The 55175-nt window shown below is 59.5% G+C and carries 57 protein-coding genes, 1 tRNA gene and 4 pseudogenes (2 of these 62 cut by a window edge); 39 read left to right on the top strand and 23 right to left on the bottom strand.

Features of this window, described 5'->3' with window-relative positions:
* Nucleotides 1-380 carry the 5' portion of a MerR family transcriptional regulator gene (locus HPQ64_RS16220; protein WP_172889529.1) on the bottom strand. Its footprint begins 55 nt before the window's first position, so the window shows 380 of its 435 coding nt (coding positions 1-380); it begins with the start codon at nt 378-380; the stop codon falls past the left edge of the window.
* Between the two features lie 89 nt (nt 381-469).
* Here HPQ64_RS16220 and HPQ64_RS16215 point away from each other — a divergent pair, with 89 nt between their 5' ends.
* The 3 genes from HPQ64_RS16215 to HPQ64_RS16205 all read left to right on the top strand — a co-directional run bounded on the left by HPQ64_RS16215 (nt 470) and on the right by HPQ64_RS16205 (nt 1685).
* Complete coding sequence (locus HPQ64_RS16215; RefSeq protein WP_172889528.1) at nt 470-832, top strand: hypothetical protein; 363 nt, start codon at nt 470-472, stop codon at nt 830-832.
* Nucleotides 833-854: 22 nt separating this feature from the next.
* The gene (locus HPQ64_RS20475; protein ID WP_246270726.1) at nt 855-1076 is read left to right on the top strand and encodes a GDCCVxC domain-containing (seleno)protein; all 222 of its coding nucleotides are present in this window, start codon (nt 855-857) and stop codon (nt 1074-1076) included.
* A 99-nt stretch (nt 1077-1175) separates the two neighbouring features.
* Complete coding sequence (locus tag HPQ64_RS16205; RefSeq protein ID WP_210260299.1) at nt 1176-1685, top strand: L-2-amino-thiazoline-4-carboxylic acid hydrolase; 510 nt, start codon at nt 1176-1178, stop codon at nt 1683-1685.
* Between the two features lie 42 nt (nt 1686-1727).
* Here the strand turns inward: HPQ64_RS16205 and HPQ64_RS16200 are convergent, their stop codons facing one another.
* Complete coding sequence (locus HPQ64_RS16200; protein WP_172889526.1) at nt 1728-2624, bottom strand: EamA family transporter; 897 nt, start codon at nt 2622-2624, stop codon at nt 1728-1730.
* A gap of 32 nt (nt 2625-2656) precedes the next feature.
* A complete protein-coding gene (locus HPQ64_RS16195; protein WP_172889525.1) occupies nt 2657-3250 on the bottom strand; it encodes a nitroreductase family protein in 594 nt (197 codons plus the stop codon).
* Nucleotides 3251-3427: 177 nt separating this feature from the next.
* On the opposite strand from HPQ64_RS16195, the gene HPQ64_RS16190 reads away from it, so the two are divergent.
* Nucleotides 3428-3946, top strand: a complete 519-nt coding sequence (locus tag HPQ64_RS16190) for a MarR family winged helix-turn-helix transcriptional regulator (RefSeq protein ID WP_172889524.1) — start codon at nt 3428-3430, stop codon at nt 3944-3946.
* Nucleotides 3947-4111: 165 nt separating this feature from the next.
* Nucleotides 4112-5470: an FAD-dependent oxidoreductase gene (locus HPQ64_RS16185; RefSeq protein ID WP_172889523.1), complete on the top strand. Its 1359-nt coding sequence runs from the start codon at nt 4112-4114 to the stop codon at nt 5468-5470.
* 12 nt (nt 5471-5482) lie between these two features.
* On the opposite strand, the gene HPQ64_RS16180 is transcribed toward HPQ64_RS16185, so the two are convergent.
* The 7 genes and pseudogenes from HPQ64_RS16180 to HPQ64_RS16150 all read right to left on the bottom strand — a co-directional run bounded on the left by HPQ64_RS16180 (nt 5483) and on the right by HPQ64_RS16150 (nt 12012).
* Nucleotides 5483-6760 carry an SH3 domain-containing protein gene (locus tag HPQ64_RS16180; protein WP_172889522.1) on the bottom strand — a complete coding sequence of 426 codons (1278 nt, stop codon included), beginning with the start codon at nt 6758-6760 and terminating at the stop codon, nt 5483-5485.
* Nucleotides 6761-6904: 144 nt separating this feature from the next.
* Nucleotides 6905-7303: a hypothetical protein gene (locus HPQ64_RS16175; RefSeq protein ID WP_172889521.1), complete on the bottom strand. Its 399-nt coding sequence runs from the start codon at nt 7301-7303 to the stop codon at nt 6905-6907.
* Between the two features lie 326 nt (nt 7304-7629).
* A complete protein-coding gene (locus HPQ64_RS16170; RefSeq protein ID WP_343036028.1) occupies nt 7630-8589 on the bottom strand; it encodes a L,D-transpeptidase in 960 nt (319 codons plus the stop codon).
* 212 nt (nt 8590-8801) lie between these two features.
* Complete coding sequence (locus HPQ64_RS16165; RefSeq protein ID WP_172889519.1) at nt 8802-9668, bottom strand: sugar phosphate isomerase/epimerase family protein; 867 nt, start codon at nt 9666-9668, stop codon at nt 8802-8804.
* Nucleotides 9665-10594 (bottom strand): annotated as a pseudogene (locus tag HPQ64_RS16160) (NAD(P)-dependent oxidoreductase); the annotation flags it as partial. The gene HPQ64_RS16165 and the pseudogene HPQ64_RS16160, both read right to left, overlap by 4 nt.
* Before the next feature lie 125 nt (nt 10595-10719).
* The gene (locus HPQ64_RS16155) at nt 10720-11268 is read right to left on the bottom strand and encodes a peptide deformylase (RefSeq protein ID WP_172889517.1); all 549 of its coding nucleotides are present in this window, start codon (nt 11266-11268) and stop codon (nt 10720-10722) included.
* A gap of 75 nt (nt 11269-11343) precedes the next feature.
* Nucleotides 11344-12012, bottom strand: a complete 669-nt coding sequence (locus HPQ64_RS16150) for a DJ-1/PfpI family protein (RefSeq protein WP_172889516.1) — start codon at nt 12010-12012, stop codon at nt 11344-11346.
* Nucleotides 12013-12107: 95 nt separating this feature from the next.
* On the opposite strand from HPQ64_RS16150, the gene HPQ64_RS16145 reads away from it, so the two are divergent.
* On the top strand, nt 12108-13064 hold the full coding sequence (locus HPQ64_RS16145) for a GlxA family transcriptional regulator (RefSeq protein WP_172889515.1): 957 nt from the start codon (nt 12108-12110) through the stop codon (nt 13062-13064).
* A gap of 557 nt (nt 13065-13621) precedes the next feature.
* Nucleotides 13622-14734, top strand: coding sequence for a hypothetical protein (locus HPQ64_RS16140; protein ID WP_172889514.1), 1113 nt, complete (start codon nt 13622-13624; stop codon nt 14732-14734).
* A 129-nt stretch (nt 14735-14863) separates the two neighbouring features.
* Here the strand turns inward: HPQ64_RS16140 and HPQ64_RS16135 are convergent.
* Together HPQ64_RS16135 and HPQ64_RS16130 are read right to left on the bottom strand one after the other, a co-directional pair.
* Nucleotides 14864-14950, bottom strand: a tRNA-Leu gene (locus HPQ64_RS16135).
* A gap of 160 nt (nt 14951-15110) precedes the next feature.
* A complete protein-coding gene (locus HPQ64_RS16130; protein WP_172889513.1) occupies nt 15111-15377 on the bottom strand; it encodes a FliM/FliN family flagellar motor switch protein in 267 nt (88 codons plus the stop codon).
* Between the two features lie 173 nt (nt 15378-15550).
* On the opposite strand from HPQ64_RS16130, the gene lipB reads away from it, so the two are divergent.
* Complete coding sequence (gene lipB / locus HPQ64_RS16125; protein WP_172889512.1) at nt 15551-16252, top strand: lipoyl(octanoyl) transferase LipB; 702 nt, start codon at nt 15551-15553, stop codon at nt 16250-16252.
* 15 nt (nt 16253-16267) lie between these two features.
* Here lipB and HPQ64_RS16120 read toward each other — a convergent pair whose 3' ends face one another.
* From HPQ64_RS16120 to HPQ64_RS16110, 3 genes are all read right to left on the bottom strand, one after another.
* Nucleotides 16268-16552, bottom strand: coding sequence for an acylphosphatase (locus HPQ64_RS16120; protein ID WP_172889511.1), 285 nt, complete (start codon nt 16550-16552; stop codon nt 16268-16270).
* Between the two features lie 69 nt (nt 16553-16621).
* The gene (locus HPQ64_RS16115) at nt 16622-17047 is read right to left on the bottom strand and encodes a gamma-glutamylcyclotransferase family protein (protein WP_172889510.1); all 426 of its coding nucleotides are present in this window, start codon (nt 17045-17047) and stop codon (nt 16622-16624) included.
* A gap of 105 nt (nt 17048-17152) precedes the next feature.
* A complete protein-coding gene (locus HPQ64_RS16110) occupies nt 17153-19165 on the bottom strand; it encodes an acetyl-CoA carboxylase biotin carboxylase subunit (RefSeq protein ID WP_172889509.1) in 2013 nt (670 codons plus the stop codon).
* Between the two features lie 247 nt (nt 19166-19412).
* Here HPQ64_RS16110 and HPQ64_RS16105 point away from each other — a divergent pair, with 247 nt between their 5' ends.
* The 13 genes from HPQ64_RS16105 (at nt 19413) to HPQ64_RS16045 (ending at nt 30887) form a co-directional block, all read left to right on the top strand.
* Nucleotides 19413-19826 carry a hypothetical protein gene (locus HPQ64_RS16105; RefSeq protein ID WP_172889508.1) on the top strand — a complete coding sequence of 138 codons (414 nt, stop codon included), beginning with the start codon at nt 19413-19415 and terminating at the stop codon, nt 19824-19826.
* A gap of 120 nt (nt 19827-19946) precedes the next feature.
* A complete protein-coding gene (gene folB, locus HPQ64_RS16100; protein ID WP_172889507.1) occupies nt 19947-20315 on the top strand; it encodes a dihydroneopterin aldolase in 369 nt (122 codons plus the stop codon).
* A 170-nt stretch (nt 20316-20485) separates the two neighbouring features.
* Complete coding sequence (locus HPQ64_RS16095; RefSeq protein WP_246270725.1) at nt 20486-20791, top strand: hypothetical protein; 306 nt, start codon at nt 20486-20488, stop codon at nt 20789-20791.
* A 194-nt stretch (nt 20792-20985) separates the two neighbouring features.
* On the top strand, nt 20986-22398 hold the full coding sequence (gene mgtE, locus HPQ64_RS16090; RefSeq protein ID WP_172889506.1) for a magnesium transporter: 1413 nt from the start codon (nt 20986-20988) through the stop codon (nt 22396-22398).
* 33 nt (nt 22399-22431) lie between these two features.
* A complete protein-coding gene (locus tag HPQ64_RS16085) occupies nt 22432-22860 on the top strand; it encodes a VOC family protein (RefSeq protein ID WP_172889505.1) in 429 nt (142 codons plus the stop codon).
* Between the two features lie 24 nt (nt 22861-22884).
* Complete coding sequence (locus tag HPQ64_RS16080) at nt 22885-23502, top strand: glycoside hydrolase family 25 protein (protein ID WP_246270768.1); 618 nt, start codon at nt 22885-22887, stop codon at nt 23500-23502.
* A 167-nt stretch (nt 23503-23669) separates the two neighbouring features.
* The gene (locus tag HPQ64_RS16075) at nt 23670-24473 is read left to right on the top strand and encodes a hypothetical protein (protein ID WP_172889503.1); all 804 of its coding nucleotides are present in this window, start codon (nt 23670-23672) and stop codon (nt 24471-24473) included.
* Between the two features lie 231 nt (nt 24474-24704).
* Entirely contained in the window at nt 24705-25127 is a 423-nt protein-coding gene (locus HPQ64_RS16070) for a MerR family transcriptional regulator (protein WP_172889502.1), read from the top strand.
* A complete protein-coding gene (locus tag HPQ64_RS16065) occupies nt 25124-25570 on the top strand; it encodes a PaaI family thioesterase (protein ID WP_172889501.1) in 447 nt (148 codons plus the stop codon). The genes HPQ64_RS16070 and HPQ64_RS16065 overlap by 4 nt, the downstream gene beginning before the upstream one ends.
* Before the next feature lie 77 nt (nt 25571-25647).
* Entirely contained in the window at nt 25648-25869 is a 222-nt protein-coding gene (locus tag HPQ64_RS16060; RefSeq protein ID WP_210260298.1) for a type II toxin-antitoxin system CcdA family antitoxin, read from the top strand.
* On the top strand, nt 25866-26177 hold the full coding sequence (locus tag HPQ64_RS16055) for a CcdB family protein (protein WP_172889499.1): 312 nt from the start codon (nt 25866-25868) through the stop codon (nt 26175-26177). The genes HPQ64_RS16060 and HPQ64_RS16055 overlap by 4 nt, the downstream gene beginning before the upstream one ends.
* 23 nt (nt 26178-26200) lie before the next feature.
* A complete protein-coding gene (locus HPQ64_RS16050; protein ID WP_172889498.1) occupies nt 26201-27376 on the top strand; it encodes an isovaleryl-CoA dehydrogenase in 1176 nt (391 codons plus the stop codon).
* A gap of 1438 nt (nt 27377-28814) precedes the next feature.
* Nucleotides 28815-30887, top strand: coding sequence for a DUF6600 domain-containing protein (locus tag HPQ64_RS16045; RefSeq protein WP_172889497.1), 2073 nt, complete (start codon nt 28815-28817; stop codon nt 30885-30887).
* A gap of 113 nt (nt 30888-31000) precedes the next feature.
* On the opposite strand, the pseudogene HPQ64_RS20820 reads toward HPQ64_RS16045, so the two are convergent.
* Nucleotides 31001-31155, bottom strand: a pseudogene (locus HPQ64_RS20820) (IS6 family transposase); the annotation flags it as partial.
* Between the two features lie 692 nt (nt 31156-31847).
* Here HPQ64_RS20820 and HPQ64_RS16040 point away from each other — a divergent pair.
* Nucleotides 31848-31976 (top strand): annotated as a pseudogene (locus HPQ64_RS16040) (transposase); the annotation flags it as partial.
* 247 nt (nt 31977-32223) lie between these two features.
* Nucleotides 32224-32838 carry an ATP-dependent Clp protease proteolytic subunit gene (locus HPQ64_RS16035; RefSeq protein WP_172889496.1) on the top strand — a complete coding sequence of 205 codons (615 nt, stop codon included), beginning with the start codon at nt 32224-32226 and terminating at the stop codon, nt 32836-32838.
* Between the two features lie 88 nt (nt 32839-32926).
* Here the strand turns inward: HPQ64_RS16035 and HPQ64_RS16030 are convergent, their stop codons facing one another.
* The gene (locus tag HPQ64_RS16030) at nt 32927-33298 is read right to left on the bottom strand and encodes a globin domain-containing protein (protein ID WP_172889495.1); all 372 of its coding nucleotides are present in this window, start codon (nt 33296-33298) and stop codon (nt 32927-32929) included.
* A 138-nt stretch (nt 33299-33436) separates the two neighbouring features.
* On the opposite strand from HPQ64_RS16030, the gene HPQ64_RS16025 reads away from it, so the two are divergent.
* The 3 genes and pseudogenes from HPQ64_RS16025 to HPQ64_RS20740 form a co-directional block, all read left to right on the top strand.
* On the top strand, nt 33437-34264 hold the full coding sequence (locus HPQ64_RS16025) for an aldo/keto reductase (protein WP_172889494.1): 828 nt from the start codon (nt 33437-33439) through the stop codon (nt 34262-34264).
* A 9-nt stretch (nt 34265-34273) separates the two neighbouring features.
* The gene (locus HPQ64_RS16020) at nt 34274-35068 is read left to right on the top strand and encodes a YdcF family protein (RefSeq protein ID WP_172889493.1); all 795 of its coding nucleotides are present in this window, start codon (nt 34274-34276) and stop codon (nt 35066-35068) included.
* A gap of 203 nt (nt 35069-35271) precedes the next feature.
* Nucleotides 35272-36351 (top strand): annotated as a pseudogene (locus HPQ64_RS20740) (adenylate/guanylate cyclase domain-containing protein); the annotation flags it as partial.
* A 44-nt stretch (nt 36352-36395) separates the two neighbouring features.
* Here HPQ64_RS20740 and HPQ64_RS20245 read toward each other — a convergent pair.
* Complete coding sequence (locus HPQ64_RS20245; RefSeq protein WP_210260297.1) at nt 36396-37157, bottom strand: DUF599 domain-containing protein; 762 nt, start codon at nt 37155-37157, stop codon at nt 36396-36398.
* Between the two features lie 294 nt (nt 37158-37451).
* Here HPQ64_RS20245 and HPQ64_RS20655 point away from each other — a divergent pair, with 294 nt between their 5' ends.
* The 5 genes from HPQ64_RS20655 (at nt 37452) to HPQ64_RS15995 (ending at nt 42621) form a co-directional block, all read left to right on the top strand.
* Complete coding sequence (locus tag HPQ64_RS20655; RefSeq protein WP_281358308.1) at nt 37452-37586, top strand: hypothetical protein; 135 nt, start codon at nt 37452-37454, stop codon at nt 37584-37586.
* Nucleotides 37587-37805: 219 nt separating this feature from the next.
* Nucleotides 37806-38207 (top strand): rhodanese-like domain-containing protein, encoded by a 402-nt coding sequence (locus HPQ64_RS16010; protein ID WP_172889491.1) that lies wholly within the window; start codon nt 37806-37808, stop codon nt 38205-38207.
* A 60-nt stretch (nt 38208-38267) separates the two neighbouring features.
* Entirely contained in the window at nt 38268-38915 is a 648-nt protein-coding gene (locus HPQ64_RS16005; protein WP_172889490.1) for a glutathione S-transferase family protein, read from the top strand.
* 137 nt (nt 38916-39052) lie between these two features.
* Entirely contained in the window at nt 39053-40660 is a 1608-nt protein-coding gene (locus HPQ64_RS16000; protein ID WP_425483825.1) for a carboxyl transferase domain-containing protein, read from the top strand.
* An 8-nt stretch (nt 40661-40668) separates the two neighbouring features.
* On the top strand, nt 40669-42621 hold the full coding sequence (locus HPQ64_RS15995) for an acetyl-CoA carboxylase biotin carboxylase subunit (RefSeq protein ID WP_172889488.1): 1953 nt from the start codon (nt 40669-40671) through the stop codon (nt 42619-42621).
* Between the two features lie 6 nt (nt 42622-42627).
* On the opposite strand, the gene HPQ64_RS15990 is transcribed toward HPQ64_RS15995, so the two are convergent.
* Complete coding sequence (locus HPQ64_RS15990) at nt 42628-43518, bottom strand: NAD-dependent epimerase/dehydratase family protein (RefSeq protein ID WP_172889487.1); 891 nt, start codon at nt 43516-43518, stop codon at nt 42628-42630.
* 194 nt (nt 43519-43712) lie between these two features.
* On the opposite strand from HPQ64_RS15990, the gene HPQ64_RS15985 reads away from it, so the two are divergent.
* On the top strand, nt 43713-44147 hold the full coding sequence (locus HPQ64_RS15985) for a DUF1489 family protein (RefSeq protein WP_172889486.1): 435 nt from the start codon (nt 43713-43715) through the stop codon (nt 44145-44147).
* A 14-nt stretch (nt 44148-44161) separates the two neighbouring features.
* Here HPQ64_RS15985 and panC read toward each other — a convergent pair whose 3' ends face one another.
* The gene (panC, locus tag HPQ64_RS15980; protein ID WP_172889485.1) at nt 44162-45004 is read right to left on the bottom strand and encodes a pantoate--beta-alanine ligase; all 843 of its coding nucleotides are present in this window, start codon (nt 45002-45004) and stop codon (nt 44162-44164) included.
* A gap of 194 nt (nt 45005-45198) precedes the next feature.
* On the opposite strand from panC, the gene HPQ64_RS15975 reads away from it, so the two are divergent.
* The gene (locus HPQ64_RS15975; RefSeq protein WP_172889484.1) at nt 45199-45924 is read left to right on the top strand and encodes a vWA domain-containing protein; all 726 of its coding nucleotides are present in this window, start codon (nt 45199-45201) and stop codon (nt 45922-45924) included.
* A gap of 61 nt (nt 45925-45985) precedes the next feature.
* On the top strand, nt 45986-46705 hold the full coding sequence (locus HPQ64_RS20465; RefSeq protein WP_246270724.1) for a DnaJ domain-containing protein: 720 nt from the start codon (nt 45986-45988) through the stop codon (nt 46703-46705).
* A gap of 17 nt (nt 46706-46722) precedes the next feature.
* Here HPQ64_RS20465 and HPQ64_RS15965 read toward each other — a convergent pair whose 3' ends face one another.
* On the bottom strand, nt 46723-48300 hold the full coding sequence (locus tag HPQ64_RS15965) for a serine hydrolase (protein WP_246270723.1): 1578 nt from the start codon (nt 48298-48300) through the stop codon (nt 46723-46725).
* Between the two features lie 597 nt (nt 48301-48897).
* Between HPQ64_RS15965 and HPQ64_RS15960 the strand changes: the two genes are divergently transcribed.
* The 5 genes from HPQ64_RS15960 to HPQ64_RS15940 all read left to right on the top strand — a co-directional run bounded on the left by HPQ64_RS15960 (nt 48898) and on the right by HPQ64_RS15940 (nt 53740).
* Nucleotides 48898-49230, top strand: coding sequence for a phasin family protein (locus tag HPQ64_RS15960; protein WP_172889482.1), 333 nt, complete (start codon nt 48898-48900; stop codon nt 49228-49230).
* 459 nt (nt 49231-49689) lie between these two features.
* A complete protein-coding gene (gene clpS / locus HPQ64_RS15955; protein WP_160774396.1) occupies nt 49690-50025 on the top strand; it encodes an ATP-dependent Clp protease adapter ClpS in 336 nt (111 codons plus the stop codon).
* 10 nt (nt 50026-50035) lie between these two features.
* On the top strand, nt 50036-52471 hold the full coding sequence (gene clpA / locus HPQ64_RS15950) for an ATP-dependent Clp protease ATP-binding subunit ClpA (protein WP_172889481.1): 2436 nt from the start codon (nt 50036-50038) through the stop codon (nt 52469-52471).
* A 265-nt stretch (nt 52472-52736) separates the two neighbouring features.
* Nucleotides 52737-53408, top strand: coding sequence for an AzlC family ABC transporter permease (locus HPQ64_RS15945; protein ID WP_210260296.1), 672 nt, complete (start codon nt 52737-52739; stop codon nt 53406-53408).
* Nucleotides 53409-53434: 26 nt separating this feature from the next.
* On the top strand, nt 53435-53740 hold the full coding sequence (locus HPQ64_RS15940) for an AzlD domain-containing protein (RefSeq protein ID WP_172889639.1): 306 nt from the start codon (nt 53435-53437) through the stop codon (nt 53738-53740).
* A 154-nt stretch (nt 53741-53894) separates the two neighbouring features.
* Here the strand turns inward: HPQ64_RS15940 and HPQ64_RS15935 are convergent, their stop codons facing one another.
* On the bottom strand, nt 53895-54320 hold the full coding sequence (locus HPQ64_RS15935) for an HIT family protein (protein ID WP_172889479.1): 426 nt from the start codon (nt 54318-54320) through the stop codon (nt 53895-53897).
* Between the two features lie 84 nt (nt 54321-54404).
* Nucleotides 54405-55175, bottom strand: the 3' portion of a protein-coding gene (locus tag HPQ64_RS15930; protein WP_246270722.1) for a GNAT family N-acetyltransferase. 570 nt of this gene lie beyond the right edge of the window; only the last 771 of its 1341 coding nucleotides appear in the window; its start codon lies beyond the right edge, outside the window; its stop codon occupies nt 54405-54407.

Genomic DNA, 55175 nt, shown 5'->3' with positions numbered 1-55175 from the left:
GGAACCTCGCCTTGCGCGCATTTGGCGGCCATCGCATCCAGCGTCGATGCGAGGCGCTGAAGATCCCTGATCTTTTCCTTCACCGATGCCGCGTGGGTATGGACGATGGCGTGTACGCCCATGCAGGTCTGCTCGCCCCCGTCGACGAGCGAGAGCAATGTGCGGATTTCCTCCAGCGAAAAGCCGAGTTCCCGGCAGCGCCGGATGAAGGAAAGCCGTTTCGCCTGCTCCCTGCCGTAGATCCTGTGGCCGCTGGCCCTTCGCGCGGGCGCCGGCATGATGCCGATGCGCTCATAGTAGCGGATGGTTTCGATCTTCACCCCGCTTTCCTCCGACAGGGCGCCAATCGAGAGATTATTCGATTTCGTGATCGCAGACATCGCTTGAGCCTCTTGAATCTGTAGCCACTACAGAAACTATCATTGACACCTGAAACGACAACTCAGGCAATTTTGCGAGGAGACTGATCATGATGGCCGATGAAAGCAGTCATGCAGGGCAAGCTGGACGGCCGATGGTCGCATCCCTGGGAGTACTGGGCTCCGTGGTGGCCTTTTTTGCGGGACTGTGCTGCTTCCTGCCGATGATATTCCTGATTGCCGGTCTCGGCGGTGCATGGATTGCGATATTCGGCAAGGTCGCGGCCATTGTGTATTTCGCCCTTTGTTCCAGCCTGGTTCTCGTCGCCATCGGCTGGTTCATCGCAATCAGGCGTGGCAGCGCTCCTGCCATGCGCAAAAAACTGATCTTGGCGAGTGTGCTTACCGTTCTTGCGGCGGTTTTGGTCTTCAACGAGACCGCGCTCAACGATTACCTGATTACATTCATGTGAGGAAAAAATGCCCGAGGCGGAAATGACTCTCGAATCGACGCTGACCTGCCCGAATTGCGGGCACGCCAAAACGGAAACGATGCCGACGGACTCCTGTCAGTGGTTTTATGCCTGCACCGGCTGCGGCGAGGTTCTTCGCCCCCTTGAGGGCGATTGCTGCGTCTACTGCTCTTACGGCACCGTTCCATGCCCTCCCATACAGGAAGCGCGCGCCACCGGCGGTCCGGCAAGCTGCTGTGGGTAGGATCTGCATTCCGGGCGAAGGAACACGCACTCCCAACGGCTTACCCTTTTTCGCCGGGCCGCTATGATCCCGCAATCTAGGCAACAGCGGGCGAATGGAATGAGCAAGGAACATCCGAAAGATACACTGACCCAGCGCCTTGGCGTGCTGACCCGGCGCGAGACGGAAGCGCGCATCCTCATTCCTGTTATCGAGGCGATGGCCGAGGCCTTCGGCAAGGATGAGGTTCATGAGGTCTTGCGCAAGACCGTTGTCGAGATCGCGCGCAAGCAGGGCAGGGAGCTTGCAGCCGATTTCGGCAGCGATCCGGCGGCCTTTCAGGAAACGCTTGAGTTCTGGACGCAGGATGACGCCCTTCAGATCGACGTTCTTCGCGACGATGGCCGTTATCTCGATTTCGACGTGAAGCGCTGCCGCTATGCGGAGATGTACCGTGCGCTGGGCGTGCCGGAGCTGGGGGCGTTGTTAAGCTGCAACCGCGATTTCGCGTTGATCGAGGGCTTCAATGAAAACGCGAAGCTCACCCGCGAGCAGACGATCATGAAGGGCGCGCCCTGCTGCACCTTCCGCTATGACTTCGGCCCTTCGGGGGAGGACGAGCCTGTGTAGGCTCGACCTTCCGCATCTTCATAGCCGCGCCTGATCCATTCATCAGCAGGCCTGTCGGGCGGGCGTTGCCGCGGCCGGGCGCACCTTGCCCTTGCGCGAAAGCAGGATGCCTGCCGCCGTAGAAGCGAATATCAGCGCGATGCCGAGGATCTGCACGGGGCCGAACCATTCGCCGAGCAAGACGGCGCCAAGGACTGTCGCGACCAGCGGGCTGAGGAGCGAGATGAACGCCACATCCGCGCCGAGATGCGATATCCCGCGCACCCACAGCCAGTAGCTGAGCGCGGTGCCGATCAGCACCAGGTAGGATATCCCGATCAGGTTCGTCGCTGTTGGTGCCGGCGGCAGCCCTTCGAAGTAAAGCGCGAAGGGCAGAAGGGCTATCCCGCCCAACGTGAGCTGCCAAGCGGTGAGCGCAAGCGGTGATCCGATCCGCCCCCAGCGCTCGATCAGCACCGTGCCGAGCGCCATGGAGCCCGCCCCGGCAATGGCGGCGGCAATCCCGATTTCGTCGAAGCTTGCGGCGGGATCGAGCACCAGAAGCCCGACGCCCGCGAGCCCGGCAAGGGCCGCCAGTATCTGCCCCGGATGCGGCAGGCGCGCAAGAAGCGGCCATGCGAGGAAGGCGACGATCAGCGGCTGGCTGGAGCCGACGGTCGCCGCCACGCCGCCCGGCAAGCGCGATGCGGCCACGAACAAAAGCCCGAAGAAGACCCCGATGTTCGCAAGTCCGATGATCGCCAGAGGCAGGAGCTTGTCGCGCGGCGGCAGACCGGGTCCGAGCAGCATCAGCAGAATGCCGGCCGGAAGCGCCCTTATGGCTGCCACCAGCAGCGGGTGGCTGACCGGCAGCGTCTCGGTGAAGACGATATAGGTCGAACCCCAGAAGATCGGGGCCAGCATCGTGGCGAAAACAACGGAGATTCTGGTGCCGGACATGGGTCGCTCCATTGGCTGTGTGGCAGGCGAAGTCAGCCCGCGTCGGGAAAACGGCCAGAAAAGGCGATGTCGGCCAGAGGCTTGCGCAGGTTTTCTTCCGCCTTCTTGTGAAGGTGTTCGGGCAGGGCCTCAGGGGCGGCTTCCCGTCCGACGGCGATCGCCATCTCGATGTGGAAGCGCTCGGGCACTTGCAGCACCTCTCTCGCGCGCTCGAAGTCGACACCGGCCATGCCGCGTGCGTGAAGCCCCAGCCTCACGGCCTGCAGGGCAAGCTGCGCCCATGCCGCACCCGTATCCAGGCTGTGCGTGCGAAGGGGGCTTGCCTTGCTTTGCGCATCGCGCTGCAGCAGCGTGTCGGAAAGCACGAAGATGAGGGCGGAGGCGCTTTGCGCCCACTTCGCGTTGAAGGGCACTAGCAGGTCCAGGAAGTTCTGCCAGTTTGCGTCTCCGCGTCGTGAATAGAGGAAGCGCCAGGGTTGATAGTTGTAGGCGGAAGGCGCCCAGCGGGCGGCCTCGATCAGGCTGAACAGATGGCTTTCGGGAAGCTCGGAACCGTCGAACGCGCGTGGCGAGCGCCGCTCCAGAAACAGGGGTTCGATCGGGTGATCGGCAATTCTGTGTGTCATCTTTCGTCTCCTGCGGCTGCTGCCGGAATTCGGGACGTAGCTGCCCCGTCTGCCGCGCGCAGCCGTTCGCGGGCGCAACCCGGCGAGGTTGCGCTTCGGTTCGATGGTTGATATTATGATATCGAGAATTTCGATATCAGATATTTTGATATCGAATTAAATAAGAGAAGGGTGACGATGAGTCAAGACGGGGCTTCGAAATCTTCGGACGGTCAGGCGCTGGGCGCGCCGATTGATACGATCCTGGAACAATGGCGGCGCGAGCGGCCGGATATCGATCCAAGCCCTATGGCCGTTTGCGGCGCTGTCTGGCGGGCGGGGGAGCGGCTGCGCAAGGCCGTCATGGCCAATCTCGCTGGCACGGGGCTCGACTTCGCCTGTTTCGACGTGTTGCTGACGCTGCGCCGGCAGAGCAGGGGCGGGGCGCTTTCGCCCTCGGCACTCGCGAAGGAGATGATGCTGTCGACCTCGGCCATGACAAGTCGCCTCGACCGTCTGGAAAAACTAGGTCTTATCACGCGCGAGACGGACCCGTCGGACCGCCGCGGCCTGAGGGTGGCGCTCACCGATGCGGGCTTCGAAAAGGCCGATGAGATCGTGGTCTCCCACGTGGCGACGGAAGAGCGCATGCTGAACGCCCTGTCCAGGCAAGAGCGCGACCAGCTTCGTTCGCTGCTTGGAAAGATCGGCGAATAACGCGCCTTATCGCGATCGGCCGTGCCTTGTTTCGGGCGCCGCCCGGTCATTGAGGCAATCGTATTCGATGCCCCGGATGGCCGGGCGACGGACGCTGCTTCGCAGCCGTTGCCGGCCGTCCTTGATTTGCCTTCCGTACCGTGCCCAAATAACCGAAACCTCCTGGTGAGCGAGGGCACGGTGACCATGTCTCATGATGTCGTCATTGCCGGCAGCGGTCCTCTTGGCATCGCCGCCGCACGCAGGTTGGCGGAAAGGGGCGCGAGCGTCCTCGTTCTCGAGCAGGGGGAAGCGATTTCGGATCCGCCCGGATCGCACTTTCGCAATTCCGACCGGTTCGTCGCGCAGCCCGACAGCTATCTTGCCGCGGCTACGAAATATCTTGAATTCATCGACGACAGTCAGCCTCGCGATGCCCTTCCAGGGGCGGCCGTGACGCGGACCGTGGGCGGCCAGGGGGTGATCTGGACGAACCTCTGTCCGCGCGGCGATGCATTATGGCCGGTCATGAGCGATGAGGAGTGGTCGGCGCGTTATGCGGTGGCAGAGGAGTATCTTTTCGTCCAGACCGACAGGCTCGAGCAATCCATACGCCAGCAGCTTATTGGCGCCGAGCTTGGGAAAGTCTTAGAGGCTACAGGCCGCAAGGTTGAGGAGCTTCCGGTCGCGGGGCAATTCCTTGACGGCGGTATCCTGCATTACACCGGGCCGTTCGATATTCTGAATGCCGATGTCGAGTTGCGAAAGAAAGTCACGATGCGCCATGACCGGGTGAACCGCATCGTGACGGAGGGCCACAAGGTCAAGCATCTGGAAACGGCGTCCGGGCGCGTTGAAGCGAGAAGTTACGTGATCGCGGGTGGAGCCATCGGGACACCGCAGCTCTTGTTCCGCTCGGGCATACGCCCTTATGCGCTGGGCCGTTATCTTTCCTACCATCCCCTAGCGGTATGCCAGATCGTCGTCGCGCCCGAACTGTGCAGCACCGGGGACGCGGTGGATGTCGACCCCCGCATCCAGGTCCGCCCAGGCGGAGAAACGCCGTGGTTCACGCTGGTGCTGCACGATGTGTCGCCCTTCGAGCCGACAGGAGAAGATGTCGAGGTATCACCGAACCGGCTGGTGGAGATCCAATCGATATGCCCGGTCGACAACGAGGAACACAAGCGGGCGATCTTTCACGAGGAGGGGCATGTCACCTTCGATGTGCCCTTGTCGGATGCGGACCTTGGCAGGATGTCCGCGGCGGAAGCCGAGGCGCACGAACTGACGGGCCTGCTGGGCCGCATCAGGCAAGGCTGCGCGCTTGCCTGGATGCCCTTCGGTTTCGCGCATATGACGGGCACGACGCGCATGTCCGCGTCGAACGACGGCACAGGTATCGCGGATTATCAGGGCCGCGTCTGGGACTATGACAACCTGTTTCTCGCCACGAACGGCCTGATACCGACGCGAATGTCGGTCAATCCGACGCTGACCGGCGTCAGTCTCGCCATACACATGGCCGACCATATCCAGCATTGAACGCAGCACGCCTCAGCCGCCGAAGATCACGGCGTCGGGGATCTCGTAGCGCTCATCGCCGACGCGGATCATGTTGAGGTCGCTTTCACGTGTCGCGCTTGCTTCCGGGTAGCCGTCAGCCTGGCTCGTGTCGGCGCTCAGGAAGCGGCCGTTCTCGAAGAACAGCGCACGCTTCGTTCCATCCGGCCGGGTGACGACGACCGAGGCCGACCCGCCGCCGCCTCGCGCAACGCCGAAGTCGCATTGACCCATCGGCTGGCCGGAATATTGCGCGCAAGGAATTTTTCCCGTCGCGTCGAAAGCGCCTTGACCTGCGCGAAGGGCTGCGTCTGCCGGCTCCAGAAAGTTTGCCACCGCCCATCCGCGCCTGGTGCCCGCCTCCATTGGCTCCACCTCGCACCACTCCCGCCCGTCGATGTTTGAGCATCCGAGAATGCGCATGACGGTGCCGGCGTAGTAGGCGCCGACGATCGCCGCGCGCGTGGAAGGTTCGGAATGGACGTTCAGCTTGTCGGGAATGCCTTTTACGGCCATGTATTGCGCTTTTCCGGCTTGCGTACCACCGCCTTCAGGCGGGGACGGGCGCACGGAAGCCTCGCGCAGATATCTTCCGGCCACCCAGCCGCGCAAGTCCGGGCGGTCGGCTGCGGCGACCGAGCACCAGCGCTGGTCGCCTTGCATCTCGCAGCCGAAGTTCTGGAGGATCGAGCCGTTGGGAAATTGCGCGATCACGCGGTTCGCCGTACCGGGGCCTGCGCGCATGTTAAGCGTGTCGCTGGAGGCGACACCCGTCACCTCCCAGAAGTCCGGTCCGCCCTTCAGCCCGTCAGCGTAGTCGGGTGCCGGCGCGGGCGTGCTTGAGCGGTTTGCCGCGCGGATGATCATTTCAAGCCGGAAGTTGGCCGCCTCGTTCCGCCTTGCCGCCGCGCGCATCATATAGACGCGGATCTTGTAGTCGCCGCTCGCCGGAAGCTGGCCTTCATACTGGTTTCCTCCCGATGCGGTGGAGGAATTGAAGATCGCGACGTTCTCTTCGCCCGGAGGGATGATGTTGAAGTAATTCTGGATATTGTCCGTCGCCATGCTGACGTTCATGTACTGCCCGGCCTGGGCGCCAAGCACGTAGTCGATCGTTTCATATCCAACGATCCGGTCTTCCACTGTTGCGCTTGTCGCCCCCGGAGCGAATTTCACCCGCTCGGTTCGTATGTCGTTCGCCTGGGCAAGGGCATGCGAACCGCCAAGCGCCGCAAATGCGGAAAAAACGATCGCCTTGATGAAACCTCGCATGATGGTCTCCACGTGATAGCGCGCCGCCGTATCCCCCTGCCGGACGCTGCTTTGTCAGCTGAGTTGTCCGCTCAGAGTCTTGCCGGCGCTTTGCCCGTCGTTTCGCGCCGGGAAGACTATGTCCGGTTGGCGAATTACGCGTGTTTATCCGCCGTAGATCACCGCGTCCGGGATCTCGTAGCGTTCCTCGCCAACGCGCACGATGCTCAGGTCGCCCTGCTTGGACGCGCTGAATTCGCCCCAGTCGGCCTGGCTGGTGTCGGCCGCGATCGCCCGCCCGTCCTCGAATGTGATCGAGCGCGTGCGCCCGTCAGGCTTCGTCACAGTCACGTAGCCGGAGCCGTTTCCCTGGCGTTGCACGCCGAATGGGCACTGCGTGGTGGGCTGACCCGACCCGAATGAGCAGGGAATGTTACCCGTCGCGTTGAAGGCGGTGCCTTGCACGAGCGCATCGGAAGACTGGCCGGAGTTTTGGGTGTTGCAGGCCGCAAGCAGCAGCATCGCAGGCACGGCGACGATCAATGCATGGACGGGTGAGCGCATGGTATTTCCTCCCATTTATGTGTTCGGCTTTCGGTTTTGCGTTTGCCGGGCGGCGTGCCCGGGCGGCCCTTGTTACGCCGTGGCCGCCGAAATGGATTGTCGCGATGAAAATCGGCTTGATCGCGTGGATGGTCGAAATCCCCGTCACCCCCCCCCCATCGCATCGGGTGGTGTCGTGCTCCAAAGCCACTGCGGGATCAGGCGGAGGATCGGAAGAATGACACTCCCGCCACGATCCCGATGGTTGCGCCGGTGGTGATGCCGGCACTGTCGATGGCTTTCCTCCGTGGGTAGGCGCTTTCTTGGCGGCAGGCCGGATCGCCTGCTCAGGACATGATCACGAAGTCTTTCCCGGACCGCGTGTCGGGGTGCAGCGGGGCGTCGGTCAGAACCAGCACCATGCCGGGGTGCATTCTGCGCTGCATTTCGGCGATGAAGTCGTCATCGGCCTGGACCCTGCGGATTGCGCGTTCCTCGGGCTGGAAGGTCCCATCCGCATCGGTGTTGTGGCTGATCGCCTTCCAGTGCATCCCCCGGGCGTTGCCGTGTACGCCGTTCAGGACGAACACGTGACTGCCGAGCGGATAGTCGCCTTCAACCGTCAGCCGGCCTTCACTCAGGACTTCGCCGTTTTCGATCATCATGATCTGCCGGTCGGAGGAAGAGGCGATCACGGAGGTGACGGGGTAGCTTTCCGCCTCTTGCCAGTCCTTGGGGTGCTTTTTGTCCTCAAGAGACGCGACGACTTCCTCGAATTCGTGCTCGGCATAGCCGGAAAGCACCATGCCGGGGTGCACCAGTTCCCAAGGGTCGGAATGAGAGCCGGAAATGATCACCGGCGTGCCGAGGTGCGTGATGCCGAACAGTCTTTCGGAAAATTCCAGCGGCAGGCGCACGCACCCGTGCGATGCCGGGTAGCCCGGCAGCTTGCCGGCATGAAGCGCGATGCCGGACCAGGTCAGCCGGTTCATGTTCGGCATCGGCGCGTTGTTGTAGGTGCTCGAGCGGTGATGCTTGTCTTTCTGCAGCACCACGAAGACGCCTGTCGGCGTGGAATGTCCGGGCTTGCCGGTAGAACATGTCGATACGGCGATGCGCACGCCGTTGCGGTAGACATGCACGAGTTGTTCGGGGATGGAAACCACGACGGCGACCGGCCCCTCGGGTTGCCGGTCCGCGTGCCAGGTGAATTCGCCCGGCTGAAGTTCATGGATTTCCTTGGTGACTTCCCTGGAAAGGGCAAAGGTTGCGGGCAGGAGGATGCCGGCGGCGAGGCCTCCGGTCACGAACTTGCGCCGGCTAATGCTTTGGAAACGCAATACGTCCATAAGCGACCCCGCCATTTTCGGTGAGTGTTGACCGTATGTAATATTACGTAGGGGAAATATGGCGGAAATATTTTCAGGTGCAGCAGATTTGCATAGGCGGACGTTGTCACCACATCGCATTCAATGCAGCGTTGTCGCGATTCCTTGCCTTGCCGTCGTTAGCGGCGCGCTTATCCTCCGAAAATGTCCTTGAAACGCCCGGTGTTCTGGCGGAAGCCTGCTTCGAAATCGCCATTGCCCGGGTGATAGACGCTCTCGTAGGAAATCGCGCCATAGTAACCGTCGGCTTTCAGCGCCTCAGCGATAGGCGTGAACTGGTCCCCAAGCTGGCCTTCGCCCATTGGGCGCACCTCCAGCGTCGCGCGCGGCGTGTCCACTTTCACGTCCTTGATGTGGATGTGGCCGAGGTAGCCGCCGCGAAGCTCCCTGTAGCCATCGGGATAGGCCGTCTCGTGGCACCAGCAGTTGTTCGCCGGGTCCCACAGCACCTTGAGGGCGTCCTTTGCGTCAAGGTCGTCGATCAGCTTTCGGGCGGTGTAGTTTGAGTTCACCATCGTCCCGTTGCCGGTTTCCACCACAAGCGTCACGCCTTCGGCCCGTGCAAGCTCGACGGCAGGCGCGATCTGCGGCGGCAGGCTCTCCCAGGCTCCCTTGGCGACGTTCCACACCTCCGCGCCGTTATGGCCCCACAGGATCTGCTCCTTCTTCGAAGTCATGATCCGAACGAGCGGCGAACCCACGGCATGCGCCATGTCGATCACCCGCTTCAGGGCGTCCATGTGTTTTGAATGAAGCTCATCGCCCGGCCTGTTGGCTGTCGTCATTCCGGCAAATATGTGCCGCGAGAGGCAGGAAACCGGCTTGTCATGGGCGTCAAGCAGCGCCTTGATGCGCGCAATTTCCTCTTTGGAGTGGTCGCCCACCTCCTTGTCCCAGACGAATTGCAACTCCGCGTATTCGAGGCCGAATTCGTCCATGACGGTCAGCGCATGTTCAAGATCCCGGCTGATGCCGTCGGTGATGACGCCGAGTTTCATGCCCCTTCGCCTTTCCGTGAAAGTTCCGCGCCGACGATGTCTTCCAGCACCCGCGTGACCGTCCAGTTGTCGCCGTCGGGGTATTTCGTGCGCCCGGCCTGGAAAAGCTGCATCGCGGTCGCGGCGGTAAACAGCGGCACGCCAAGCTCGCGCGCAAGGTCCATGGCGATGGTCATGTCCTTGTACATCGTGTTGATGTGGCTGCCGGTGCCTTCGAATTGGCGGTCGATGATGTTTTCAAGCGCCGTCTTCGCCGCGCCGCAGCCGGCGCTCGATGTGGAGACGACGTTGAAAAGCGCCTCGGCATCCACACCGGCTTTCGCCGCCAGAACCGATGCCTCGAAGGTGGCGGTGAAGATCGAGCCGATCAGCGATTGCAGGCATGCCTTCACCGTCTGGCCCATGCCGGCTTCCGCGCCCACACGGTGGATCGTGGCGGAAACCGCCTCCATGGCTGCCTGCGCCTTTTCAAGGGCCGCGTCGCTTCCTGCGGCCATCATCGTCAGGGTGCCGCCCTGCGCGCCGGGAAAACCGCCGCTCACGGGCGTGTCGATCAGGTGGATGCCGCTTCCCTCAAGGCCTGCTGCGATGGCGCGCGCATCGCTTGCCTGGATGGTCGCCGTCAGAAGGATCACGCTTCCGGGCGTCATCGTGTCCTTCAGGCCTTTTGCCCCGTCGCTGCCCAGGGTCACGGCGGCGGCCTGCGCCCCCGTCATCACCATGACGAAGACGAAATCAGCCCCTTTGCCCGCTTCAGCGGCGGACGCTGCGGGCGTGCCGCCCATTTCGGCGAAGTCGCCAAGGCGCTTTTCGCTGATGTCGAAGCCCTTGACCGCAAATCCCGCTTTCAGGAGGTTCTTCGCAAGGCCCGAGCCCATGTCGCCGAGCCCGATCACACCCGCCGTGCCAGCCATCATATCCTCCCCGAGAGACTTTTCCTCTCCTCACTATGGGCGATGCGCAATGCGTTGCCTATAGGAGCGGGAAGGCTTTCGCGGGGAATCTGGCGGGCAAGCCTGTGGCTTTAGTGGGGCCATGGATCTGAAGGGGGCTACCCTGCCTTCTTCCGCCCCGCCGTTGAGCCGAGCAGCGCTATATCCCGGTTTTCATGCGCAACGACCGGGGAGGTCGGCAGCATCCGGTCGGTCATCAATATCCCGTCGAGGTGGTCGAGTTCGTGCTGAAGCAGTTCGGCAAGCGCGAAATCCGTCTTCTCGAACGCCTCTTCCCTTCCGTCGAGCCTGCGGAAACGCACGGTCACGCTATAGTGCCTTTGCACCCTGACGGCGATTTCCGGCATGCTCATGCAGTCGTCCCACACTTCGGCCCGCGCGTCGGAGGCCCATGTCAGCGCCGGGTTGATCAGCACGTGCTCGCGCCCGTCCAGCACCATGGCGATCATCCGCTTCATGATGCCGGCCTGCGGGGCTGCGATCGCCCGGCCCCACCCGTGCCGGGCGCGGAATGCGTGCACGGTGCGCAAAAGCCGCTCCGCCTCTTCGGCCAGTTCCGCTTTGCAAGTCTTCATCGACACGGGTTCGCAGACCGTCTTCAGCCGCGGGTCTCCAAAACGCAGGATACTGGCAAGTGGATCGTTCATGACAAGCTCCGGCAGCTTCACCAAAAGCGCAAAACCGCGGGCCTTGTCGCCCGCGTCTGGCTGACGGCGGGGGCTTCAACCCCAGTTGGAAAAGATTTCCTCGCGCTGCGCGCGTGACCCGGCAAGGCGTTCCTGCGTGGCGGCAAGCACGGCTTTTGAGGCTCCCTTCGGCGTTCCGGCGTCAAACGGCGGGGCGGGCGCGTATTCCAGCGCAAGCTGCACGGTTTCTGCTTCCGCCTGGCCCATGATCTCGCTGACGACGGCGAGCCCGAAGTCGATGCCCGAAGTCACCCCGCCGGCGGTGAAGAGGTTGCCGTCCTGGACGATGCGCTCGTCGACCGGCTCCGCGCCCAGTGTCGAAAGGAAGTCATGGGCGTACCAATGCGTCGTCGCGCGCTTGCCCTTGATCAGGCCGGCCGCGCCCAGCACCAGCGATCCCGTGCAGACGGAAGTGACGTATTTCGCCTCCGCCGCCTGCTTGCGCACGAAATCCAGCACTTGCTGGTCCTTGAGCAGCGGGTTCACGCCGCCGCCGCCGGGAACGCACAGCACGTCCAGCGTCGGGCACTCGTCGAATGTCATCGTCGGCACGAGCGTGAGGCCGGTGGAGGAGACAACCGGTTCGCGATCCTTCCAGATCAGATGAACCTCTGCGTCCCTGGCCGTCGCGAAAACCTCGTAAGGCCCGGTCAGGTCAAGCTGCTGCACGTTGGGAAACACGAGAATGCCGAAACGCACGGTCATTTGAATTCTCCAGATTGACTTTGGGCAAGTTATCAGGCCACCCTCTGGCAAGATCGCCATTTACCCCTCTTTTTGTGCCAAAGTTTCGTGCCAAAATGCAGCGACGTATCGAAATCCTCGCCTACAGGGACGTGCAGCTTCTCGATGTTGCCGGTCCCTTGCAGGTTTTCGCCACCGCCAATGACCTCGCGCGCATGTCCGGCAGGCCTGCGCCTTACGCGCCCGTGGCCGTGGGTGAAGCCGGGTCGGCGGTCACGTCGTCCGGGCTTTCGATAGGGCTGGGACCGCTACCCGCCGCCGATGCGCCGCTGGATACCCTCATCGTGCCGGGCGGGTGGGGCGTCGACCTTGCGTCGGAGGATGCGGCCCTGGTCGCCTGGGTCAGGCGGCGTTCGCATGTCGCGCGGCGCACGGCTTCGGTTTGCAGCGGCGCGGTTCTTCTGGCGACCGCAGGCCTTCTTGACGGGCGGCGCGCGGTCACGCATTGGGGGCGGTGTGAGGATTTCTCGCGCCGTTTCCCGAAGGTGTGGCTTGATCCCGATCCCATTTTCGTGCGCGACGGCGATATCTGGACGTCGGCCGGCGTAACAGCGGGCATCGATCTCGCGCTTGCGCTGGTGGAGGCCGATCTCGGCCGCGAGACGGCCCTTTCGGTCGCGCGGCAGCTCGTCGTGTTCCTGAAGCGCCCCGGCGGGCAGTCGCAGTTCAGCACGGCGTTGTCGTTGCAGGACAGCGGCGGACGTTTCGACGATCTTCACGCCTGGATCATGCAAAACCTGCACCGCCCTCTGGCATTGCCGGACCTGGCCGAGCAGGCGGGCATGAGCAGCCGCAGCTTTTCGCGCCATTACCGGCAGGAAACAGGCCGCACGCCCGCCCGTGCCGTTGAGGAAATGCGCCTTGAAACCGCCCGCCGACTGCTGGAGCAGGGCGGGCACGTCGCGCGCATCGCGACCCGCTGCGGCTTCGGCTCGGAAGAAACCATGCGCCGCGCCTTCACCCGCCGCTTCGGCACCAGCCCGCAAGGCTACCGCGAGCGGTTTTCGGCCTGAGTTTCGGTGTGCCCTTCGATGAGGTGGCAACAAAGCTCATCCAGTGGGGGCCTTCGCTGGTCGGTTTTTGCACTGCGGTGGGAGGCAGGGAAATGGCTGTGCTGATCGAGTGGCAGGAAAGACCAAGGAACAAGCCGAATCGCATGCGCATGTCGCCGTCCTCCCGTGCGGTCCAAATCCGAACTGCACGGTCAGGGGCAACACGCAGGCAAACTTAAGTGACATCGCGCGACGATTGGGTGCCGGGGGTTGGAAAACTGACCGATGAGGCTACTGGCTCGATTTACAGCAACTTGTTTCCGTGCAGTCTGGTTGTGCCATGAGTTGCAAATATAGGCATTCATCGCGATTAACTTAAAAGCAGTGCTGAAGTGTCTGCGGAATAAAGTCCCTGGAAGTTCGAGTCTTCTCGACCGCAGCATCCAAATAACCTCGAGATTGAACGCACTCGGGATTTTTTCATTTGATAATCTTAAGAGTTGCGAAATTCGATATACTCAACCCTAGAATCGCTAAATGATTCAAATATCGGTATTGCAGCTGAGATCGTTCGGAAGATGAATATTTCAAGAAGTATCAATAATCATTTGAAAGAGCCAGACATTTCAATTGATCAACATACGAATCGCTGCATCAAGGCTTTGGGCCAAAGCCTTCGGTCTCGACGTGCCGTATATCTCGATATGCGTTTCTGGATAATTATTCGAGATGTTGTGCGTCGAGGAACAGATAGCGCGTCTCAAATATTTTTGGAACTTCTACGAAAAAAGACAAATGAAGGACTAATATTTTGCCCAATCTCTGAGAGTATTTTTGTTGAATTGATGAAACAGTCCGATCCTGCTTCCCGTACCATGACGGCAAATCTGATGGACGAGTTAAGCTTGGGTATCACGCTAATTCCAGAACATATGCGGTTTGCAACAGAAGTAACCCATTTTTTTCGTACGAGTTTAGGGCAAACCGACCTGCTGCCGCTTGAGGATCTGGTTTGGTGCAAGCTGAGTTATGTATTTGGTTTTCTTCACCCCAGCAATACACCGTTCGATGAATCGACCGAGAGAGCCATGCAGAAGGCTTTTTTCGATCATATGTGGACGATACCTCTTACGCAGATAATAGATCTACTTGGTGACACGAAATTCCCCGGAAGTTATTTGAATGATCTGGCAAATGAACTAAATGCTGGCATTGCCGCGCATGCTGATGAACTACGTAGTTTTAAGCAAGCCTATATGGCCGAGGTCCGGGGCGCTGTCGAATTAGCAGGAGGTATAGCGGCAGACACAATTTCCGAGATTGCCGCTGCTAGCGGAGTGACGCTGGCCGGACCAACACCTGAGGAGCGCAGGCGAGCCGAAAACAACTGCGAAAATCTCATGGCTTTGGTTTTAGAGAAAGGCAAAGCTCAAAAACAACTTCGAACGATACATATTCTTGCCAGCCTTCACGCTTCCTTGCGCTGGAACAAGGGGCAGAAGTTTGTCGGTAATGATATTTATGATTTCCATCATGCCACGGCGGCCATTGCTTATTGTGATGCTTTCTTCACGGAAGGCCCACTATGCAAGATGATTAGGCAGAATCATCTGAAATTCGGCGAGCTGTTCAATTGCCATGTCACAGCAGATATTGACGAGGCGGTAGCTTGGCTTGAGGCCATCAAATAATACAATGCTAAAATAATCGATGGGAAAGAGTGGTGATCGGTGGCTGCCTACGTTGGAGGCTAATTCCAGATACTGTGCTGCCAAAAATCAAAAAGCCCCCGGAGCGATTTGCTCTCGGGGGCTTTTGAATGGTGCGGTCGAGAAGACTCGAACTTCCACGGGTTTTACCCCACAGCGACCTCAACGCTGCGCGTCTACCAATTCCGCCACGACCGCTTGTCTTGTCCGAACCCCTCGGGGCCGGCGGAGCCTTCCTCTATCAAATAGGATTCTGCCGCGCAAGTGGTGGATGCGAAGATATTCACATTCCGGATCAAAACGCGAAAAATCCGCGTGTGGCGGCTGTGGATGGCAAGGCATTCTGCGAGAGGAGGTTTCAGATTGGGCCTTGCGTGCGCGCCGGGCGCACGTGCGGTTCGCGTGTCAGCACCTCGGTCACGGTAATGCCGATCTTGTCGCCCTGCAGGACCACCTGCCCGCGCGCGACCGGGATCTTGTTTGCAAGGATCTGCACGTCGTCGTCCTCATGGGCGTCAAGCTCGATCACAGCGCCGCGGCCCATGCGCAGCAGTTGGTGAACCGGCATTTCGTTCTTGCCGAGGACGACGGAGATATCGACCGAGATATTGTCGAAAGTGGTCATTCGCGCTTTCCGGCGTTAAGGAATAGGTTTATCGAACAAGGTTCGCCGATGCTTTTCGCCTGTCCCGCAAGAGGGGATATGCGAAGCGGTTACTGGCGGTTAACCGATGTTTCGCATTTCGCCAGAACGTGGTTAAGAAACCCTTAAAGAAGCTGACCGAGCGTTACTTGCCCATGAACCACCGCTCCGACATTGCCCTGGATTTTCAGCCCGCCCCCGGCTCTCCTCCGGTCGAATGGATGATTTCCGACGAACCGGTGGAATACGAGGTTGCCCTTGCCGAAATGGAGGAAAGGGTGGCGCGGATCGCCGCCGGCGAAGCGGCGGAGCGCGTCTGGCTTCTGGAGCACCCGCCGCTTTACACCGCCGGCACCAGCGCCGATGAGGCCGATCTTCTGGCGCCCGGGCGTTTCCCGGTCTATCGGGCAGGCCGTGGCGGGCAGTACACCTATCACGGGCCGGGCCAGCGGGTTGCCTATGTGATGCTGGATTTGAAGCGCCGCCAGGCCGACATCCGCGCCTTCATCGCCGCTCTTGAGGACTGGCTGATCGGCACGCTCTGGAATTTCCACATTCGCGGGGAACGGCGGGAGGACCGGGTCGGCGTGTGGGTCAGGAGGCCCGATAAGGGCCCTGAGGCGGAAGACAAGATCGCCGCGATCGGCATTCGCGTGCGCCGCTGGGTCAGCTTTCACGGCATCTCGCTCAACGTGGAGCCGGACCTTGAGCATTTCGAGGGGATCGTGCCCTGCGGCGTGACGAAGCACGGCGTCACCAGCCTTGTCGATCTCGGCCTACCCGTGACCATGGCGGAAACGGATTCCATCCTGCGCCAGGAGTTCGAGCGCCGCTTCGGGCCGACCGTGCGGGTCTAAGTCAATTACGTGGCGTCAGCAACTATCTAGAATCCTGAAATCGCCGTCGAGCTGCGTCGCCTCGCTCAGGATCAGCAGTTCGTCGACGCGCGCGCCTTTCGGCCCCATTTTCGCGGCGTCGATCATCAGGTCGATGGCGTTCGCCGGGCCGCAGATGACAGCTTCCACCTCACCGGAATAGCGGTTGCGAACCCAGCCGCTCAAGCCTGCCGCCGAAGCCGTTCGCGCCATCCACGCCCGGTATCCTACGCCCTGGACAAGACCGCTGATGGAGATATGCAGGGATTTGATGTTTTGCATCGCCTGTCCTTTTCGCCGCTGCCAAGCCTAGCGAAACGGAAGGCATAACTGAACCCGCCGGACCGCGAATCAGCGGCGCGTCCAGGATTCAAGCTCGGCCAGGTAGGTTTCGGGCAGTTGCCAGTCTCGCGCGGCGGGAATGACGATGCCGGAATGATAGTCGGGCCGCGGCCGGCCTTCGTCCGTGTTGCGGCCGACATAGATAAGCGCGCGCACCGGCGCATTCGGCCCTTTGACAGGCAGATGGACCTTTTCGTACCAGCCTCGCGCCACGCCCTCGTAGCGGTCAAGGGTTCGAATATGCGCCAGCGTCAGGTCCCAGAGGATGCCGTGAACCGCGCCGCCGGGGCGCGGCTGTATCGAGGCGACGCCGTCGGTTGTGATGAGGAAGCGCCAGCCGGAAAGGCGGGCGGGTCCGAGAGGGGTTCCGCCGGGGCACCGGTTCGACATTTGTCCCCGGTGCATGTTGGAACCATAGGCGAAATAGATCGGCATGTCGGGATTTCTCAGTCGTCGAGTTTCACCCTCATATAACCCAAATACTTTTTCCTGGCCCTGTCTGGAATTCTGTTCGAAGCTCGCCGCCCGGTAATTCAGGGCTTATTCGAACTCCATGATGACGGCATCGACCGCAAGGCTTTCGCCGGGTGCGGCATTGATGGCGGATATGACGATGTCGCGTTCGGCGCGCAGCACGTTTTCCATCTTCATCGCCTCCACCACGGCAAGCGTTTCGCCCGCCTTTACCTCCTGGCCGACCTCAACGTTGATGGAAACAACCAGTCCCGGCATCGGACACAGCAGCATTCTGGAGGTGTCGGGCGGCATTTTCTCCGGCATCAGCTTGTCGAGCTCGGCGATCGCCGGCGTCATGACCCACGCTTTCACGGAAAAGCCCTGCCAGTCGAGCCGGAAACCGTTGGGGATCTGGCGAACCTGAACACAGACGTCCCTTTCGCCGATGCGGCCGCGCCATAATACCTCGCCCGGCCGCCACTCGGAAACCACGGTTTCCACCGGGCCGCCATCGATTGCGATATCAAGCTCGATCGGCGTTGTCGGCATGCCGGTGACAAGACGCGCCGGCAGATGCTCGTCATCAAGCCGCACGACCCAATTCTCGCGCACCGCACCCGAATGCGGGCGAAGCCGGCCTGTCAGGTGGTCCAGGCGGTTGCGCCGCAGCGCCTCCATCGTCAGTGCCACGGTCGCTAGCACCCGCCTGGCGTCGGCATCCGGCACCATCGGCTTGAAGCCGTCCGGATATTCTTCGGCGATGAAGCCCGTCGACAGTTCGCCCAAACGCCAGCGCGGCTGCTTCATGAGCGAACTCAGGAAGGGCACATTGTGCTGGATGCCGTCGACGACGAAACTGTCGAGAGCGGTACTCATGGCGTCGATCGCCTTTTCCCGCGTCGGGGCGTGGGTGATCAGCTTCGCGATCATCGGGTCGTAAAACATGGAAATTTCCGACCCTTCCGTGACGCCGGTGTCGTTGCGGATCGTCACATCGCCGTCCGTGCCTTCCTCCGGCGGTGCGTAGCGCACGAGCCGGCCGATGGAGGGAAGGAAATTGCGGTAGGGGTCTTCCGCATAGATGCGGCTTTCGACCGCCCAGCCATCGAGCTTCACGTCGCTTTGCGAAATCGACAGCTTTTCGCCGGCGGCGACGCGGATCATCTGCTCCACGAGATCGATGCCCGTGACGAGTTCGGTCACCGGATGCTCGACCTGCAGGCGCGTGTTCATTTCAAGGAAGAAGAAGGATTTGTCCTGGCCTGCGACGAATTCGACGGTGCCGGCGGAATCGTAATCGACGGCCTTTGCAAGCGCGACCGCCTGCTCGCCCATTTTCCGGCGCGTTTCCTCGTCGAGAAGCGGGGAGGGCGCTTCCTCGATCACCTTTTGATTGCGGCGTTGAATGGAGCATTCGCGCTCGCCCAGATAGATCGCGTTGCCGTGCTTGTCGCCAAGGACCTGTATCTCGATATGGCGTGGATTTTCGATGAATTTTTCGAGGAACACACGGTCGTCGCCGAAAGAGGAAGCGGCCTCGGAGCGCGAGCGGGTGAAGCCGTCGTGCGCTTCCTCCGCGTTCCAGGCGATCCGCATACCCTTGCCGCCGCCGCCGGCTGAGGCCTTGATCATCACCGGATAGCCGATCTCGCCGGCGATCTGCACGGCATCCTCGGCGGATTCGATAACGCCGAGATAGCCCGGCACCGTGGAAACCTTGGCCTCATTGGCGAATTTCTTGGATTCGATCTTGTCGCCCATCGCCTCGATGGCGCGCGGGTTCGGGCCGATGAAGACGATTCCTTCGGCTTTGAGCGCTTGCGGAAATGCGGAACGCTCGGACAAAAAGCCGTAGCCCGGATGCACGGCTTCCGCGCCCGTTTCCTTGCAGGCGGCGATGATCTTGTCCATCACCAGATAGGATTCGCTCGCCGCCGGGGGGCCGATGTGCACCGCCTCGTCCGCCATCTCGACATGCATCGCATCACGGTCGGCGTCGGAGAAAACGGCAACCGTCCTGATCCCCATTCGCCGGGCGGTCTTGATGACGCGGCACGCGATCTCGCCGCGATTGGCAATCAAGATCTTGGAAAACATGCGATGAGGCTCCCTCAAGCGAAGAATTTTCTCGTTTTTTAGGCCCGGCAAGAGAGGCTCGCAACTGCTCCAAAGGGCCAACGTGATCAAGCGTATGGCAAACATCGCCAAAAAACGGGAAGGTGTTTACCAAATTGAGGTCCGTTTCCGGATACTTTCCTTCTCGAGGTAAGGTTAAACGGAAGTGCAAGCCAATATGCGGTCCTTATTAAAAAACGGGATTTTTGCGGCGGTCGGAATTTTCATCATGCTCGTTCCCGCAGCTGCCCAGGATGCGTCCGGGACGTGGCGCTACGATACGGTTCAGGGCGTGGGCAGGTTTTGGGCGCAAATCTCCGGTGAATCGACATTTTCAATATGGTGCAAGAATACCGGGCGGGGATATGCGTCGATCATCGACATCGATATCCGTGGAAAATCGGCGCCTTCCGACAGTTCGATACGCCTGTCCTTTGATGGGGATGTGGTGAATATCCGCACGGATGGGGATGGAAACGTGCGCATGGATTGTCATTTCTGCGCCGACCAGATGACCTGGATCTGGTGGAAATTTAAATCCGCGCGCAAGCTCAGGGTCAGTTTCAAGGACGGGAGGGCGGAGACATTCGGGCTCATCAGCGCGAAAAATGTGATGGGCGAGGAAATCTGCTCAACTATTTGAACGGTCGTTGGCGCCATTTGGACCTTGCGGACTGGCGTCCACGCCGTTTATGGAGGCGTGGTCGCGTCAGGGGCGAATTTTGCCCGCCGCGCTCACCACCAACGGACCGGAGCGGCCAGGATGGACGCCATTCACCTTGAAGACCTGGCATTTTATGCTTTCCACGGCCTCCACCCCGAAGAGGCGCGGCTGGGCCAGCGCTTCCATGTCGATTTGACGTGCTGGCTCGACCTGTCGAAAGCTGCTGCGAGCGACGAATATGCGGATACCGTCTGTTACGGTACGCTTACGAAAGCGATTGAAAAAACAGTTACAGAATCAAGATTTTATCTGATTGAAAGGCTCGCAGGCGCTATTGCCGATGCCGTGCTCGGCGTGGATGGCCGCATTGAGCGCGTAAGGGTGCGTGTGCATAAGCCGGGCGCCCCGTTGCCGATCGCTTCCGGACGCGTGAGCGTTGAAATCCTGCGGGACCGCCCCGCCCGATAAGCGCGGTCCGGGCGATCGCGGAAAAGCCTCGTCAACCCGGGTTGATTGCCAAGACAATTTTGCGGCTCGGGAAATCCAGTTTGTAGTTCCTATATTCATTTTTGGATGAATGCGGCGGGCTCGCCCGGAGACGGGAGCCACGACGCTGCGCGACGACCCGGGAGATTTCGATGAAACGCGCGTATACCATGCTGAGCGCCACGGCCATGGCTTTTATCGTATCCATAACGTCCGCCTATGCTGCGCGCCCGGACACACGCGCCATGACCTGCCGCCAGGCGCAATCGCTTGTAGAACGTTACGGCGCGGTCGTTATGACGACCGGCAAATATACCTACTTCAGGTTTGTTTCGCAGCGTAATTACTGCGATCCCTGGGAGGTTTTGAGGCCAAAGGTCGCGCCGACCCGCGACAACCCGGCCTGCATTGTCGGCTATGCTTGCGTCGAGCCTTTATTTGCGCCCTGGGATGATTGATCATTCCATGCAGCTCCGGCGTTATCGGAGGCGCTGCCTTGCCGAATGCGACCGCTGCGCCTCGGCGGATCGTATCGAATAATCCGTGTATGCCGTTGAGATTCCGTTTGTCGCCGAGGCTTGCGGGCGGTAAGTCTGCCTTCACGATCCGACCGGAAGAATGACGTTTTCGTGCGTTACAAGCGGAGGGGACCGTGACGCAAGCGGACATCGTCGACGCCGAACCCACCCCCGACGTCACGCCATTTCGCGACGACGAGGGGCGGATCGATTCCAGTTTTCTTGAACAGATCGAGGCAGCCGTCGCCGAGCGCGACGCAGACGCCGTACGCCGGCTTGCGGGTAACCTGCACGAGGCCGATGTTGCCGATCTCCTGGAGGCCTTGAACGAAGACGAAAGGCCCGAACTCGTCCGCCTGATGGGTGATGATTTCGACTTCGCGTCGCTGACGGAAGTCGATGAGGCGATACGCCTCAAACTCCTGGAAACACTACCGAAAGACGCGGTGATCGAGGCCATCGGCGAACTCGATTCCGATGATGCCGTCTACATTCTGGAAGATCTTGAGCCTGAAGATCAGGCTGCGATCCTGAGCAGGCTTTCGGTTTCCGATCGTGTCCAGCTGCAACGCTCGCTCGACTATCCGGAGGAAACGGCGGGCCGTCGCATGCAGACGGACTTTATCGCCATCCCTCCCTTCTGGACGGTCGGCCAGACGATTGATTACATGCGCATGGCTGACGACCTGCCGGATACGTTTTACGAAATCTATGTAGTCGATCCCGGTTTCAGGCTGATCGGCGCGGTTGCACTCGACAAGCTCCTGCGCACGAAGCGCTCGCGCAAGATCTCCAAGATCATGCAGGAAACGCGCTATATGGTCTCCGCCACGGAAGACCAGGAGGAGGTCGCCCGCACCTTCGAACGCTACAACCTCGTCTCCGCGGCCGTCGTCGACGACGCCGAACGGCTTGTCGGCGTCCTGATGGTCGATGACATCGTCGACGTTATCCAGGAGGAGGCGGAGGAAGACCTTTTGGCGCTTGCCGGCGTCGGCGACGAAGAGATTTCCGACACGGTGCTCACGATCGCACGCTCGCGCCTTACCTGGCTGACCGTGAACCTCGGCACGGCTGTATTGGCTTCGACCGTCATCGCCCTGTTCGAGGAAACCATCAAGGCGATGGTCGCCCTTGCCGTTTTGATGCCGATTGTTGCCTCCATGGGCGGCAATGCCGGTTCGCAGACCATGACGGTCGCCGTACGTGCGCTGGCAACGCAGGAACTCGGTTCCCGCAATTTCTGGCGTGTGTTGCGCCGCGAGGTGCTGGTCGCGATGCTGAACGGCGCGGCCCTTGCGGTGCTGATGGCAGTGGTTGCCGTTCTTTGGTTCGGCAATGCTGGGCTTGGCGTCGTTATCGCGCTCGCCATTATCGTGAACCAGTTGTTCGCCGGTTTGTCAGGGCTCGGGATACCGATATTGCTGGATCGCTACGGCGCCGATCCAGCGATCGCCTCAAGCGTTTTCGTAACGACGGTGACAGATGTTGTTGGCTTTTTCGCGTTTCTGGGCATTGCGGCTTTCTGGTTCGGTCTGCCATTTTAGGATTCAATCAAGAGACCAAACCGGGAGGCGCCCATGGCGAATGCGCCGCCGATCGACGGAATTCTGGAAACCGCCGTCTATGTCGACGACATGGAGGAAGCGCACGCGTTTTATGCCGGCGTGCTCGGTCTCAAGCGCATGGTCGAGGGTGAGCGGCTTTACGCCTATGACGCGGGGCCGGGAGAAACCCTGCTCGTCTTCCGCCGGGGCCACACGGGTGATGATGTCGAAACGCCCGGCGGCGTCGTGCCCGGTCACCACAGCGAGGGGCCGAGCCATTTCGCCTTCAAGATCGCCGTCGAGCAGCTTGATCCCTGGCGCGATTACCTGAAGACGCGGAAAATCGATATCATAAGCGAGGTCGTCTGGCCGGCGGGCGGAACGAGCCTCTATTTCCGCGATCCGGACGGCAATGTGCTCGAACTGGCCGCACCGCCTCTGTGGCCGAATTTCACGGGATAGAACCGCCACAAGGGATTGTTTGCCATGGACATTGTCGGAATCGATGTTTCCCACCACCTCGGCGAAATCGACTGGGACGCGGTGAAGGCGGACGGCGTGGCATTCGCCTTCATCAAGGCGACGGAGGGGGCCGATTTCCGCGATCCGCGGTTTGCCGAGAACTGGCAGGGATCGCGCCTTGCCGGTGTCCCGCGCGGCCCGTACCACGTATTTTCCTTCGGTTCGACGGGCTCCGCCCAGGCGGAGAATTTCATCGATGTCGTGCCGACCGCGATCTCCGCGACGATGCCACCGGCACTCGACCTCGAGATTCCAAGAGGCCACTCAGACCTGCTGGGTCGCGATGAGGTCTTGAGTGAGGTCTTGGATTGGCTGCAGCGGATAGAGGAAAACTTCACCCGGGCGGCGATCATCTATACCGATCCCGCCTTCTTCGCGCGATATCTCGAGGGCAGCGCGATTGCGGAAGGGGCGGACGGCAGAAAATTCTGGTTAAGATCGATTGGCGAAAGGCCCGCATACGGGCCGGATTGGACCATCTGGCAGTTTGATGACAAAGGGCAGGTTGCAGGTATTGACAAGCCGGTGGATAAAAATTGCTTGCGTAAGAAAGAAATACTTTCAGATATACTACAATTATAGTCTTTTCATAATTCATAAGAATTGATATTAATATATTAATTATTTTCCTTAATTAAGAATTTTTCAAAATCAAAGTTATATTATCCACTTTTTAATTTACTTATCTTTAGAACAAGATTTGCGTTAATGGTGTGTGTCCCTTCTGCAGGTTATTCCAGGTAGATTAGATGCGCATGATCGCTTTGGTTCTGGGTGTATTCGGCGCGGGTTTCGCGATCATGCTGTTTTTCTCGTCCGGTATCGACCGTTCTCTTTCGCTTGCGAGCGTTGACGGGCTCGTGGAGAAAGCCGCCTCAGCATTCACCGCGCAACCCGCAGAGGAAGGCGGTGGGATGCTCGCTTGGTTCGGTTTCGGCGGGAACCCTGAACCGAAAGTCATGCATCTGGACAAGATTGTCGTGAGCGAAGGGCCCGAAGCGTGCAGGATCAATCCCGCATCATCAGAGGACCGCGTTGTCTTCGTGAATCTGCATCGAGCCGAAGGCAAGTCTCCGGTACAGATTTCGGATGGAACGGGGAAATTGACCTCAATGGTCAATGTGAATCTTGGGAGATATCAGTCTCCAATATATTTGGTTCTCCATGCTTACGACTCTGTATTCTGGCAATTGAATGTTCTGAATGGGACTGAGATTTCGAATATTCTATTGATCGGTGACAATAGTCAGGCGGTTGCGAATGTTCCGCCCGGTGTCTTTCCGCAAATAATAAGCGGCAAGAACGAAAACAACCGACGCTGTCCGGATTTCGCGGTTGCCGGCCAGTTCGCCGACGATCCCTCGGAACTGGAAAATAAGATACGAACCACCGTGAAGGCCCCGATATCCGAGAGCAAGTTTGTCTATGCGGCGAAGGATTTGTTTCTGGGAGCCGACAGCAAATCCCTTTCCCGGCCAAGCCTGATAGATGGACGGAAAATCTACACTCATAACAAGCTGACCCAAGGCGGCGCCGCACCGGGTGGGGCATAGTCCAGGTGGTTTCCGAGGTAATGCTGTGTTGCAAAATTTTCCGCAATTGCTCCTTCCGCCGCGCAAATCGCCGTGGCGAGAGCCCGGATTGAGCGGAAAGCATTTGCCGCACGTGTTTGTGCTCGCTGAAAATCGACTAATCTTTTAGGATAATGTATTGAAAAAAATATATAAAAAACTTTACATTGACTAAAACGTAAAGGTAAATCACTCTCCATTTCCGGAGGAGCGATGCAAGCCTATTACACCATATCCCAGCTTACGCAGGAATTCGGCATCACAACCCGGACCTTGCGCTTTTACGAGCAGGAAGGGCTGGTGAAGCCGATGAGGCGCGGGCGTCAGCGGCTGTTTCGCCCCGGCGACCGTACCCGGCTGAAGCTTATTCTTCGCGGCAAGAGGCTTGGCTTCTCGCTCGCCGAAATCCGCGACATCATCACCATGTACGACAAGGCACCGGGCGAGATCGGCCAGCTTGCGCATCTCATGAAGCGCATTTCCAGCCGTCGCGCGGAGCTTCTGGAAAAGCGGCGCGACATAGATCTGACCCTCGCCGAACTTGATGCAGTTGAAGAGGGCTGCCTTGAGCGGATGAAGGAAATCGGCGCCGACCCGCGTGAACTCATCGGCGAAAAGGAGGGCACTCCGTCATGACCGGGCATCTGCCGCGCGACGAGAATTGGCGCCGGCGCGTGGAGCGCAGTTTCGCCCGCCAGGCCTTCATGGACCATATCGGTGCAAGGATAGCGCATCTGGCGCCAGGCGAAGTCGACCTTGAAGTGGATGCGCGCGCGGCGCTCACCCAGCAGCACGGCTTTTTCCATGCGGGCGTATCAACGACGATTGCCGACAGTGCCGCCGGTTATGCCGCTCTTTCGCTTTTCAAGCCTGGTTACGGCGTCCTGACGACGGAGTTCAAGATGAACCTGCTCAACCCTGGGCAGGGCCGAAAGCTCCTGGCGCGTGGCCGGGTCATCAAGCCGGGACGGACGCTTACCGTCGTCAGGGCGGATGTCTACGGCCTGACGGAGGAAGAAGAGCTTCACGTTGCAACCGGGCTTTTCACGATGATCGCGCTTGAGGGCATGGACGACTGAGCAAGTATGGTATCGCTTGTTATGCGCATAATTCATGCGCATAATTGGCCCTTGTATGAAGCGAACAGGAGAGAATGTTGAAGCGCTCTGCGAATCTCTCGGTTGAAAGCGAACTGCTTGAGGAAGCGAAAGCTCTCGGCATCAATCTATCGCGTACCTTCGAGGAAGCGCTTGCGGCGCGGTTGCAGGAAGCCAGGGCGGAAAAGTGGCGTGAGGAGAACAGGGGCGCGATCGAGGCTTATAATTCCGCGATCGATGAAGCCGGCACTTTCGCCGAGAGGATGCGCCGGGATCGATGATGCAGTTCGATGTCTTTCCCAATCCGGATCCCGGACGAACAGATGACCGGCCGTACATCGTCGTTTTGCAGCATAACCACCTGATCGACCTTTCTTCGGTTGTCGTGGCGCCGCTCGTGAAGGCGGAATCCGTTCTGCCCCTTGCAGGGCTCATGCCGACTGTGGTGGTCGATGGAGCGCGGTTCCATGCGGTTGTTCCGGATCTGGGAGCAATTTCAAAACGGCATCTCAAGGGCGCTGTAGCAAATGTCAGTACGTTCCGAGATGACCTGATAAAGGCGCTCGATCGGCTCTTTACGGGTCTTTGAAGCTTTCCATCAACAGGTGCAACATGATCCCCAACCAGCAACCCGCATTCAACTTCAACCTCGGAGAAACGGCGGATCTCCTGCGAGATACGGTGCGCTCTTATGCGCAGGACAACATAGCCCCGCTTGCAGATCGTATCGACCGGGAGGACTGGTTCCCACGCGAAGAACTGTGGCCGGCGATGGGTGAACTTGGCCTTCACGGCATCACAGTGGAGGAGGAGTGGGGTGGCTCCGGCCTTGGATACCTGGAACATTGCATTGCGATGGAAGAGGTGTCGCGGGCGTCGGCCTCTATCGGCCTTTCCTACGGCGCGCACTCGAACCTTTGCGTCAACCAGCTTCGCCGCTGGGGTAATGACGATCAGAAGAAGCGTTATCTGAACAAGCTCGTGACGGGGGAGCACCTCGGCGCACTCGCGATGTCCGAGCCGGGCGCCGGCTCCGACGTCGTCTCCATGAAGCTGAAGGCGGAAAAGAAGGACGACCGCTACATCCTAAACGGCTCGAAAATGTGGATCACCAACGGCCCCGATGCCGATACGATGATCATCTACGCGAAGACGGATCCGAATGCGGGCCCGCGCGGCATCACTGCATTTCTGGTGGAGCGGGACTTCAAGGGTTTCTCCGTCGCCCAGAAGCTCGACAAACTCGGCATGCGCGGCTCGCTGACCGGTGAACTCGTCTTCCAGGACTGCGAGGTGCCGGAGGAAAACGTGCTTGGCGAAGTCGGCAAGGGCGTTAATGTGCTGATGTCGGGCCTTGATTACGAACGCGCCGTGCTGGCGGCGGGCGCTGTGGGGATCATGCAGGCGGCGATGGATGTCGCGATCCCCTATATCCACGAACGCAAGCAGTTCGGACAGCCGATCGGCGAATTCCAGCTCGTTCAGGGCAAGATCGCCGATATGTACGTGCAGATGAACGCTTCGCGCGCCTACGTCTACGCGGTCGCGCAAGCCTGCGACCGGGGCGAGACGACGCGCGAGGATGCCGCCGGCGCGATCCTTTATGCCGCCGAAAACGCGACGAAGATCGCGCTCGATGCGATCCAGCTCCTCGGCGGAAACGGCTATATCAACGAATATCCGACCGGCCGCCTTTTGCGCGATGCCAAGCTTTATGAAATCGGTGCGGGCACGAGCGAAATCCGCCGGATGCTGATCGGGCGGGAAATTTTCAACAAGACGGCGTGAGGGGGAGCTTTGGATTCCCCCTTAGTCATTGAAAGGATGTCTTTTTGACTCGACGCAAATTTCGTCAAAAGATTGTAGATACATCAATTTACAATTATTCGGATTGAAAATCCGGCGTCGGGGCGAAGAACCAATGGAGTTTGCCTTGGTTGTAAGATTTGCAATCGGCGTGGTGCCAGGGTCTGGACTTATGAAATTGACGGAATTGGTATGAGCCGAATTGGTTGGATACAAGGAGCAAGAGCGTAGTTAACCAGGCCGGTTTTCAAGATATCGATCAACCTGCGCTATGTGTTGCACACATGAGCGCAGGTGAGTTGATCGACCATATATTGGCGAGCAGCTTGTCCGCGCTCTTGCGAGTGCGGGCTGCTCTCGCGACGCTGTGCCGGCCAAATCGGCCATATCTCAAGATCAACCGATCCCTTGCAGGAATCGGCAAGTTGATCGTTGGTTTGCTCGCGGAGCAACTTTTCCGCGCCCGAGCGGGCGCAGGTTGCTCCGTGGACACCGAAACGGCTTCGACCCGCTTTGTCGAAGGGCTTGACCGGGTGGCCGACCCGCTCCGCGCCCTTCTTCTCGCATCTCTTTGCCGTTTCAGGTGCCATTTGCTCCAAATTCATGGGTCCAGACCCCAGGTGCAACTATGGTACTTTCGAGATGTTCATTGTCTTTGCCGGAAAAACAACTAACGCAAACGGCTTAAAAAAAGAAATTATCGATATCCCGCTAAAATATAGCGGCGTATTTTTTTGAGAATATTTAATGCTGTTTCGATAGATCTATGGTATATATCACGAAGCGGAACTCTTTCTCCGAAACATGGAGACCAGAGCGCTTTCCACGAAAGCGAAATCGCTTTCGTGTCAAGAATTCGCTCCAGTTCAAATGTCGGAGCATATTCCGCCAAAACGCCATCCGTTTTGGCGGAATATGGTCTGCGCAAACCTGCAGGAAACCGTATGGTTTTTAAAGGTTTGCAACGATGCTGCCGGGCTAACCCGCCAGATCCCGAGATCAACCGAACCGAAATCTTCCCGATTTCGGTTCGGTTGATCGTCAATTTCTTGCGGAACAACTTGTCTGCGCCCGACCGGGCGCAGGTTGCTCCGTGGACACCGAAACGGAATTGATCTGCCACGTCGAAGGGCATGAACGGGTGGCTGAACCGCCGGGGGTGCATCTCTTTGCCGTTTGTAGCGCCATTCCAGTCTTATTTTTGAGTCTGTGACCTTGGCAAAGAACTCAATGCGTGGCTGCTCGGTGATGGCCTGCCAGAAGGGCGGGGCAAAGGGCGCCCGGTGCTGGCCGGCAGCTGGGGCGCGCCCATCGCGGAAACCTTTTAGGCTGCCGGTCGTTTAACGTTCAGCGGGTGACACGAGCGACCGGGTTTACGCCGGTGCACTCATTTTGCCCCTTTGTGACATATTCTGGAGACATGCCGATGTTGATACGACATTCTTTCCGTGTCCTCGCCGCAGCGGCCGTATTGGGCGCGGTGGCGATGTTTCTCCCAGACACCGTGCAGGCACAGCAGATCGAGGCCGAGACGACAACCGGCCTGAACCAGCGCGCCGGTCCGGGCACTCGTTTTCCCGTGATGACCACGGTGCCACGTGGCGGTCGGATCACCCTGCATGGCTGCCTTGCAGACTACGACTGGTGCGACGGCACTTACCGGGGCATCCGCGGCTGGTTTGCGGCGGCCTTTCTGGAGATCGCGTATCGGGGATCGTGGATGGAGGCGTCCGACTATGCTCGCTACGCCTATCTGCCGGTGGTCTCGTTCCAGATTTCTTCTTACTGGGACCGCTTTTACCGAGACGAACCTTTCTACGCGCGCATCTCGGCCTATACGGACGGTGTCGCCCGTATCGGCGATCGCGCATCCGTAAGCGTTTCGGTCGGCTCCTTCTACCGTCCGCTCGCGCCATACGGCCGCTGGACCGAAGTTCGCGGTCGGTATGTCTGGGTACCGGACGTTTCGTCAGGCTGGCATCCCTATACCGAGGGCAGATGGGTCCACACCCGGCGCTATGGCTGGACCTGGATTTCCTACGAGCCGCATGGCTGGGCCACCCACCACTATGGCCGCTGGGCCTATTCGTCCACGATAGGCTGGTTCTGGATCCCCGGCACCCGCTGGGCACCGGCCTGGGTCGCGTGGAGGAGCAGCGGCGACTATCTGAGCTGGGCCCCTCTGCCGCCGGTCCGCGATGACGTCTTCGGCTTCAGCATCAGCCTCTCCTTCAGCGACATTCCGCATTATTACTGGCGGGCGGTTCCGATACGGCAGTTCCAGTCGGCCGACATCTCCAATGTTGTGATCGGCGACAACAATACCATCATCAACATCATCAATCAGAGTCAGCCGGCCGGCACGGTCGTGGTCGAAAACGAGATCGTCGTCAACAATGCGATCGACGTCGACTTCATCGAGAAGGAGACCGGCGAGCCGGTGGTTACCCGCGAACTGGAATTGACCGCTTCCGAGCAGGTGGCCGGCGAGGTCATCGAGGATAGGGTCGAGATTTTCCATCCCAGCGAACTCGCCGAATCCGAGCGGCCCGAGGAGGTTGTCTCTACCGACGAGGTTGCCGAGACCAGTACCACAACTGGCCAGGCCGGCGACGAACCCGGAACGGAGGACCGTGTGCCGCCCGCGCCGCAGGCCGGCGTAGCACCACCCGAAGATCGCAGTGGACCGCCTGCGCGGGCCGAGCGCGCGGAACGGCAGCCCGGACCTCCCGCCGATGCCGGTCCCACCGTGGACGTCCCGGAAGGTGAGGCATGCCCGGAAGGTACGGCCCGCCTGCCCGGTGGCAGCTGTGGCGAGCCGGCCGCGGCACCTGCCGAGGAGGTGGCGCCCGAAGCGCCGGCCGAGTCACGCGAAGCGCCGGGCCAGCGCGAACAGCCGGCCGAGGAGGCCGAGCCGCAGCGCGAAGAAGGGGCACCGGCGGCAGCCGAGCCGTGCCCTGAAGGCACCTTGCGCCAGGCCGACGGCAGCTGCGCGCCGGCGACCGAAGCAAGACCCGCCCCGGCTGAGGAGGTGACGCCCGAAGCACCGGCCGAGGAGCGTGGCCAGCGCCAGCGGCAGGAGGACGTTGCACCCGAGCCGGTGCAGCAGGAGGAAGCTGCACCCGAGCCGCCCCGGCAGGAGCGTCGCCCTCAGGCGGAGGAGAAGACGCCCGAAGCACCGGCCGAGGAGCGTGGCCAACGCCAGCAGCAGGAGGAAGCTACACCCGAGCCGCCGCGGCAGGAGCGTAGTCGCCGCGCCGAGCCCGAGGCAACGCCGCAGCAGGAGGAGCCGCGCAGGCAAGAGCGTCGCCGCCAGGTCGAGCCCGAGGCCGCGCCGCAGCAGGTCAAGCCCGAGGCTGTGCCGCAGCAGGTCGAACCGGAACGGCAGCGGCCACAGCGTGAAGGCGGCAACCGCGAGAACCGCGGCAATCCGGCCGGCGGCTGCGCCGAAGGCCAGGTCATGAGCGCCGAGGGCCAGTGCGTCAGCCCGTAACGCCGGGCTATCCGCGAAAGAATGCTCTGGGCCGGCGACGCGAGCGCCGTCTTTGGGCCGGCCTTGTCACGGCAAGCACCATTATCCGCACGAAGCCGGGGCGCGAGCTTCGATCAGATGGTGGCTGCTACTGATTGCCACGTAGTGAATGCCTTGCAGCGGAACTTGCGAAGTGTGTTGCGGGAAATGAGATGCGCTGGACGTTGTAGGTGCTGTAGACGGCAGCACGGGCTGAGAGAAAACTCTGCGCGGATCCAGTCGACATGAAGCGCTGCATTCATCGATCGCCCAAATAGGCCTCGAACCGGGCGCAGAAGTCATCAGGCCCGGAGTACGGCACCCCGATATGGATTTAGACCGACCGGTAGAAGGATCGCGAAAAATCCGGCAGGTATCTGTCCCGAAGTCAGCGCGTCGCGCCCCCGAAGTTCCAGATAGGATAGGCGTTGACTGGTCTCGGTAAAAGACCCGTGCGAAACAGGTTCGGGCTAATTGCAGCGCACTCCTCCTTGTAAAAGGGCTTAGTCCCGAAAGGCCTTGTCATGTTTTGCGGCACTTTGTCGTCCGCCTCTTGCGTGCCAGCCGGCGCGGTCGACCTGCAGGGCAGCATGAAGGCACCGACGCGGCGCCACGCAATTCGGGAGATGTCCTCGATCATTTCCTCGTCATAGTCGATCCGGTACACCGGCGGGCTGCGGTGCGCCGAATGGCGGCAGCAGGCCCGTTTTTCCCGAATTACCCACTCGCAGTTTGTTCTGAATGCGACCCCAATGAGAATGTCGGCTTTTGGGATTCCTCTTCTGCGCAACCCGTGATTCAAGCGGGCAGGAGGAATTGTCCATGTCCGATCATTACTGGTTTACCGAAGCTCAACTCGTGCGTATCCGATCCTACTTCCCACGATCCTGGACTTGCCTCGACAAAGTGGAGAGCACCAACTGAGGGAACAGGAGGTGTGCCATGGGACGAGGAAACGGATCGACGCTGGAGTTTCGCCGTGAAGCAGTGCGGCTGGCGCTGACGAGCGGGCGGACACGCAAGGAAGTCGCCGAGGGGCTCGGTATCGGGCTTTCGTCGCTGACGAGTTGGACCGGTCGCTGATGTGGGGCGAAGGATTCGTGGGGATCGCGCCGCTCTTTCGCGATCTTGGGTATGAGGAAGTCGCAAGACGGTCTGCGCGAAGGCCTCTCATGCGGCTTGCGTTGTGATTGTCCCGCTGTCGTGTGAACTTTCGTAAGTTCGCCCTTTGCGAGGCGCGCCCTCATCGCATAAGTATGGGGGGAGCCGCGCCGCCTCCGGGTGGTGCGCCCGTTGTTACAAGGAGCAGATGGTGCGCATGACGAACCTCTATCAAAATGTGCCGAGCCGCCTCGACGATGAGGAGGAAGAGCAGACCAAGACGCCGCAGTCGATCCAGGTCGACAAGCATCTTTTCGACGCGCGCACCGTGTTGATAACCGGCCCGATCACGCAGGAACTGGCGCGCGATGTCTGCGCGCGGCTTCTTGCCCTGGCGCAGGTGTCGAACGATCCGATCACCGTTATCGTCTCCTCGCCAGGCGGGCACGTGGAATCGGGCGACATGATCCACGACACGATCGGTTTCATAGGCCCGGAGGTGCGCATTCTCGGCATGGGCTGGGTCGCAAGCGCCGGCGCGCTGATCTACATCTCAGTGCCCAAGGAACGCCGCTACTGCACGCCGAACACACGCTTCCTGCTGCACCAGCCGTCAGGTGGCGCCGGCGGCCAGGCTACCGACATCGAAATTCAGGCGCGCGAGATCATCAAGATGCGTGAGCGGCTGAACAAGCTCTTCTCGGAAGCGACCGGACAGCCGATGGAGCGGATCGAAAAGGACACCGACCGCGACTACTGGATGGGACCGGAAGAGGCGATCGAATACGGGCTCGTCGGCAAGGTGGCTCGAAGCGTCGCCGATATGGACTGACGGACGGCGGTTCGCGAAGTAATGCAAGGCGGGCGGGGCGGCGTTCCCGCCCCCTTTGCGCTTGGGCCGGAGCTTTTTTCGTGATTGGCTATGCTTGGAGTTGTGCCGCTTCGGCGAAGAGATATGGGCGAACGCTTTCGAGAATGTAGGAGATTTCGATTGCCGCCCGCATATCCTCGCCGTTGCGGCCGATTGCCGATATCAGGTATTGCGCGAAAACGCTGAATTGTCCTTCGCTGACGAAGAGCCCGTCATGAACGAAGCCGAGCGGCAGGCCTTCGTATGTCGGCGATCCGCCCGTAAGATAAGTCAGGAATTCCACCAAGCCGGTGCGTGGGCAGATGCGGAGGCGAACCTGATTTCGAGACATGAAGAGCGGGTCCTTCGCGAGCCGTACCATCACCTCGTCGACGGCACGCTCGATCGCGGGCCGTCCGCCGAGCCTGAGGTAGAGTGTCATACGCCTGCCTCCTTTTTGTTGATGACCGAAAAATCATTAAGCGGCGGCAGGGACAGCGTCTGTGACGCTGGTCACCGTTCTCATGTTTGGACGGAGGTTTTTCAGGCTTGATCGAGCCAACAAGGAGAGGTGGTTCTCGTGGAAAGCGTTACGATCAAGGATACCGTCATTCCCAAGCTCGGCCTTGGCACATGGCGGCTGGCGGATAAGGAATGCCGCGACATGGTGCTGGCCGCGCTTGAAGATGGCTGGCGCCATATCGACACGGCGGCGATGTACGCCAACGAGGCTGAAGTGGGCAAAGGCATCCGGTCAAGCGGTGTATCCCGCGAGGATGTATTTCTCACGACCAAGGTCTGGTACGACAGGATCGCTCCAGAAGACATGATCCGCTCTTGCGAGGAAAGCCTGGACAGGCTGGGGCTGGACTACGCCGACCTCATTCTTATCCACTGGCCGAATCCGCGCATTCCACTCAAAGAATCCATAGAGGGACTGCTGGAGCTTAAAAACCGGGGATGGGTGAAGGCTATCGGAGTTTCGAACTTCACCTCCCGCATGATGCGCGAGGCGCAGGGCTACGCGGGTGGTGCCCTGGTGGCCAACCAGGTCGAATATCATCCGCTGCTTTCCCAAAGACGGGTGTTGGAGGCTGCCGACGAAACGGATATGGCCATTACCGCTTATGCGCCCATTGCCCGCGGGCGGGTATCCGATGTGCCGGTCATTCAGGATATCGCCAGGAAGCACGGCAAGACGGAAGCGCAAGTGGCGCTCAGGTGGCTTATCCAGCAAGAACGGGTGGTTGCCGTCCCCAAAACGGCTCATCGCGCGCGGCTTAGGGAAAACGCTGGAGCGTTGGCATTCGAGCTTACGCCTGAGGAAATGGATGCGCTCTTCGCGCTCGGCTCGGCTTCCGGGCGAACGGTCAACATGGATTGGGCGCCGACCTGGGACCCCGAGTAGGCCGCGCCGATGTTTGCGCTGGTCTCGAAAGTCGCTTTTTTCCTGTTGCGGCCATCCAACCTGCTAGTCGCAACGCTGTTGGCCGGGCTTGGCCTCAACCTGCTGAGGCTTCGCCGGCTGGGCGGGGTGCTGATCGTTCTTTCCGCCTCGGGACTGTTCGTCGGCGGGTTTTCGCCGCTTGCCAACTGGCTGATACTGCCGCTGGAGCAACGCTTTGAAACTCCCGATCCCATGCCCGAAGCCGTCGCCGGCATCGTCGTCCTTGGCGGGGCGATCGATACGCTGGCAAGTGCGGCAAGGCCCTATCCCGGTATAGAGCGCCCGGCGGAAAGGCTGATGGTGGTTCCTCGCCTTGCGAGCCGATACCCGTCCGCCCGCATTCTGCTTTCCGGCGGAACGAGCGGTAAGTCCGAGGATCAAGGCGAATCCGCCTTCGCCCGCGATATCCTTACCGAGTTGGGTGTGCCCTTGGCGCGTATCGAGATCGAGGGCGCCTCGCTCAACACATGGCAGAATGCGAAAAATGCGCTTGAAGTCGCGAAACCAAAGCCTGGCGAAACCTGGCTGCTGATAACGTCAGCCGCGCATATGCCACGGTCCGTCGGGGCGTTTCGTCGAGCCGGGTGGGCGGATATTGTGGCATTTCCCGTCGATTGGGAAACAAGCGGAACGGACGACCGCTCCCGCTGGTTTCGTTCCGCGTCAATGGGGCTGACGCGGCTCGATCAGGCCGTGAGGGAATGGATCGGCCTTGCGGCCTATTTTGCAACCGGACGGAGTGACGCTCTCTTTCCCGGTCCGTGACGTTTTCTCACCCGCGTGCACGAAGGCATTAATTTCCGCCATGACGCCCGGATTGAGGGTTTGATGCCTGAACGGATCGTTCACGCTAGTGTTAGTTTAATTGCTGCAGTGCAACCTTTCGCTCGGAGGGTTGGGCACCTATTTAGATTTTGCCGGATAAACGTGACCGGACGCGGCAGTGCCGGGATTTGCGGGGATACACCATGACGATCAATGCGTCTCTGATTGTTGCCGATGTCGTGGAGTGGCTGCACGACGGCGCTATCCATATCGAAAACCCGGTGCGGCTGATCGGACAGCTCGCGACAAGGCTGCGCGAGGCAGGTGTTCTGGTCGACAGGATCTCGACGAATATATCCGTATTGCATCCGATCGTCAGGGCGGAGAGCGCGCTTTGGACATCCAACGGTGAAACGGAACTCCGTCGGTACAAGGAATCGGCAAATCTGCAGCGTCTTTACGATGAAAGCCCGTTGAAGCAGGTTTTCCTCAACAATGAGACGCTCCACAGGTCGATCGACAAAAAGCCGGCGGCTGATGAATTTGCCATTCTCGCGGACCTTCGTGCTGGCGGTTACACAGACTATGCGGCTGTGCCGATGCCGTTTTCCGATGGTTCAACGAAGGTGTTTACCGCCGCAACGAAGGAGCCGGGTGGCTTTTCCAAGGCGCATATCGCGGTGCTTGAAACGGTTGCACGCCCACTCGGGCTGATTTGTGAGCTTCAGACTCTCAAGCGGTCATCGCGTACGATGCTTGAAACCTACGTCGGCAAGCGCGCGGGACGGCGGGTTCTAGAAGGGACTATCAAGCGCGGCGAGGGTGAAACGATCTCGGCGGTTGTCGGATTTGCCGATCTTCGCGGCTTCACTCGCCTTTCCAACACCCTGCCGGCGGAGGAACTGGTCGTTCTTCTCAACAATTACTTCGGTGCCATCACCACTGCAGTGGAAGGCCATGGCGGAGAGGTGCTGAAGTTCATCGGTGACGAAGTGATGGCGGTCTTTCCCTACAGTTGCGAGACGACGGCACGGGAAGCCGCGCGCCAGGCGCTGATGGCTGCCGGCGAAGCGGTGGAAAAGATCGCCCGCATCAATCGGAACTGCTGCGACGAGTCGCCTCAGATCAGGGTTGGTATCGGCTTGCATGCCGGTGATGTGTTCTTCGGCAACGTTGGGGCGGAAACCCGCCTTGATTTCACGGTGATCGGGCCAACGGTGAATCTCGCTTCGCGGATTGCCGGGCTGTCGCGTGATCTGGAGCATGACATCCTGGTGTCGCAGACAATCGCCGACATGATGGGATGCCATGCCGGCTATAGCGGCCGTTATCCGGTGAAGGGGTTCGACGAACCCGTCTCGATTTTCGAGCCGACGGCCCGCATGCTCGGCGAGGATGGCAACTGGTGCGCGGATGTGGCGACCGACCGCGCTCTGGAAAAGAACTGACGCCGGCAAAGCACGATCAGCACCGCCAGCGTTGTTGCCGCGAAGAGGCGCGGGTCCACGAACCAGCCGAGATAGCCGATCGAGAAGAAAAAAGCGCGCTGGCCCCGATTGAAATGTACGCCGGCCTGAACCATCAGGTCACCGGCTTCCGCAGCGAAAAGGCGCGGCAACTCCGGTTCGTCGCGCGTAATATCCGGTGTCGCGCCGACGAGGATCGTCGTGTAGTTGAACAACCGGTAGGCCCAGCCGAACTTGAAAAAGGCATACGCGAAGATCAAGGTAAGGCCGAGCACCTTGACTTCCCATAAAACGGGTGCGTTCGAAGCGGGTAGGCCGAGATGCGTGGCGACTTGCAAGATCCGCTCCGTGGAGTTCAGGAGCGCAAAACAGCCGCCAATCGCCAGCAGCGACGTGGAAGCGAAAAAACCGGTTCCCTGTTGCAGGCCATTGAGGATGCCAACATCCATGATGCGCACATCGCGCGCGCTCATGGTTGCCATCCAGCGGCGGCGATGATCATCCATCGCGCTGGATAAGGTGAGCGTTTTCAACGGCGAATATTCCACCGCAATATTGAACCCGAACCAGGCCAAGACGAACCAGGCGAGGGCGGCATAGTCCGTTGTCGATAGTACATCCATTGGTGCATCCCGGTCGTGGACGACGTTGGCGGGACTTTGCACGAGCAGGCATCCGGCCGGCAAGGGCGCTATTTGATAACCCGCATGAAACCATGCGGTGCGTGAAAAAGGCCGGATCCCTGGATTGCGCTGCGTTATGCATTACGTCGACGTAAGATCTGCAATTTTTGCACTTGCGAAATTTTTAACGAGACCTTAATTCTCCGCGCCACGACGGGATGGCAAAAGCGTAAGAGGCTGGGGCGCCATCCACGGTTCGGATCCCGAAAGATCCTGATTTTGTGAAGGGTTTTCATGGACGAAAACGTGCAGAAATCCTGCTGGGGTGTCGCGGTGTGGACCGCGTTGGCCCTTGGAGGTGCGTTGTCGCTCATTTTTCTGTTCGGCGGAGCCGATGTCGCACAGACCGCTTCGGTTGCGGTGCAATAATCAGCTTTCGCAAATGCGCAGACACGAAAACGGGCGTGGGAAACCGCGCCCGTTTTCGTTTTGAAAGCTCTTTTTGCAAACACAATTAATCCGTCTTGCAATCGCGCACTTCACTGTCGACACTGCCGGCCAGTGTCGTGAATTTGAAGTTCCTTCCGACCACGCCGGGGGAGACGAACTTCGGATTCGGATGATTGGTGCAAATCAGCGGAGGGCGTCATGCCTGCAAGAATGAAGAAAGGCTATCGGGCGTTGATCGACGAGGCCATGGCGGAGGTAAAAACGCTAAGCGTGGCGGAAGCGCGCGAACTGCACGAAAACGAGGATGTCGTATTCGTCGATATTCGGGACGTGCGGGAGCTAAAGGCGCAAGGGTCTGTTCCCGGGGCGCTCCATGCACCGCGGGGCATGCTGGAATTCTGGGTCGATCCGGAAAGCCCGTATCACAAATCGGTCTTTTCCGAAGACAAGACATTTGTGCTTTATTGCGCGGCCGGCTGGCGTTCGGCCCTTGCCACGAAAACCCTTCAGGACATGGGGCTTGAGAAGGTTGCCCATATCGAAGGCGGGTTCGGAGCCTGGACCGAGGCCGGATTTCCCGTTGAAAAGAAAGAAAAATAGGCGCGCATATCTGGTGCGTAAGGGCACTCGGACCGTTCCCGTCTTTCGCTGGAGGACCAAATGCGGCTTGCAATCGGCAACAAGAACTATTCCTCCTGGTCACTCAGGGCCTGGCTTGCCATGAAGCTGACGGGAGCGGATTTCGATGAAATTCTGATCCTTCTCGATACGCCGGAATTCAAGGCGGAAGTCGAGAGGTTTTCTCCGGCCGGACGTGTACCAACGTTGATCGACGGCGACGTGGTCGTTTGGGATTCGCTCTCGATCATCGAATATCTGGCGGAGAAGTTCCCCGAGAAGGGAATTTGGCCGAAGGACCAGACGGCACGGGCAAACGCACGTTCGATCGTTGCCGAAATGCATTCCGGCTTCCAGGATCTGCGGAACGGTTATCCGATGAACCTGAGACGCAAGCCAGCTTCGCGTGCCGAGCCATTCGACGCCAAAAAGGATATTGAAAGAGTGCGAGATATCTGGCGCGATTGCCGCGAAAAATATTCGAGTGACGGCATGTTTCTGTTTGGCGATTTTTCTGCTGTCGACTGTTTCTATGCGCCGGTCGTCACGCGTTTCTTGACGTATCAGTTGCCGCTGGCGGGTGTCGAAAAGGCTTACGCGCATGCGGTCATGGAGCATTCGTTCATGCGGCAATGGCGCGAGGAAGCCTTGAAAGAACCCTGGATCGTGGCTGCGGATGAAGCGGAGTGATGTACCTTTATCATTCTAATAATTTGATTAACAACACAAAAATCTGTCATATTGACTAAAACGTAAACGTCATTCAATTTCACGTCGATTGGTTCGCACCGGCGTGCTGAATGCGCCGACCGGGGAGGGATAGGAACGTGACGTCTTTGCCAAGCAGTCTCACGGCCCATACGCCGGAGACGGAGGAGAACCGGGCAGCCTGGGCGGAGCTTGCGAAAGATCTCAAGACCCGCCGCAGCGAGATTGCAAAGGGTGGCCCGGATCGCGCGCGTGAGCGCCATGTCAAACGCGGCAAGTTGCTGCCGCGCGAGCGTGTGGCGCGGCTTATCGATCCCGGAAGCCCGTTCCTCGAGTTGTCTCCACTTGCGGCCCACGGGATGTACGATGATGCAATCCATGGGGCCGGGCTCATAACCGGCATCGGCCGGGTTTCCGGCCGCGAGTGCATGATCGTGTGCAACGATGCCACCATCAAGGGCGGCACCTACTACCCTATGACGGTGAAAAAGCACCTGAGGGCGCAGGAAGTCGCCATGGAAAACCGGCTTCCCTGTATCTACCTTGTCGATTCCGGCGGGGCGAACCTGCCGAACCAGACCGAAGTATTCCCCGATCGCGATCATTTCGGCCGTATTTTCTACAATCAGGCCAATATGTCGGCGATGGGCATTCCGCAAATCGCGGCGGTGATGGGCTCATGTACGGCCGGAGGGGCCTATGTGCCCGCGATGTCGGACGAGACGATTATCGTGCGCCAGCAAGGCACGATCTTTCTTGCCGGGCCGCCACTGGTTAAGGCGGCGACCGGGGAGGTCGTTTCCGCGGAAGACCTGGGCGGTGCGGAGGTGCACACCCGCACGTCCGGCGTCGCGGACCATTACGCCATTGATGACGATCAGGCACTTGCGCAGGCAAGGCGCATAGTTGCCAACCTGAATTTCGAGAAACGCCCACAAATCCAATTCACCGAGCCGCGCGATCCGGTTGTCGATCCAGCGGACCTGGATCGTGTCGTCCCGGTCGACCTCAAGAAGCAGTATGATATCCGCGAAGTTATCGCGCGGATCGTCGACGGTTCGGAACTCGACGAATTCAAGGCGAATTACGGGACGACGCTGGTGACCGGCTTTGCCCGAATTCACGGAATTCCGATTGGGATCATTGCCAATAACGGCATTCTGTTTTCCGAAAGCGCGCTGAAGGGAGCGCATTTCGTTGAGCTTTGTTGCCAGCGAAAGATCCCGCTGCTGTTCCTGCAGAACATCACCGGCTTCATGGTTGGCCGCGAGTATGAAGCCGGCGGCATCGCCAAGGACGGCGCAAAGCTTGTGACGGCGGTTGCTTGCGCAAAGGTCCCGAAGATTACCGTGATCGTCGGCGGCTCTTATGGCGCGGGCAATTACGGCATGTGCGGGCGGGCCTATCAGCCGCGTTTCCTGTTCATGTGGCCGAATGCCAGAATTTCCGTGATGGGCGGGGAGCAGGCGGCGAGCGTGCTGGCGACAGTGCGCCGCGACAATATCGAGGCTGACGGCGGCACATGGAGCCTGGAGGAGGAAGACGCTTTCAAGGCGCCGATCCGTGACAAGTACGAGCAGGAAGGCCATCCTTATTATGCCAGCGCAAGGCTCTGGGATGATGGCATCATCCTGCCGCAGGAGACGCGCCGCGTGCTTGGCCTTGCCTTTTCCGCCACACTAAACGCCCCGATACCGGATACGCGCTTCGGCGTGTTCCGCATGTGAGGAATCTCATGCTGTCATCAGTGTTGATCGCTAACCGGGGTGAAATAGCCTGCCGCATCATCAAGACCGCGCGGCGCCTCGGCATCCGGACCGTGGCCGTCTATTCGGATGCGGACAGAAACGCGCTGCATGTGAAGCTCGCCGACGAGGCGGTTGCGATCGGGCCGGCACCGAGTGCGCAATCCTATCTTGTCGGCGAAAGGATCATTGAAGCCGCGAAGAAGACGGGCGCGGAGGCGATCCACCCGGGCTATGGCTTCTTGTCGGAAAATGCGGCTTTCGCCGACGCATGCGAGCGTGCAGGGATCGTCTTTGTCGGGCCATCCGCGGCTGCCATCAGAGCGATGGGCTTGAAGGACGGGGCGAAAGCGTTGATGGAAAAGGCCGGCGTCCCGGTCGTGCCGGGCTACTACGGCGATATGCAGGATGCCGATTTCCTGAAGCGCAAGGCCTATGAGGTCGGCTATCCGGTACTGATCAAGGCGGTTGCCGGCGGTGGTGGCAAGGGCATGCGCCGGGTCGACAAGGCGATCGATTTTGACGATGCGCTCACTTCCGCGCAACGCGAAGCCCAAGGCGCATTCGGCGATCCGCGCGTGTTGATCGAGAAATTTGTCCTCAACCCGAGGCACATAGAAATTCAGGTGTTCGGCGATAATCACGGCAATGCCGTACATCTCTTCGAGCGCGACTGTTCGGCGCAGCGTCGCCATCAGAAGGTGATCGAGGAAGCGCCCGCGCCGGGCATGACCGATGAAGTGCGCAATGCCATGGGGCAGGCGGCCGTGGCGGCTGCGAAGGTCGTCGGTTACAGCGGCGCGGGAACAGTTGAATTCATCGTCGATGGATCCGGCCCTCTTCGCACAGACGGTTTCTGGTTCATGGAAATGAACACGCGCCTTCAGGTGGAGCATCCGGTCACCGAACTCGTCACCGGTCAGGACCTAGTGGAATGGCAGTTCCGCGTGGCCTCGGGCGAGCCGCTGCCATGCGAGCAGGACCAGTTGTCGCTCAAGGGGCATGCGGTTGAGGTTCGGCTTTATGCGGAAGACCCGGATAACGGCTTCCTGCCATCGACAGGCAAGCTCGAAGTCCTGGAGCTTCCGGATTTGGAGAAAGTGCGTATCGATACCGGTGTCGTCGAGGGAGCGGATGTTTCCCCCTTTTACGATCCGATGATCGCTAAAGTTATCGTGCACGGTGAAACACGTGATGATGCCTTGGAGCGACTTTCCGCCTATCTGAAAGCGGCCAAGGTCGCCGGGCTGAAGAGCAATCTCGCATTTTTGGCATCGCTGATTGACCTTCTGGAGGTTCGCGAAGGCGGTTTCGATACCGGGTTGATCGACCGGCGGATCGCGACGCTAACGGAAGGTGTTGTCTCGGAGGCGACAATCGCCGCGGCCGTTGCAGAGTTGATCGGGGGAAGCAGGAAGCCGGAAAGGCGGGAAGGCTGGCTGGACCCTTGGTCCGTCGAAGATGCGTTTCAGCTTTCGGATGCTCGCCGGCTCAAACTCAAGATAGATGTGAGCGGCGAAACACGCGATATCGATATCGCTTGGGAAGGCGGCAGGATCGTAAGCGAAAACGGTGTGGAGGTTCCGGACAAGGCCGGCGAGGTCCTGCGCCGCGGCGCCGTGGTCTGGGCGTTCGAAGGCGGGCGCGCCGTGAGGGTCGCGAAGGTTGATGCGCTTGCCCGTGATGTCGAACCGGCCCATGGGACCGCCAGCGTCAAGGCGCCCATGCACGGCAAGGTTATCGCAATCCATGTCAAGGCGGGCGACCACGTGACAAAGGGAGACAGGCTTGCGGTCGTCGAGGCGATGAAGATGGAGCACGCCATCACCGCGCCGCGCGACGGTGTGATCGAAGACGTGCCTGTCGTCGAGGGAGATCAGGTCGATCAGGGGACTGCCGTCGTCGTAATGAATGACGAGGAAAGCGCCGGTGCAAACAAATGAGGCCCCTTAGGCCGCGATCGGGGTGAGCTTGCCCACCAAAGTGTCTGTCCGGGTTATGCGCGGGCGCCATCCCAACAGACGTTTGGCGCGGTCATGACCGAAACTCTGCGACAACGTGTAGCCGGCCCGCCAATCGGCCAGGGGGTTGGCTCCGGCTTCCGGTTCCTCAAGCGCCAGATCGAGCGTCAACCCGCTCGACTGGCTGACCATATCCGCAAGCTCGCCAACCTTGACACCCTCCACACCACAGCCAACAACCATGATCCTGTAACGGTGCTCCTCGACTGCGCGCAGGTAAAGATCCGCAAGGTCTTCGGCGTCCACGAGCGGCCAGACGGTGTCCGGGTTCGCGCGCGTCGAATAGGGAAGGCCTTCTTCAGCCATGCGCAGCATGTCCGATACCGGGCCTGCGACCTGAGAGCAGACAAGTGCCGGGTGGATCACCGAAACACCCAAAGTTTGTATCGCTTGCAAAGAACGGATCGTCTCCGCCATGAAGGCGAACGAGGGAAGGGGACGGAAGGGGGTCGTCTCCGAAAGCGGCTTGCCTCCTGAATCGGGATAAAGCCAAACGCCGCCCGTGTAGACAACGTTGAAGGGGATTTCCCGCCCGGCGGTTGCCTGCCGGAGGGCAGCGACCAGCTTCTTTTCCGAGGGGCCCATTGTTTCATCGAAGGAGGCCCCGGCATGAACGAGGGTGTCGCAATAGACGGCGTCGGCCACCCATTCGTCCGGGGCACCGAGGTCGCCGCGTACGATGTCCACACCCTGATCGCGGAGGATCATCTCCGCGCGGTCGGAACGCGCAAGCGCAGTAACCCTGTGCCCGGCCCTTTGAAGGCGAGCCATCACATGCTGGCCGATAGTTCCCGTTCCTCCTGTCAGAAAAATATCCATGTGTATTGTCTCCAGGACTTGACCGGACCGCCCGTTATCATGTCATGAATCCGCCTGTTGCCGATTCGCGCAAGCGATTGCCTTTAATTCGCGTCATTCAGCCGCCGGCTGTGTTTGCGAGGTCACCTGTGTAAAACGGTAAGGATGCCTTTCCGGGCATTTGTTTGTCTCGACCCGATTGCTAAATATGGGTCATGAGCCTTCATCTGGTAAAACTTTGCGTTGGAGCGGAATCCGTTGAGGATCTGCAAGCCTGGATCGATCAGCGCCAAGCCGATCGCCGTGCCAAGGGTATGCCGGCGGAGCAGATCCACACGACCCGAATGGTGCCGACCAGGGCACAGGACCTGCTTGACGGCGGTTCGCTCTACTGGGTCATCAAGGGATATGTGCAAGCGCGCCAGCGCTTGATCAATATTCGTCCGTTTACCGATGAAGGCGGGATAAAGCGCTGCCATCTCGTCCTCGATCCCGAACTCGTTACAACCAGAATGCAGCCGCGGCGGCCGTTTCAGGGATGGCGATACCTGAAACCGGATGATGCGCCGAAGGACGCGAACACGAACTCGGAGGCCGGCGATATCCCGGAAACAATGCGCCGCGATCTGGCTGAACTTTGCCTGATCTGAAGCCTTCAGGATTGCTACACGGCCATATTGTCGATTAGCCGTGTCTTCCCAAGCCACGCGGCAACAAGAATGCGTCGGGACCGGGTATCATCCGTGACGGGGCCTAGGGTATCGCCGTCGCGCAGTTCCAGATAATCGACCTTGAAACCGCGTGCTTCCAGCCTCTGTCTGGAAATCGGCAGAACGTCATGGGTATCTTCGCCTCCGACAATCCGCTCGACCGCTTCGCGCAATATTTCCGGAAGGCTCGCCGCCGTTCGCCGCTCTTCGGGCGACAGATAGACATTGCGCGATGACATGGCGAGACCGTCCGGCTCGCGCACGGTGGGCGCGCCGATGATTTCGGTCGGGATATTGAGATCCCGGGCCATGCGCCTGACAACGCATAGCTGCTGATAGTCTTTCTCGCCGAATATCGCGACATCCGGCATTGCCGCCAGGAGCAGCTTCGTGACCACAAGGGCGACGCCGTCGAAGAAATGAGGACGAAAGGCACTTTCCAGCCCTTCGGAAGGCCCACCTACCGTGACGCCTGTCGCAAACCCTTGCGGATACATTTCCCGCACTGACGGAATGAATGCGGCCTCAACGTCAAATGCGCCCAGCAATTTTAGATCCTTGTCCTCATCGCGTGGGTACGCATCGAAATCTTCATGCGGAGCAAACTGCGTTGGATTTACGAAGATCGATACGACGACGCGGTCGGCTTCGACGCGCGCGCGCTCGACCAGGGAAAGGTGGCCTTCATGCAGTGCCCCCATTGTTGGCACCATGGCTATTCGATCGCCTACTTGGCGTGCGGGCCTGAGCGCCGCTCTGAGTTCGTCAATTGTCCTGTGAATCTCTGGAGCGGTCATTCGCTGCTCCTTCCCTCCGTATTTTTATTTCTATTGGGTCCGAACATGCCGCTCAGTCCATGTTGCGTTGCAGTATCTCTAGCAGATCGGTTTGGTGCGCGCATCCCGGCCAATCGAGCGAATTACGGATTGGTATTGGCGTGCACGATGCCATATTTGAAAGCAGGACCAAAAACGGGGCAGGGAGCCTGCAGGTGTCTGACAAGCGCGACATCGTCGACAAAAAAGGCAGTGCGCTATCGCATGATCAGAGTTCGTCTTCAGGGGATATCGCTGAGTTCCTCAATGCCGCGAAGCGGATCAAGCCGTCCTCGGGGATGGGGCGGCTGATCATTGCGCTGGACGCGACGATGAGCCGCCAGCCGACCTGGGATCGGGCATGTGGCATTCAGGCGGAAATGTTCGGCGCGGCGGGAACGGTCGGCGGCCTATCCATGCAGCTTGTCTATTTTCGCGGCTTCGGGGAATGTGCGGCATCCAAATGGGTGGTGAATGCGAATGCGCTTGCGAATCTCATGACCCGTATCGATTGCCGTGGTGGTCAGACCCAGATCCGCAAAGTCTTGAGACATGCGATAGACGAAACCCGGCGCAAGAAGGTGCAAGCGCTTGTCTACATCGGTGATTGTGTGGAAGAGGATGTCGACGATCTCTGCGCAAGGGCGGGGGAACTGGGCCTTTTGGGCGTGCCGGCATTTATCTTCCAGGAAGGGCGGGACGCCCATGCAGAACGCGCCTTTCGTGAAATCGCAAGGTTGACCAATGGCGCCTATTTCAGCTTCGACAGCGCTTCCGCCAGAGAGCTGGCGGAATTGCTCAAGGCGACGGCGGTTTACGCGTCCGGCGGGCTAAAGGCGCTCGAAGATCTGGAACGCAAGGGAGATGCCGGTGCACGCCTTCTTCTGCCTCATATGCGTTGATCTTGCCGCTTGAATGCGCAACCTTCCGACCACCGCAACCCTTGGAGGTAAGTAACGAATAATGGCGTATCTGATCCTCGGGATCATCTTGCTTTTGATCCTGCTTGTCTTTGGCCGCGCCTTTGTGAATGCCAATCCCGCTTCGCTTGCAAATCAGATCAGGATCGCCGGCGGGATATTGCTGCTGGCGGCGGCGGCCGGACTGGTATTGACCGGACGCTGGGTGCTCGCGCTCCCGGTGGGCGGGTTTGCGCTATCGCTTTTGGGGCTGCGGAAGATCGCGGGGTTTTCTTCAGCCGGCGGGGGACAATCCGGTAGCGGGGCTGCTGCCGGCCAGTCGTCGGCGGTTCGTTCACGTTTTATTGAGATGCGGCTCGATCACGACAGCGGCGATATGGACGGGATGGTTCTTGAGGGCAAGTATCAGGGGCAAACGCTGGATGCGCTTGCCCCCGGATCGCTGAAGGAGCTCTGGGAGGAGATAAGGTCGGACGGCGACAGTGTGGCCTTACTCGAAGCTTATCTCGACCGCCGGCTTGCCGGATGGCGTGAAGACTTCCAGGCGGATGCCGCAGACCGGCAGGGCGGCCCGTCTGGCTCTGGCGCCATGTCCAAGGAGGAAGCCTACGAGATTCTTGGGCTTTCTGACGGCGCCGGCGAGGCGGAAATCCGGGCGGCCCACCGCCGCCTTATGAAGCGGCTGCACCCCGACAGCGGCGGCACTTCCTTTCTCGCCGCCAAGCTCAACGAGGCTAAAGACGTGCTTTTGCGAAGACATTGATCCCCCACCTTCACGCATTACTCATAGATGGCGTAGCAATCGTATTTCGCTCGCTTGAGCGTTTTGCAGGCGCTCCAGGCTTCCGATTTGGAGGCGAAACCGACGAACCTCGCGCGGTAGAGCGTATTCCCCCCGGACTCGACAGGTTCCGTGTAGGGGTCGATCCCGCGCAGCGCGCCTCCGGCCTTGCCCTTTGCGCGCTTCAGGATGGAAATTGCGAGGTCTTCCGTTTCTGCAGCGGCAATCTGAACCTGCCAGCCCGGCTCCGGATCGGCGGAATTGTTGGACGCTACAGTGACAGTCGCTTCGTCGTCGATGTCTGCATCGCCCATGGCGACAGGTTCGGCGGAGGCGACTTCGACAGACTCGCTCGGAATGGCTTTCTCCGGCGACGGAAAAGGGCGGCCGGGAATGACCGCGATTGTCTTTACCTTTTTCACCTGTGCGATTTTCTTCGCAGGCTTCGGGCTGGTATCACCAAACAAGGGTGAGTTGACGATCCTGTCTCTCGCAGTGATCTCGGACTTTGCTTCCGGCAGCGCGATAGCGGCCTTACGCTCCGGAGCATAAGAGGCAACCAGGCTCGCCTTGGAGGGCACCTTCGCCGGAATCGGCACCGCGCCCGTTACTCGCGGTTCGTTGTCGAGCTCAGGCTTCAGGTCCGGAACCGGTGCTTCGGCAAGGCTGGCGGCATGGAAAGCGGCACCGCGGCGCGCACTTGCGACGAGCACGTTGGATCGGTTGGGCCCGGTGGAAGCCTTGGGAAGGTATTGAGCGATGAGCTTCTTCATCTGCGCATTGCGCGATGCGCCCGTTCGCCCGCCCATGACGACCGCGACGATCTCGCGATTATCACGTTTAACGGATGTCACAAGGTTGAAGCCGGATGCGCGTATGTACCCGGTTTTAATACCATCGACACCCTTCACGCTTCCCAGAAGGCGATTGTGGTTGCCGTAACGGCGGCCTTTATAGGTGAAAACGCGCGTATCGAAATAGCCGTAATACTTTGGAAATCGTTCCTGGATGGCGCGCCCGAGGGTCGCCATATCCCTGGCCGTCGTCTTCTGGCCCGAGTCCGGAAGGCCGGAGGCATTGCGGAAGGTCGTGTTCTTCATGCCGATACGGCGCGCGGTCGCCGTCATGCGCCGGGCGAATGCGGCTTCCGAGCCTGAGATGTTTTCTGCGACCGCTGCTGCGATATCGTTTGCGGATTTCGTCACGAGAGCGAGGATTGCGTCTTTGACGCGGATCGTCGATCCCGGCTTCAATCCCAGCTTCGACGGTGGCTTGGCGGCGGATGTTTTCGTGATCCTCAACTGGCTGTTGAGGCTAAATCGCCCAGCTTCCAATTCCTCGAACAGAACATAGAGCGTCATGATCTTGGTAAGGGATGCGGGATATCGAGGTGTATCCGCCTTGTAGGAATAGAGCGTCTTGCCGGTTTTCGCATCCACGACTATGCCGGAATATTTAGGATTGGCGTCGGCACTTTGAGGGTTTGCGATCCCCAATCCGACGGCAACGGCCGCTACAGCCGCGCAACGGACGAGCGACTTCAGGAAACGTCCCGTACGTTTGGCACTCTTACTCAACACAATAGCACCCTGTTCTGGGATAGACGGTTTCGATTCGTGCCGAATGCGGCGTCTCATCCCGACACCGTATTCTCAATTCGGCGCGACATTGCTGCAATGCAGATTCGCAGTCGGTCGCAACTCGTAAACCATGCTGGAAACGCGGTTACCATTGTGTAAATGAGCAAGGCGGCTTTGATGCGGTTTGGGCGGAAATCCGGGCGAAAAACGCGAAACCTGCGCCCGAAGAAGTTTGTTGTTATGGTTACTCATTCGTTAATAGCGACATATTCCGACCGCTGTACAGGGCGCTTCATTCAATTTTCGCTACAGCATCGCCGTTCGGCGGTGAACAGTTACTCCCAACGACTCGAGTGAATTCCGCCGCGATTTTGTTCGCACCTCGATGCCAATGCTGCACGGGCTGAAAGCATGGCGTCAGGTTTTAAAAAATACCGAGCGACAGTCGATATATTGCAATGCAAAAATTTATTGACAAAAAATTGTGCACTGCATATATAGCGGAATGTGCAGCGTGGGCCTCGATGCCGCTGGAACGAAAAACAAGGGCACTGACGAGGCGGGCCGTTCGACCGGCATCAAAGGAGATATGCAATGCTGAACAATTTCGACGATATCCAGAAGCTTAACAAGGACAACATGGACCTCGTTATGCAGAGCTTCGGTTCCATGACCAAGGGCGTGCAGGCGATCGTTTCCGAGGTGGCGGACTATCAGAAAAAGTCTTTCGAGGAAGGCTCCGCGGCCGTTGAGAAATTTACGTCGGCGAAATCGCTGGACAAGGCCTTCGAGGTGCAGTCCGATTTCATGAAGACGGCGTATGAGAGCTATGTCGGCGAGCTGACCAAGCTTGGCGAGATGGTTGGTGATCTGGCCCGTGAAGCCTACAAGCCTTACGAGAGCGCCTTCTCAAAGGTTGCGAAGTAATCTCTGCGCTACTTTCACAGATCGTTTTTTAGGCCCGGCAATCGCCGGGCCTTTTTGATTCCAGCTCGGATTCTTCCGTGCCTTCACGGCATTTCTACCGCTGCGCATCGTTCAAATTGCGTTGTTACGCCCAATATCCTTCATCAACAGGATTGAGGTCGGGGTCGGGCGACATACATATTAGGTCCGGAACCCGACCAATCTACCTTCAGGATAACTGAGGTCGTTCCGCCGAGAGGCTTTGGTTTTGCCCGGCCAGGGTTGGAATGACGTTGCGGTTTCGCGCCTGCTGGCCCGATGATGTCATCTGTCGCACGCCAAAGGAATTCGCACGGATTGCAAACCATATCGCCTTTCTTCCGAACCGTGGGATTGGTAGACTCAAGTCTGGTCATGGTCCAATTCACGACCGCAACGAAATTCGCGGCGGCAAAGCCAATGAAGCCTAGTAGAGTAAATATGACGCAGGGATCGCATCAGGGCGACGATAAGGGAACAGGATCGGGTACGATCGTTGCACCCAAGACAAAGACCGTGACCAAGCGGCCGAGCCTTTATCGCGTTTTGCTGTTGAACGACGATTACACGCCGATGGAGTTCGTGGTCCATGTGCTGGAACGGTTCTTTCAAAAGGGCAGGGAAGAAGCGACCCAGATCATGTTGCATGTCCATCATCACGGCGTTGGAGAGTGCGGTGTCTTCACCTATGAGATTGCCGAGACGAAGGTGACTCAGGTGATGGATTTCGCCCGCAAGCACCAGCATCCGCTGCAGTGCGTGATGGAAAAGAAATAAGGGGTCGCTCGTGCCTTCATTTTCGCGCAGTCTCGAAAAAGCACTCCACCAGGCGCTGGCTTATGCCAATGAGCGCCAACAGGAGTACGCGACGCTTGAACATCTGCTGCTCGCGTTGATCGACGATCAGGACGCGGCCGCGGTCATGCGCGCGTGTAATGTCGATCTCGATCTGCTGCGCCGCAACCTGATCGAATATATTGATACCGAACTCGATAACCTGATGACCGACGGTGAAGAGGATTCCAAGCCGACGGCAGGTTTTCAGCGCGTCATTCAACGCGCGGTTATTCATGTGCAGTCGTCCGGCCGGGAGGAAGTGACCGGGGCAAACGTGCTTGTCGCCATCTTTGCCGAGCGCGAAAGCCATGCCGCCTACTTCCTGCAGGAGCAGGACATGACGCGCTACGATGCGGTCAATTACATTTCCCACGGCATTGCCAAGCGAGCGGGGATGTCTGATTCCCGGCCGGCGCGCGGCGTCGAGGACGAGGCGGCTACTGTGGACGACGACGAGAAGTCGAAAAAGAAGAGCGATGCGCTCGATGCGTATTGCGTCAACCTCAACGAGAAATCGCGGACGGGAAAGATCGACCCGCTTATCGGCCGAGAGAAAGAGATCGCACGCACGATCCAGATCCTCTGCCGCCGTTCGAAGAACAATCCGCTTTATGTGGGTGATCCGGGTGTCGGCAAGACGGCGATAGCCGAGGGGCTGGCAAAACGCATCGTCGATGGCGATGTTCCCGAGGTCCTGAAGGAAGCGACGATCTTCTCCCTCGATATGGGCGCGCTTCTTGCGGGCACGCGCTACCGCGGTGATTTCGAGGAACGACTGAAGCAGGTTGTCAAGGAGATCGAAGAGTATCCCGGCGCAGTCATGTTCATCGATGAGATCCACACGGTGATCGGCGCTGGCGCAACGTCCGGCGGCGCGATGGATGCGTCCAATCTGCTCAAGCCCGCTCTTGCTTCCGGGACGATCCGCTGCATCGGTTCAACGACCTACAAGGAGTACCGCCAGTTCTTCGAAAAGGACCGGGCGCTTGTTCGCCGCTTTCAGAAGATCGACGTCAACGAGCCGACCGTCGACGACGCGATTGCGATCCTCCGCGGCCTGAAACCCTATTTCGAGGATTTTCACAAGGTCCGCTATACGAATGAGGCAATCCGCACAGCGGTGGAACTTTCGGCGCGGTATATTTCCGACCGCAAGTTGCCGGATAAGGCCATTGACGTGATCGACGAAACGGGGGCTTCCCAGAAGCTGGTGCCTGAAGCGCGGCGACGCAAGACGATCGGCGTCAAGGAGGTGGAAAATACCATCGCTTCCATGGCGCGCATTCCGCCTAAGTCCGTTTCCAAAAACGACGCGGAAGTGCTGTCCAACTTGAACGCCGAGTTGAAAAGGGTTGTCTACGGGCAGGACGAGGCGATCGAATCGCTTGCCTCCGCCATCAAGCTTGCGCGCGCGGGCCTTCGCGAACCGAACAAGCCGATCGGCAGCTATCTGTTTTCCGGCCCGACCGGCGTCGGCAAGACGGAGGTTGCCCGTCAGCTTGCGGCGTCGCTCGGCGTCGAGCTTCTGCGTTTCGACATGTCGGAATACATGGAGAGGCACACCGTATCTCGCCTCATCGGCGCACCCCCGGGGTATGTTGGCTTCGATCAGGGCGGCCTGCTGACGGACGGTGTCGATCAGCATCCGCACTGCGTGCTGCTGCTTGACGAGATCGAGAAGGCCCATCCGGACCTTTTCAATATCCTTCTGCAGATCATGGATCACGGCAAGCTGACGGACCACAACGGCAAGCAGGTTGATTTCCGCAACGTGATTTTGATCATGACCACCAATGCCGGCGCGTCGGACCTCGCCAAGGAGCCGATCGGTTTCAACCGCACCAAGCGCGAAGGCGAGGATATGGAGGCGATCAACCGCCTGTTCACGCCGGAGTTCCGCAATCGTCTCGACGCGATTATCGCCTTCGGCAGCCTGCCCATGGAGGTTGTCTTCAAGGTCGTCGAGAAGTTCGTCATGCAGCTTGAGGCGCAGCTTGCCGATCGCGGCGTGACGTTCGAGCTGACGGGTGATGCGGTCAAATGGCTCGCCGACAAGGGCTACGACAGCCAAATGGGTGCCCGCCCGCTCGGTCGCGTCATTCAGGAGCACATCAAGCGGCCGCTTGCCGATGAGGTTCTGTTCGGCAAGCTTCAGAAAGGCGGAACCGTCAAGGTTTCCGTGTCCGAAGACGGCGCAGGACTTCTGCTTGAAAGCGTGGAGGAAAAGCCGGCGCGGGCGAAGCCCGAACGGCCGAAGGCTGCCGCGAAACCGAAAAAGAAGCGGAAGCCGGCGTCCAGAAAAACGGCTTCTTCTTCGGATGGGCAGAAGGGCAACTCTGGAGCCGGGCGCCGAAGCAGCGTGCCGAAAGTACCATTGGCCGATTGATGAGCTCAAGCTCTTTGCGTAGATAGCATGATGGGAAGGGGCGCGCATGCGTCCCTTTCTTTGCGTGCCTGATTCTTCATGAAATTCCGGGAGGCTGGGTTGCGCAGAGCGCAGTTGTCGATCTTTTGTATGATGATAATGTGCCCTCTCTCATCCTCCTTGTTCCAGAATTATGTCCCGTTCCAACCAACAAACAAGTGATCTGCAAGGATGCGCTTCTGAGGCGCGATCATCGGCTTATTGGGCTTTTCGCGGCGTGAAGGCCATGATCTCCATCCCGGCGATGATCCTGACCGCTGCTTTCGTGGGCTATGCGGGCCTTGCCCGTGAAAGCGGCCTCAGCCTTGGCGAAACTCTTGCGATGACGGGCATGGTGTGGGCATTGCCCAGCATCGTCGTGCTCACGGGTGCGATAACGGGTGGCGCTTCCTTGCTGGCCGCCGCTGTCGCGGTTGCACTGGCATCGGTACGGCTGATGCCGATGACCGTCGCTCTCATGCCTATGCTCAAGGTGGAAGGGCGCACCAAACGCTGGCATTTGCTCGTTGCGTCCCATTTCGTCGCGGTGACGGCCTGGGTCTACGCGATGAAGAATTTGCCCGATCTGCCGCGTGAAGCGCGATTGCCCTTTTTTCTTGGTTTCGGGGGAGGGATCACCAGTTTCGTTTTCGTCATGACCGGCGTTTCCTACCTTCTTATCGAAGATATGCCGGCAATTGTCGCCGGTGCGCTGTTCCTTCTGACGCCGGTCTATTTCACCTGCTCGCTTTGGGGGGCGTCCCGGCTTTCTTCCGATAAGGCGGCAATGATCCTGGGGTTGGTGCTTGGCCCGATATTCTTTGTAGCCGTTCCGGGCCTTGATCTGTTGTGGACCGGTCTTGCCGGGGGGACGGTCGCCTATTTGGGCGTCAAGGGCTACGGAAGGTTTCCGCGGTGAGCGAGCTCTGGTGGTGGCCCTATGTAATGATCGTCGTTGCCGGCTGGCTCGCGACCGATATCTGGCGTTGGCTCGGCGTTATCGTTGGCAATCGGCTTCGCGAAGACAGTGAAATCCTCATCTGGGTCAGGGCCGTTGCGACAGCGCTCGTCGCAGGCGTCATCTCTCGCCTCATCCTTTTTCCGACCGGCGCTCTAGGCACATCTCCCCTTGCGCTCAGGATAGCCGCCGCAGCAACAGGTTTTCTGGCTTTCTTGTATTTCAGACAGCGCGTGGTGGTCGGCGTTCTGGTGGCGGAAGTGGTCCTGATCGCAGGCTGGTATTTGCTCTGATCGCCACGGCAGGCCACTCATTCTTGAAAGCTTTATGCGTGATGCGCGCCGGGCGGGGGGCGCGCGTTCATCCCGCGCGACTTGGGCAAACAGGAATAGCGCGGCTTATGCCCGTTTGCTGCCTTATGCTTCGGGTGGTCAGGCTGACGGGGTATTAGAGCGCTTGGCGGATTTTTTCCGCTTGTTCGGCAAGAACCTCATTGTCCGCCATGTCACCGGTGTGCGGGCGCAGCTTTACTCCGTCGAAACGCGGAATCACATGTACATGCGTGTGGAAAACGATCTGCCCGCCCGCGGGTTCACTGAACTGCTGGATCGTGGCCCCGTCCGCGCCGAAAGCCTTTACCGCCGCGCGCGCTACCTTTTGCACCGTTTCCATGACCGCGGCCATGTCCGACGCGTCGATATCGAAAATATTGCGTGACGGGGATTTCGGAATGACAAGTGCATGGCCATCTCCGCGCGGCATGATGTCCATGAAGGCCAGTGTCTTGTCATCCTCATAGATCTTGTGGCAGGGCAATTCACCACGCAGGATCTTGGCAAAGACATTCTGGTCATCATAGGCGGGTGTGGTCATCGTTGAATTTCCTGTCGCTCGTTTAGCCGGGTTTAACGGCTTGAGGTTCGCCGTTGCAAGAGGTGAATTCCAGAATCTCCGGAATCACTTGGGCCGGGATTCGGAAGTTCTCCTGAAAGGTGAATGTTCGGCCAGTGCCTCTGTTTCGATTTCGACCGCTCGTCGTTCTCGCTCCAGGTAGTCGGCGACTGCCTCACGCAGGCCAGGGTGGGCGATCCAGTGTGCCGAATAGGTCGTCGCAGGCAAATACCCACGCGCGAGCTTGTGCATGCCCTGTGCGCCGGCTTCGACCCGTGAAAGTCCGTGCCGAATGGCGAATTCAATGGCCTGATAGTAACAGACCTCGAAGTGCAGGAACGGGTGGTCTTCCACGCAACCCCAGTTGCGCCCGAAAAGCGTATGAGAGCCGATCATGTTCAAGGCGCCTGCGACCGGCCTACCCTCCCGGCGCGCCATGACCAGCAAAACCCTGTCGGCCATACGTTCGGACAGAAGCGAAAAGAAGTTCCGGTTCAGATAAGGCTGCCCCCATTTGCGGCGGCCGGTGTCCATGTAAAAGGCGTAAAAGGCGTCCCAATGGTCTTCCGTCAGGTCTGATCCGGTAATCCAGTCGATTTCAATCCCGGCTTGGACGGCTTCGCGCCGCTCTTTACGAATTTGCTTCCGCTTGCGGGATGCAAGGCTGTCCAGAAATCCATCGAAATCCGGATAGCCGTTATTAAGCCAGTGAAACTGCTGGTCGGTCCTGCGCAGATAGCCTCGGCTATCCAGCGCTTCCCATTCATGGCGGGTCAGAAAGGTGATATGCGCGGAGGATGCGCCGATACGTGTGCAAAGTTCGGTCAATCCGCCGGA

Source organism: Hongsoonwoonella zoysiae (genome assembly GCF_013266695.1).
Classification (GTDB): Bacteria; Pseudomonadota; Alphaproteobacteria; order Rhizobiales; family Stappiaceae; genus Hongsoonwoonella; species Hongsoonwoonella zoysiae.
This window is presented reverse-complemented; position numbering and strand designations above follow the sequence as displayed.

Excerpts from the sequence above, each read along its gene's own strand:
- HPQ64_RS16130 (WP_172889513.1), bottom strand. The coding sequence starts at position 15,377 with ATGACCACTTTCGACAATATCTCGGTCGATATCTCCGTCGTCCTCGGC.
- HPQ64_RS16105 (WP_172889508.1), top strand. The coding sequence starts at position 19,413 with ATGCTCGTTCCCGCAGCTGCCCAGGATGCGTCCGGGACGTGGCGCTAC.
- HPQ64_RS16200 (WP_172889526.1), bottom strand. The coding sequence starts at position 2,624 with ATGTCCGGCACCAGAATCTCCGTTGTTTTCGCCACGATGCTGGCCCCG.
- HPQ64_RS16195 (WP_172889525.1), bottom strand. The coding sequence starts at position 3,250 with ATGACACACAGAATTGCCGATCACCCGATCGAACCCCTGTTTCTGGAG.
- HPQ64_RS16070 (WP_172889502.1), top strand. The coding sequence starts at position 24,705 with ATGCAAGCCTATTACACCATATCCCAGCTTACGCAGGAATTCGGCATC.
- HPQ64_RS16030 (WP_172889495.1), bottom strand. The coding sequence starts at position 33,298 with ATGACACTCTACCTCAGGCTCGGCGGACGGCCCGCGATCGAGCGTGCC.
- clpS (WP_160774396.1), top strand. The coding sequence starts at position 49,690 with ATGACGCAGGGATCGCATCAGGGCGACGATAAGGGAACAGGATCGGGT.
- HPQ64_RS16110 (WP_172889509.1), bottom strand. The coding sequence starts at position 19,165 with ATGTTTTCCAAGATCTTGATTGCCAATCGCGGCGAGATCGCGTGCCGC.
- HPQ64_RS16205 (WP_210260299.1), top strand. The coding sequence starts at position 1,176 with ATGAGCAAGGAACATCCGAAAGATACACTGACCCAGCGCCTTGGCGTG.
- HPQ64_RS16115 (WP_172889510.1), bottom strand. The coding sequence starts at position 17,047 with ATGCCGATCTATTTCGCCTATGGTTCCAACATGCACCGGGGACAAATG.
- HPQ64_RS20655 (WP_281358308.1), top strand. The coding sequence starts at position 37,452 with ATGGACGAAAACGTGCAGAAATCCTGCTGGGGTGTCGCGGTGTGGACC.
- HPQ64_RS16150 (WP_172889516.1), bottom strand. The coding sequence starts at position 12,012 with ATGACCGTGCGTTTCGGCATTCTCGTGTTTCCCAACGTGCAGCAGCTT.
- lipB (WP_172889512.1), top strand. The coding sequence starts at position 15,551 with ATGAACCACCGCTCCGACATTGCCCTGGATTTTCAGCCCGCCCCCGGC.
- HPQ64_RS16010 (WP_172889491.1), top strand. The coding sequence starts at position 37,806 with ATGCCTGCAAGAATGAAGAAAGGCTATCGGGCGTTGATCGACGAGGCC.
- HPQ64_RS15985 (WP_172889486.1), top strand. The coding sequence starts at position 43,713 with ATGAGCCTTCATCTGGTAAAACTTTGCGTTGGAGCGGAATCCGTTGAG.
- HPQ64_RS16120 (WP_172889511.1), bottom strand. The coding sequence starts at position 16,552 with ATGCAAAACATCAAATCCCTGCATATCTCCATCAGCGGTCTTGTCCAG.
- HPQ64_RS20465 (WP_246270724.1), top strand. The coding sequence starts at position 45,986 with ATGGCGTATCTGATCCTCGGGATCATCTTGCTTTTGATCCTGCTTGTC.
- HPQ64_RS16155 (WP_172889517.1), bottom strand. The coding sequence starts at position 11,268 with ATGAACGATCCACTTGCCAGTATCCTGCGTTTTGGAGACCCGCGGCTG.
- HPQ64_RS20245 (WP_210260297.1), bottom strand. The coding sequence starts at position 37,157 with ATGGATGTACTATCGACAACGGACTATGCCGCCCTCGCCTGGTTCGTC.
- HPQ64_RS16165 (WP_172889519.1), bottom strand. The coding sequence starts at position 9,668 with ATGAAACTCGGCGTCATCACCGACGGCATCAGCCGGGATCTTGAACAT.
- panC (WP_172889485.1), bottom strand. The coding sequence starts at position 45,004 with ATGACCGCTCCAGAGATTCACAGGACAATTGACGAACTCAGAGCGGCG.
- HPQ64_RS16045 (WP_172889497.1), top strand. The coding sequence starts at position 28,815 with ATGCCGATGTTGATACGACATTCTTTCCGTGTCCTCGCCGCAGCGGCC.
- HPQ64_RS15945 (WP_210260296.1), top strand. The coding sequence starts at position 52,737 with ATGATCTCCATCCCGGCGATGATCCTGACCGCTGCTTTCGTGGGCTAT.
- HPQ64_RS16180 (WP_172889522.1), bottom strand. The coding sequence starts at position 6,760 with ATGCGAGGTTTCATCAAGGCGATCGTTTTTTCCGCATTTGCGGCGCTT.
- HPQ64_RS16035 (WP_172889496.1), top strand. The coding sequence starts at position 32,224 with ATGACGAACCTCTATCAAAATGTGCCGAGCCGCCTCGACGATGAGGAG.
- HPQ64_RS16075 (WP_172889503.1), top strand. The coding sequence starts at position 23,670 with ATGCGCATGATCGCTTTGGTTCTGGGTGTATTCGGCGCGGGTTTCGCG.
- HPQ64_RS16050 (WP_172889498.1), top strand. The coding sequence starts at position 26,201 with ATGATCCCCAACCAGCAACCCGCATTCAACTTCAACCTCGGAGAAACG.
- folB (WP_172889507.1), top strand. The coding sequence starts at position 19,947 with ATGGACGCCATTCACCTTGAAGACCTGGCATTTTATGCTTTCCACGGC.
- HPQ64_RS15935 (WP_172889479.1), bottom strand. The coding sequence starts at position 54,320 with ATGACCACACCCGCCTATGATGACCAGAATGTCTTTGCCAAGATCCTG.
- HPQ64_RS16175 (WP_172889521.1), bottom strand. The coding sequence starts at position 7,303 with ATGCGCTCACCCGTCCATGCATTGATCGTCGCCGTGCCTGCGATGCTG.
- HPQ64_RS20475 (WP_246270726.1), top strand. The coding sequence starts at position 855 with ATGACTCTCGAATCGACGCTGACCTGCCCGAATTGCGGGCACGCCAAA.
- HPQ64_RS15940 (WP_172889639.1), top strand. The coding sequence starts at position 53,435 with ATGATCGTCGTTGCCGGCTGGCTCGCGACCGATATCTGGCGTTGGCTC.
- HPQ64_RS16145 (WP_172889515.1), top strand. The coding sequence starts at position 12,108 with ATGCAGCGACGTATCGAAATCCTCGCCTACAGGGACGTGCAGCTTCTC.
- HPQ64_RS16215 (WP_172889528.1), top strand. The coding sequence starts at position 470 with ATGATGGCCGATGAAAGCAGTCATGCAGGGCAAGCTGGACGGCCGATG.
- HPQ64_RS15960 (WP_172889482.1), top strand. The coding sequence starts at position 48,898 with ATGCTGAACAATTTCGACGATATCCAGAAGCTTAACAAGGACAACATG.
- HPQ64_RS16020 (WP_172889493.1), top strand. The coding sequence starts at position 34,274 with ATGTTTGCGCTGGTCTCGAAAGTCGCTTTTTTCCTGTTGCGGCCATCC.
- HPQ64_RS16140 (WP_172889514.1), top strand. The coding sequence starts at position 13,622 with ATGAATATTTCAAGAAGTATCAATAATCATTTGAAAGAGCCAGACATT.
- HPQ64_RS16065 (WP_172889501.1), top strand. The coding sequence starts at position 25,124 with ATGACCGGGCATCTGCCGCGCGACGAGAATTGGCGCCGGCGCGTGGAG.
- HPQ64_RS16085 (WP_172889505.1), top strand. The coding sequence starts at position 22,432 with ATGGCGAATGCGCCGCCGATCGACGGAATTCTGGAAACCGCCGTCTAT.
- HPQ64_RS16080 (WP_246270768.1), top strand. The coding sequence starts at position 22,885 with ATGGACATTGTCGGAATCGATGTTTCCCACCACCTCGGCGAAATCGAC.
- HPQ64_RS16005 (WP_172889490.1), top strand. The coding sequence starts at position 38,268 with ATGCGGCTTGCAATCGGCAACAAGAACTATTCCTCCTGGTCACTCAGG.
- HPQ64_RS15995 (WP_172889488.1), top strand. The coding sequence starts at position 40,669 with ATGCTGTCATCAGTGTTGATCGCTAACCGGGGTGAAATAGCCTGCCGC.
- HPQ64_RS15990 (WP_172889487.1), bottom strand. The coding sequence starts at position 43,518 with ATGGATATTTTTCTGACAGGAGGAACGGGAACTATCGGCCAGCATGTG.
- HPQ64_RS16095 (WP_246270725.1), top strand. The coding sequence starts at position 20,486 with ATGAAACGCGCGTATACCATGCTGAGCGCCACGGCCATGGCTTTTATC.
- HPQ64_RS16055 (WP_172889499.1), top strand. The coding sequence starts at position 25,866 with ATGATGCAGTTCGATGTCTTTCCCAATCCGGATCCCGGACGAACAGAT.
- HPQ64_RS16190 (WP_172889524.1), top strand. The coding sequence starts at position 3,428 with ATGAGTCAAGACGGGGCTTCGAAATCTTCGGACGGTCAGGCGCTGGGC.